This window comes from Myxococcales bacterium (assembly GCA_016703425.1).
Classification (GTDB): Bacteria; Myxococcota_A; Polyangia; order Polyangiales; family Polyangiaceae; genus JADJCA01.
In genome coordinates this window covers 114,309-170,745 of the sequence record JADJCA010000007.1, presented here as the reverse complement: position 1 = coordinate 170,745, position 56,437 = coordinate 114,309, and the positions used below count along the sequence as shown (strand labels likewise).

The following is a 56,437-nucleotide window of genomic DNA, read 5'->3' as shown; positions in this document are numbered from 1 at the left end:
TGCCTCACCGGGGAAGCATAGCGGGCGCCTTGCCGCCACGCTTGCCCGACCTGCCAGAGAACAGGGCCCGCGGCGTTCAGCGATAAAAGAAGCGCAAGGCTGCGGGGAGGCGTCGCCGCCAGGAGCGCTCGGTGTGCGCGCCCTTGGCGTCGATCTTCGTGAGGAGCTTGTCGGGGCCATAGCCACGGGTGCGCAGGTGTCCCGTCATGGCTTCCACGAAGGGAGCGCTGCCTCGCTCGTGGGCGCCGGCGTCGAGGTAGACCTGCGAGGTCCACGGGGTCGATTGTGCTGCGACGAAGTCGAGGATCTTGCCGCGGCCGAGCCAGAACGACGGCGACATGGCGAGCGCGCCGCCGACAGCTTCGGGAAAGCGGAAGTGCGCATACACGGCCGCGAGGCCGCCCAGCGACGAGCCCGCGACGAGCACACCGGCGGGCCCCGGCGTCACATGGAAGCGGTTGCGAAGGGTCGGCAGCCCGTGTGAGATCACAGAAGCCAGGAAGGCGTCGGCGCGGCCGTGGCCGCCCCCTCGGTCGAAAGGCGCGAGCTCGTCGATGCGGCCGCCGCCGCCGTGATCGATGGCCACGACAATGGGGCGCGAGCGCTTCTTTCCAAGCCGGTCGATGGCGCGATGGGCGCGCCATCCGCCGGCAAAGGAGCCGTGATCGTCAAAGACGTTCTGGCCGTCGAACATCACGAGCAACGGGAAGGGGCGCGAGCCGTCGTAGGCCGCCGGCAGGTAGACGCGGGCGCGCCGCTCGTGGCTGCCGACGCGGAGCGTGAGCGTCTCGAGCTTGCCGGCTTTGCGGGCTAGGCCAGGCCGGGCAGCCCGGCCAGCGCGGCTAGGCGTGCCCGCCCCGCTAGAAGGAACCGCGCGCTTGGTGCCCATGAGTGAGAGACCATAGGCACGAATGGCGTTGCCGAAAAGGGGCCGGCGACGTCCCGCGACGTCGTCGCGAAGTCAGAAGCGGAACATCGCGCTCGTCGTCGCGCCGCCGCCGAGCGTCGGCGCGCGCAGCAGCGTCACGCGGCCGCGTGGCGCGTTCCACGACGTGGCGAAGAGGAGCCCCGAGGCCACGAGGGCGACGGCGCTCACGGCGCCGATGACGTCGGCGACGACGAGCCGAGACTGAAGCTCGCTCCGCGTGTCTTCCGTGTAGGCGGGCGTCCCGACGAGCTCGTCCTTGTCGGACTTGATGCCGGTAAAGAGCACCACGAAGGTCACGCCACCCACGAGGCCGGCGCCGCCGAGGATGAACGGCAACGGGCCCGGCCCGCCGGAGGCGCTAGGCGGGCTGCCGTCGTCGCGCGTTGCGTTGTCGGCCTCGTCGCTCTTTGCGTCGCGGTTCGTCGCATCGTTCGTCTTGATGCCCGCGTTCTTGTCGACGCCGGTCTTGCCGACGCCGCCCTTCACGAGGCGTTCGAGGACGGCGCTCACAGCGCGGGCGCGTTCGCCTTCGCGCGCGACGAAGACACGCTCTTGGGGCCGATGCCCCGCAACGGTGAAGCGGAAGGTGTGGCTGCCCGGATCGATGGGCGTCGAGCGGCCATCGGCGGCGGGCGAAAACGGCGCGCCGTCGAGCGTGACCGTGAAGGCGTTGAGGTCGTTGCCGAGATCGTCTTTCGCGGAGAGCACGACCGTCGGGATGCGTTCGTCGACATCGCGTTGCCAACCGGCGCAGTCCTTTTGGATGACCTTCGGGCAAGTGGGCTGCGCGCAGATCACGAAGCTCGCGCGCGCGTCGATGAGCTTGCCGCGATCGCGCTGGAGCTGACCGCTGCTCGCGGCTTCGGCGCAGACGCGGGTCATGGATTGGGCGCGCGCCGGCGCCCCGCTCGCGATGACCAGCGCCGCCGCCGCCAGTGCCATCGCGCTGCTCGGCGTGGTGCCAGCCGCGCTGTCGCGACGACGCACTCGCAGCAAGTCCATCAAGGCACCGTCAACGTGGGCGCTGCGCTTCCCATCGGCGCGCCGCCCGCGCCCGCGCCGCCAGCGCCAACCTTGAACGCGACGGTGGGCGCGACGGCCAATTGCGCGCCCTGCATCGCAACGACGCCGTAGGCAGGTCCGCCGCTTCCGCCGCCGCCTTGGCCCCCTTGCCCGCCTTTGCCGCCTTTGCCGCCGGCGGCTCCGCCGCCGAGGCCCGTGCCCGAGTAGTAGCAAGCCATGGCCGTCGCGTCGTAGTAGCAGCTACCCGCGCAGAACCCGGCGGCGCCGCCGGCGCCGTTGGTGCCAGGGCCGCCTTGGCCCCCTTGCCCGCCCGCCGCACCGTTGCCGCCGCGCCCCGTCGCGATGTTGGAGAACGACGCCGTCAACGTGCCGGGCCCGACGAGCATCACGCCCACGGACGCGCCGCCGCTCGTGCCCGGCGCGCCGGGAGCGCCACCGAGACCGCCGCAGCCGCAAGTGCCCGTGCCGCCGCTCGATGTGCCGAGACCGCCAGCGGCGCACGTCGGCGTCGCGCCGCAACCCTGCACGCAATCGGTCGCAGAGCTTCCGCCTCCGCCAGCGGCGCCGTGTTCGCCTTGGGTGCCCGTTTGGCCAGCCGTTCCAGTCGCCGGCACCCAGCCGGTGAGCGAGAAGTTGCCGACGCCAGCCGCCGTTCCGGGCGTTCCCGTAGGGCCGTCGCCGCCGCTGCTGCACGAGAAACCGTTGCATGTGCGGTTCGCGACGACGCCCGGCGCCGGGGGCGTCGTGCCGTCTCCGCCGATGCCGGCCGTAAGGTCGACGCCCGTCATTGTGAGCGACGCGCCGGACACGAAGATCGCGACGCTCGATTGTGTCGGATCCGCCTGGCCTTTCGTCGAGAGCGTAAGCGTATCGAGTCCCGCCGTGCCCGCGAAGCCCGACACCGTGACGACGCGGGCCGTGGTGGAGCGGAGCACCGTGAGCGATGAGACGCCGGGCGCGCAGTCCTTCGTCCACGTCGCGCCCGTCGCCTTCCATCCGCCGTGGATCGAGGTGGCGCTCGCGAGGGTGACTTCTTCAGCGTAGATGCCTTCGTCGAGGTAGACGTCGGTCGCCCCTTGCGTCTTCGCGAGCGCGAGGGCCTTGCCGACGGACTTGACCGGTGCGGCGCGCGTCCCGCCGAGGAGATCGTCGCCGGTGGTGCTCACGAAGACCGCCGCGGCGCCGGGCTGCGCGGCCGGATCGCAAGGAGCCGTCGGCGGGGGGAGCGGCGCTCCGTCGTCGCCGCCGTCGGCGCTGGGGGAGGTGCCCGAGTCGCTTCCCGGGCCGGCGGTCGCGTCGCCGGCGGGGCTCGGGCCTCCGTCCGTCGTCTCGGTCACGGGCGGGAAGCTGAGGCATGCGGAGCTGCCAAGCGCGAGCCAGGCCACCAACCGTCTCCGCGCGCGCCGCATCGCGCTCATGATAACGCGACTCGGGACCCTGCGGCTCCAGCGCGCTGGGCCATGGCAGAAATAGGGCCGCTTTTTGCGCTGATTTTCGTGCGCACCAGGGTGCTTCGCCAAAGCGCCCCCGTTTGCGGCGCGCACCGCGGCAGGGCGGCGCACGCTTCGGCAGGGTGTTGCACCGGTCGCGACCGATCCGCACCTGGTCCGCACGTGGCAACCACGCGTCCGCTCGTGCGATCGCGCCGATCCCCGTGCTGGTGTGGTGCTGGCCTGTAGAATGCAGCGGCATCGAGCGAACCCGCCGCCGTCTTCGACGCTGGCCCCACGCGGAGAGCAATTGGTCATGAACATCAGCACGGAACGTCACGATCGCGCCGCCGCGCCGCCCCGCGCCATCGTTCTGCGGGTCACGCTCGGCCCCGACGCGGGGACCGAGGTCGCGCTTCAAATGAACGAGCGCCTGCTCGTGGGCAGCAGCCAGACGTGTGCGCTTCGGCTCACCGATCGGCGCGTGTCGCGGCGGCACCTCGCCCTGGAGCAAACGCCTGCGGGGCTCGTGGTGCGTGATCTCGGCTCCACCAACGGGACCTTCGTCCGCGGCGTCGAAGTGCGGGAGGCGGTCGTGCGGCCCGGCGATGCCATCGAGCTGGGCGAATCGCAAATGGTCGCTGTCGATGCGGCGACGCCGGGACCGCTGCCCGCGGAGGCCGACTCCTTCGGTCGCCTTGTCGGGCGGAGCGTCGAGATGCGTCGGCTCTTCGCGCTCGCGCCGAAGCTCGCGCAGGCGAGCGCGTCGCTCTTGATCGAAGGCGAGACGGGCACCGGCAAAGAGCTCTTCGCGGAGGAGATCCACGCGCAGGGGGCGCGCTCCGGCGGGCCGCTCTACGTCTTCAGCGCGCTCTCGGAGGATCCGCAGACGGCCCTCGTCACGCTCTTCGGCTCTGTGGCGGGCGCGGCCGGCGGCGATCGTCCGGGCTTGCTCGAACTGGCGCACGGCGGAACGCTGATCCTCGATGAGCCCGGAGAGCTGAACGCGGATCTGCAGCGTCGGCTCGGCCGCGCGCTCTCGCGAGGGCAGGCGCAACGTGTCGGCAGCAACGCACCGTACTCGCTCGACGTGCGGGTCATCTCGACGTCCACAGCGAATCTCGACCGCGCCGTCGAGCGGGGCCTCTTCCGCGAGGAGCTGTTCTACGCGCTCGTTGGCGCGCGCATCGAGCTGCCGCCGCTGCGCAAGCGGCCGGAGGACGTCACGGTGTTGGCGCGTCACTTTTGGTCGGCGCTCAAGGTCGCAGGCGAGCTGCCGTTGGCGCTCGTTGCGCACCTCGAGGCGCATCCGTGGCCTGGCAACGTGCGCGAGCTCGAGAACGCCATCTCGCGGCATCTCGCGACGGGAGAGCTCGACGTGGGCGCAAGCGCGCGCCCGACAGCTCCGCCGAAGCCCAACGAATCGGGGCCCGATGTCGTGACAGAGATCTTGTCGCGCCACATGCCGCTGGTTCAAGCGAGGCAAGAGATCGTCGTGCGCTTCGAGCAGATGTACCTCGAGCAAGTGCTCCGCGAGCACAACGGCAACGTCACGCGAGCCGCCCGCGCATCGGGCCTCGCGCACCGCTATTTCCAGGCGCTCAAGGCCCGTCGCTCGCGCTGACCGCGACGGCCCGTCAGGCGGCGAGGTCGAGGTCGGGGTCGGGGTCGAGGTCGAGGTCGAGGTCGAGGTCGAGGTCGAGGTCGGGGTCGAGGTCGGGGTCGGGGTCGAGGTCGAGGTCGAGGTCGGGGTCGAGGTCGGCCCCGAGAATTAGCATGCTAATTGTCGACCGACGACGCGGGGCCCCGGGCCCCCGTCCGCGCTGGCCACGCCCGTCCGCGGCCAGCGGCCCAGCCGCGTGGGGGCGCGAGCCTCAATTGATTAGCGTGCAAAGTATCGACCCCGCCGCCGGCGGCCCCGGCCGCCGCGCCCGCCTGCCGCCCGCTAGCGCTGCTGCGCAGCGGCGCCGTTCGCGGTGGCGATCTCGGGCAAACAGACACCCTGGTTCGTGTCCACGAAGAGGGGCTTGGCGCCTTGGCACTTGCTGCCGGGCGCGCAGTCGTTCGGGTTCGACTTCGAGCAGAGCTTGAAACACGTACGGGCGTTCGTCGACCCGAGGCAGGCGTGTCCGCTCACGCAGTTGCTGAGCTCGCAGGACTCGCCCGTGGTGGCGCTGCCCAGCGCGACGCAACCCGTGCGGCCGTCGGCCTGGTCGACCACGCTGCAGCTCTCGTTGTCGGGGCACGCTTTCGGCGACAGGAGCTTGCACGGCCGGACCGGGATGCACACCGGCACCCAAAGGTTGTCGTCGACGAGGAGTTGTTTGTCGCAGACCCGATCGGCGCCGCAGCTCGCGCTCCCGAGGCAGCAGTACCGGCGGCACTGCCCCGGTGTGCCGACGCACTCGAAGCCCGCGCTGCAGTCGTCGGATGCGCGGCACTCGGCGCCGTCTTTGCCGGGGCCGGCGCTCCGGCATACCGGCGCCGGGGACGCGTTCGTTTTCTCGATGCGGCACGCGAAGCCGGTTCCGTAGAGGTCGGGCGGCGGGCCCGCGTCGGGCGTGGGGGCGGCGCCCGCGTCCGCGGCACTCTTCGCGTCGCCTCCCGCATCCGCGGAGCCAGCGTCGTAGGTCGGCGTGAGCCCGCCCGCGTCGGCGAAGTTCGGTTGCTCTGCCTTGGCGCAGTCCGGCGTCAGATCATCCGGATGGCACGTGCCCAACTGCACGAGGCAAAGCGGGCTGCCTTCGTATTTGCTCGCCGCCGGCAACGCGCCCGACGTTGTTCGCCCCGTACCCGCGTCCCAAGAGGCCCCGAACCCACGGGCGTCTCCAACCTCGGCAGCCGAATCGGCGGAGAGCGACATGCAGCCCCCTGCGAGCGCGGCGACGGATCCAAGAAAAATTAGGCGGCGAAGGAGCATCGGAGTGCAGTGGGAGCCGGTGAAGCTGGAGCCCACAAAAGGAAGCCATCCACGGAACGTGCCGGGACTCCGCATAGTGTGTCACTGAGGGAAGAAAAGACCAGAATTATCGTGGACAAGGGCCCGGTCCCGCGGGCCCCGCTCGGGCCCACCAGCGGCCTTCCGGAGGTCGACCCCATGGCGCGCGTGTCATAGCTGCTGGCAGACAGCGAGCGGAAAGAGCCCGCTTGTGCCGTCGCGTCGCAGGCCCAGCCGCCCGCGTGTGCCACTCTGACCCGCCGCGTCAGCGCGACTCGATCTCGCGCATCACCACGTTGCCCGCTGCGTCGAAGGCGCGGACGGTCACGATGTGAGGCCCTGCCGGCACGAGGCCCGTGATGTCGGTGTCGACCGACTCCTCGGCCGTGTCGAAGAGGCCGTCGGCCGGGCCGAGCGGGCGCCACTCGAGGCGGCCGTTGATGGCGACCTCGATCCTTGCGACGGGCCCCAAGCCGTCGGTGACCTTCAGCTTGAGGCGCCGCCCGTCGAGCGTGAGGCCCGCGATGACCGGCGGCGTGTTGTCGATGAACACGCTTGTCGACTCAAGGCTGTGCTTTTGCGTTTGCTCCGGCGGGTTCGACAGCTCGTCGCTGGCCTCGACGCGCACGCGGTATTTGCCTTCCGGCAACGCCTGCGTGTCCCAGTCGTATTCCGCCTTCGTGAGCACCTCACCGTCGCGCAACACGTCGCGCCACAAGGTCTGCCCCTCGCGCCGGTAGTGAAGGCGATAGCGAAGCGCGTCGTTGTCGGCGTTGTCGACCTTCCACGTGATGCGCACGACGCTCTCCCGCTTGGGCGTGTCGCCGCCGCTCGCCGTGAGCCCCTCTTTCGTCTCGCGCGTGACGCCTTTTTGCGCCGCCGAGACGTCGAGCAGCACGGGCCGCACGTTCTCAGTCACGAACGGCAACGTCACGCCCGCGAGGATCGACTTCGGATCGCGCGCAAAGCGCGCGCGCACTTGCACGAAGCGACCCGGTGGGCTCGTCACGGCGCCCGGCTGCGCGAGGGCTGCGCTCCAATCGCTCCACGTCGAGTCAGGCGTCTGCGTGTTGCCGGTGCGCGTCGACAAATCGAGGGGGCCGCTGGCGGTCCATGACAGGCGCCCGAACTTCGCGCGCAGGCCCGCATCGAAGGACTTCGAGGTCCACACGGCGCCGTCGCCGCCTTGCGCTGTCACGCGATGGAACGCCGCCGGATCGCCGCCGGCGAAGACGGGCGTGCCTTTCGCGAAGGCGATGGCGCCGATCTGTCGCTCGTCGGCGTCGGCCACGAGCGCGACGGCGTGATCGCCATCGACCGCGTAGACGCGGCCCTCGGCGCCGGTGCCCACGAAGGCGCGATCGCCCTCGAGCGCGAGCGCCATGTAGTGCGTGTCCTTGTGATCCATGAGCCGCTCGGGGCGACCTTGCGCATCAAAGCGAACGAGCAGGCCCTTGCCGGGCTTGGGCCGCGACGTCGTCGGCTGCGGCGAAGCAGGCGCTTTGCCGCCGCGACTCGGCGCTTCCGGCGGCTCGCCGTAATCGTTGCCGATGGCGTAGATCTGACCCTTGCCCACGGCGATAGCCTTCACCTCTTCGCCGGGGAAGTCGTAGAGGACCGTGGCGCGTCCCGGACCGGTCACGCGGTACAAGATGCCTTTGCCGCTCGAGCCCGCGAACAGGTCGGTGCCGTCGGTCGCGAGCGACACGATGTGAGGCTCGTCGCTCTTCCAATAGACCTGCGCGCCGCCCGCGAGATCGACGCGGAAGACCTTTCCGCCGGGGCCCGTCGCCGCAAAGAGCGCCGATTGGTTCTTGTCCCACGCGAGGGCCCAGACGTGGCTCGCGTCAAGCTTCGCCAAGACGTCGACCTTGCCGCCAGCGATCTTGAAGATCTTCCCGTCGGGCATCGACGCTGCGTAGATCACGCCGCCGGCGCCCTCGAGCATCGACGTCACGGCGAGCGCGCCGGTGTCGGCGAAGAGCGTCGCCCGATCGCCCGAGACCTTCCAGATCTTGCCGTTGGGGCTCGTGCCGACGAGGACGCTGCCGTCGCTGAGCGGCAGCGCCGAGAACGACGCCGTCGATTGCTCGAGCGAGACGGTGCCGAAAGACCAGCCCACGCGAACGGTCCCGTCGGAGGCCACGGCGACACCCTTGAGGTCGCCGCCCGACAGCTCCTCGAGCGTGTCGAGCTCGAAGGTGCGCGTGCCCACCGCGTTGGCGTCGCTCGAAAGGAGCGTCGCGCCGGAGACAACCAAGGCGCCCGCGAGCGCGCTTACGGGACACTTCATCGAAGCACCGGCCTTACTTTCACGCGCACGCGATCTCGTCCGTCGATGTAGCGGTCCATCGGGACGACGGTGCGAACTTGGGTCCAGATCGATTCGGGGGCGATGCTCGAGTTCGCCGGCCTCAGCGTGTCGAGCGCGAAGTGCGGCAACGTCGGCGCGACGTGTTGCTTGAAGGCCACGCCCGGTGTGGGCGCCTTGAACTGCACGACGAGGCTCCGGGGTCGCTCGCTCTGGCGCGCCTCGTTGGCGAGCAGCTCGCGGAGGTTCTCCGGGCTCGCCAGCTCCGGCAGCGCGCGGTAGCCGGGCAAGATCTCCAGCTCGACGTCCTTGCCGCCGAGCTCCCTGGGGATCTTCACCTCAACGTCGCGCGTTGTCTCGGGCCCTTCGAAGCTCTGGAGGCGCACGCGGATGCGCGCTGTCTCGCCGGCGTCGACGACCGGATCCAAGAGCTCCACGCCGCGGATGCGCCAGGTGTCACGCGTGTACTTTACATCGAGCGTCGCCTCGACGCGCTCCACGTGGACCGGCTCCCAGGGGTTGTTCATGGCGGCGCCGATGGCGCGGACGAGCCGCGACGCGCTCCACTCGCCGGCCTCCGGCAAGCCGCCGACGGCGACGCCGAAGTCTTCGAGCTCGAGGGTGCCGAAGCCGCGAATCGTGAGCTTCGACTTCAAGAGCCAGGTGATGTCGCGCCGATCGCTGACGGTGGCCTCGACGACGCCGCCGAGCGTCGTCGCCACGAGCGACGGCGTCATGAAGACGTCTTCGGCGATCTCGATGTTCCAGTCCTTGCGCGGCACTGTGGGCGTGTCGGTGACCGACACGTGCATCGGGATCGTCGGCGCCGTCTTCGTCTCGTCGACGACGACGGCCGTTTGCCGATCTTGCACGAGGGCGCCGAGCGGCCGCACCGCCTCGCCGACCTTGAAGCTGTGCTGCTCGCTGGCGTAGATCCACAGCACCTTCGCGAGGGCCGTGGGTAGCGCGCTGTCGCCCGCGTTCATCATCGGATGCCCGAAGCCGCAGGCGCGCGTGCCCTCCACGTGGGTCGTCGTGCCGAGGCCCATCATGGAGATGTCGCCGCGCACGAGCTGGACGCCGAGCGTTCCGCCGTTTTCGTAGTGCGATGGCGTGCCTTCCGGCGGAGGGCCGCCCTTGCCACCGCCCGCTTGCAGGGGCTCGAGGCCCAGCGGACTGAAGAGCGTCTTGGCGTAAGCGGCGGCGCGATCCGGCAGGCCGCCCATCAAGAGCGGCGTCGCCACGCGCACCGCCGCATCGGGCAAACCGCCGGAGGCGCGGGCGCCCATTTGCTTGGCGTGCGCGTCGAGATCGTATTTGCCGACGGCGCCCTCGAAGCGGTTCAAGCCGCGCGGCCGGTCGCCCGTGGGCAAGGTGCCCGCGCTCGCGACGCGCTTAGGGTCTTTGCCTTGTGGCACGGCGCGCTCGAGCGGGAAGAAGCCCGGCAAGACCGGGCGCCGCATCTCGAGGAGCATCGGCGCGATGGGCGTCACACCGGCGACGGGCTCCGCTTGAAACGACGAGAGGCTGTACGCGTAGGCGCCGGCGAGGCGTCCGTCGATGTAGATGGGGCTGCCGCTCATGCCGCGGACGTTCTTGGTGATGTTGAGCCGCGGGTGCGGCGTCTTTACCAAGATGAGATCTTGCGACGGCCTGAAGTTGTGAAGGACGCCGATAACCTCGATGTCGAACTTCTCGGGCGACGAGCCGCGGAAGACGGTGAGGCCGTAGCCCTTCATGCCCTCTTTAATCTCGTCGACGGAGATGGTCGGGCTCTTCGCTTGCCCGTGGGCCAATGGAAGGCTCAAGCCCAGGCCGACGAGCGAGCCGACCAACGAGAGCGCGAGAAGGAGAGTGCGGCGCACGGACCACCAAGTGTGACGGGTTTGCACTCGCAATGGCAACTTGGCCGGCCCCCTTTTCGCGCGTGCGCTGAACGGCTGTCCAACGGTTCGAGGCGGAGGGGCGCCGCGCCCCGATTTCGCCGTGGGCCGCCTGCCGTTTGCGGCGCACGAGACGCAGGCTTACGGTGCCGTCGATGAGGGATCTCGCTGGCGTGGTGCTCGTCGTCGCGATCCTCGCGATGGTTGTCGCGCACGTCGCCATCGCGCGGGCGCTCGTAGGCCGCGGCGAGCTTCGGCGGGCGTGCCTCATCTTCGTGGTGCCGCCGTTGGCTCCTTTGTGGGCGACGGAGCGCGGGCTCGGCCGGTGGTTTCTGCTTTGGGTGGGCGGCTTCGCGGCCTACGCGCTGATTTCGTCGCTTGCTGGCTAGGGCGCTGGCTAGGGCGCTGGCTGGGGCGGCTTCGCTGGGCGCTGCCGGGCGGCGCGGGGGGAGACTTGCGGGCGAGCCCACGCCGAATTTCGCCAGGAGGTCTTTCGACCGAGGGGAAAAGACTTCGGTGCAACGGAGGCGCGGGGGCGATAGCCTCAGCGTCCGTGATGGATCAGGAAGGCAAGCGCGACCGACCGAGCGGCGATTGGGAAGACCGCACCGAGCAGCGTGCGGTGCCGTCCGACGAGCTCCTCGACGCGATGAAACATCCCGACGTGCCCGAGGTGGTCCTCGAGGCCATCGCGCGGCGCTCGTCGATCCCGCCGGTTCACGAAGTGGCGCGCGATCCCGGCGAAGACACGGCGCGGTACCTCTTGGGGCGCGGCGCGCCCTTGGCCGCCCGCATCGCGGAGGCCGGGAGCCTTCCGCCCGAGACGGCGGCGCGCGTTCGCGTGCGCGCCGAGCAGCCGGAGCCGCTCTTTCCCGTGATCTTCATGGGCTTCCTGATGGTGGCGGCGGTCGTGGGTTGGTGGTCCTTCGGCCTCCTTCCTCGATGAACGGCGAACCTGAGCGGCCGCCGCGCCTCGGCACGCCGAGCCTCACGCTGCGATGACGCGGCGCCTCCTCGCGTTCAGCGATCTGCACGTTCGCTTCGCCGCGAACCGCGAGCTGGTCGCGGCCGTGGCGCCGCGGCCCAACGATGGGCTCATCGTCGCCGGCGACGTGGCGGAGCGCGCCGACGAGTTGGCCGCGGCGCTCGAGCTCCTGCGTCCAAAGTTCGCGCGCCTCTATTGGGTGCCGGGGAACCACGAGCTGTGGACGATGCCCGGTGAGCCGGAGCGCGGCGAAGCGAAATACCATCGCATGGTCGACGTGTGCCGCAGCCTCGGGGTCTTGACGCCCGAGGATCCCTTCGACGTGTGGGAGGGCTCGGGCGCGCCGCACACGCTGATGCTCACGGCGGGGCTTTACGACTACACGTTCGCGCCCGATGAGATCGCGGGCGATCCCGACCGCGCGCGCGCGTGGGCCCTCGAGACCGGGCTTCGTTGCACCGACGAGGAGCTGCTTCACCCCGATCCGCACGTCGATCTCGCGGAGCGCTGCGCCGCGATGTGCGAACGCGCCGAGGCCCGCATCGACGCGGCGCGGGCCAAGGACGACTTGCCGTCGGTGCTCGTGAACCACTTTCCGCTCTTGCGCGAGCACGCGGTCTTGCCGAGGATTCCGCGTTTTTCGATCTGGTGCGGCACGCGCCGCACGGCGTCGTGGATCGAGCGGGCGAAGGCCCGCGTCGTGGTCTTCGGTCACCTGCACATTCCGCTCACGCTCATGCGAAACGGCGTGCGGTACGAAGAGGTCTCGGTCGGCTACCCGACGCAAAGGCTCGCGGAGCGAACGCCCGACAGCTTCCTGCGCGAGATCTTGCCCGGACCCGCGGAGGCGCTCCCCGAGGGCTGGCGCTCACGGCGGGCCGGCTAGGGCGGCCAGGCCGGGCTCTCGCGTCGCGGCTCGCTCAGTTCTTCTTGCAGCCGTCGAGGGTCGTACCCTCGAGATCCCCGCAGCGGGTGCCCGACGGGCACTCGGTCACGCTGTGGCAGATCTTGAGGCAGCGCTTCTCGCCGTTGGTGTCGCGGGAGCAGACGCTGCCGTCATCGCACTCGCCGTTGCTCTCGCCGATGTTGTCGCAAGACTCGCCGAGGGCGTTGGTGCCACACGCGACAACGAGCCCGCTCAAGACGATGAGCGAGAAAATGAGCTTTCCCATGGTCGACGGACCTCTCGGGCGGCGTTTGTAAGGGCGCGAACTACTTGGTCTTCTTCGCGTCGGGCGCGGTGGCGCTGTACCCCTCGGGGTGCACCGGGAAGACGGGCGTGCCCATGGCGCGACGCTCGCGCTTGTTTCGCTTGCCGCTGGTGGTGGCCTTGCGCTTGCGAATCCGCTCGAACTGTTGCGTCGACGAAACCATGGTCGTTTTCCTTGAAAGCCGCGGCGAAAACCGTGGGCCGCGCTTTATGCAGGGTCTCGCCCCTCGAGTCAAGGGAGCTGGCGCGAGGGGGACGCACGTTGGTTCTTGCGGCTAGAAGACCTCAATCTCGGCCCGGGCGGAGCAGGGGCTCCCACAGACCCTTCCGGCGGTGCGTTCCTGGTACCTGAACTGCAGCCGACCCGCGGCTAGCGCGCCCGTGATTCGTTGCGTGCTCTCCCACGTACAGCCGTCGGACCACGGGTACGAGGTGGAGAAGCACACGTCCACTTCGCCCGCTCTCGTGGAGCCTCGGTATTGGCGCGCCCCGAAGGTGACGAGCGCGGAGCCGTCACCGGGGCATGAGTAGTCGAGTCGTCCGAGTGCGCCACGTCGAAACGGTGTGTCGACGAAGCACGCCGGCGAGGACATCACGAAGGAAAGTACCCGCAAGGCGCGCGTGCAAAGGCCGTCGCCGCCAACGAGCTCCGCAAGGCAAAGCGGAGGCGCCGCGTCGGCGCCAGCCTCGACGCCGGAGTCGAGCGGCGCCGATTGGTCGACAAGTCTCGCGTCGGCGGACGCGTCCATCGGCGAGCCTTGAGCGGTCTCAACGTCGCCTGGTGACGTTCGTGCGCCGCACGCCGCGACGGGCGTTGTCGCAAGGGCCCACCCGAGCTTCAACCACCAGCGGTCCATCCGTTGACCATAGCCCATCGAAACGGGAGCGCTTCGCGCAAGCGCTGCCGACGCGCCACGCGTGCGGCGGCGGGAGCGGCGGACGCGTCGGCCCGAAGGTGCAAGAGAGCTCAGCCAGTTGTGCTTTGTCGGTCGCCAGCCCCGATCGAGAGCCGCGACAAGCCCGTGCTGCACCACGAGGTCGATGCGCTTCTGGCGGGCGCAACACCGCTCGCGGAGAACGAGGTGTTCCACGTCTTCGAACTGAGCAGACCTTGGACGCGTGAATGCTTGGAGTTGGCAGAAGGACGTCGCCCCGCTCCCCCGCACGCAGACCCTACGGCGTGATCAACCCCAGCTTCACCGGCGCGAGTGACACAACGGCGCTCGTGGCCTTGTCGCGGAGGACCACCGCGTCGAGGCCGCCGGCGCCCGCGGAGTGCGCCGCCGTGTAGTTGGTGCAGAAGCCCGCCGAATTTGCGGCGAGCACGTACGTGCCTGGCGCGCCCACGACGACGCTGTCACGAAAGTCATCGCTGCCGCTCAAGTTGCCGCACGTGGGGCCGGTGAGATCGCCCCAGAGGCCCGTGGCGTCGGCCACGATGGTGTGGAGGGCGCCGTCGCTCTCGGTGACTTCGAACGCGATGGCGTAGTTCACGTACTTGTTCGAGTCGAGCGGGCCCACCTCATCGCATCCAATCGAGAGGATGCGCGCTGCGAAGGTGCCGCCGTCCACCGGATTCGGTAGCCAGGCTGGCGGGAAGGCTTCTCCCTGAAATCCACGCGTCACGAGGATTCGATTCGAGTCGGAGTCGGAGATCAGAAGCTCGCCGCTCGGCGTCACGGTCAGGAACATCGGGGCCGTCAGGCTCGCAGGGAGCGGGCCGAGCACGACGCCCACGCTCGATGGCGATCCGATGACCGTCGTGACCTCACCGCTCGGCGTGATCCGCCGCACCGTGTGGTTCGCCTCCTCGCCGACGTAGACGTTGCCAGCCTTGTCGACGGCGAGCCCCATCGGCCACTTGAAGCGCGCGGCCGCGCCGACGCCATCCGCGTAGCCTTCGACGTCGGGCGCGCCGGCGAGCGTGGTCACGGCCGCCGTGGGCGTGATCTTGCGGATCGTCTGCGAGCAGTCGTCGGCGACGTAGAGCGCATCCGCACCGTCGACCGCGATCCCGGCCGGGCAGTTGAGGCGCGCGACGTCACCGGTCGCATCAACGTGCCCGCCTTGGTCGGCCTTGCCCGCGAACGTCGACACGTCACCGGTCGGTGTGATCGTTCGGACCGTGTGCGCATCGAAGTCGCTCACGTAGATCAGGCCCGCCGAGTTCCGCGCGATGCCCCAAAGGGACTTGAAGCGCGCCGTCGTGCCGGGCCCGTCGTTCGTGCCGGCCTGCTCCGAGGCTCCCGCGAGCGTCGTCACCGCGCCGGCCGGCGTGACTCGACGCACGGTGAAGGTGTCCGCCACGTAGAGGTTGTCGCTCTTGTCGATGACCATGGCCGTTGAGCCGTAGAAGCGCGCCGCGTCACCGACGCCATCGACGTGTCCGCGTTGACCGGCCTTCCCGGCGAAGGTTGTCACCACGCCGCCCGGCGCGATCTTGCGGATGGTAAAGTTGTTGTTGTCGGCCACGAAGACGTTGCCGGTCGAGTCGACCACCGTTCCCGATGGATAGCCAAAGCGCGCGGCGGTCCCGGTGCCGTCGGTGCTCCCGCTGGGCGGCTCCGAGGCATCAACGCCGCCTACGAGCGTCGACACGGAGGCCGCGATCCGTCGCACCGCGTGGTTTGCCGTGTCGGCCACCACGAACGAGCCTCCGGGCTCGAGCGCCAGCGCCGATGGCGCGAAGAAGGTAGCGCTGTTGATACTCCCGTCGGAGTAGCCTTTCCCGTAGGACTTCCCCGCCACCGTGCTGACGACCCCGCCGCTCGTGGCGCGCCGAATCGCGTGGTTGCCCGAGTCGGCGATGGTCAACGTCCCTGCACCGTCCACGGCCACGCCCGTCGGAAACGCGAGGCGCGCCGCCGTCCCGTTGGAGTCGGTCGTCCCTGTTTGCCCTGCGGAGCCGAGGAAGGTCGTGACGACGCCGCCCGACGAGATGGAGCGAATCGTGTGGTTGTTCCGGTCCGCCACGAAGACCGTGCCGCTCGCGTCGATGGCGAGGCCCGTGGGCTGCGAAAAGTGCGCCGCCACGCCCATGTCGTCGACGTTGCCGGGCGTGCCCGCGGTGCCTGCGAAGGTGGAAACGTTGCCGCCCGCGAGCCTGCGGATCGCGTGGTTGTCACGGTCGGCCACGTAAAGATCGCCGTTCGACGCGAGCGCCAGGCCCGTCGGCGCGTTGAAGCGCGCGGCCCCCGGGGCGCCGTTCGCGGTGCCCGCTTGCCCGGCGGCGCCGGCGAGCGTCGAGACGACGCCGGCGGAGCTCACCGCGCGGAGCGTATGGTTCCCGGAGTCGGCGACGTAGAGCGTCCCAGCGCCGTCGACCACGAGGCCGCGCGGGTAGTGAAAACGCGCGCTGTTGCTCGGACCGTCGACGGCGCCAGGAACGCCGTGTTGTCCAGCGACGAGCGACTGCACGCCTGCCGGCGTCACCTTGCGGATGGTGTGCTGGAACGTGTCGCTCACGTACACGTTGCCGGCGGAGTCGACCGCGACGCCAGAAGGAGCGGTGAGGAATTCGGCAGCCTCTCCAACCTTAGGGGCCGGGCCGCCGGCGAGCAGCGTCAGCTCGGCCGCGCCTGGGGTGCTTGCGTCACCGGAGTCGGGGGCCGACACGGCATCGACGGTCGCTCCGTCGTCGGTCACGCTTGCGTCACCGAGCGCCGCGCCGCCGTCGACCGCGGCTTCCGCGCCGGTGTTGCTGTCGTCGCCGCATGCGTACGGCGTGAGCGCGAGCAGCAACGCGAAGGCGGCGCGTGAACGCACCCAGGTGAACCCAAACCGCTGCGTGCCGTTCGCCATGGCTCCTCCGCGAAGGGAGGAGGTTAACGGATTCGCCGGTGCCCCGCACTTTCCGCGGGAACCAGCGTCACCCCGCCTGCGACTGCGAGAGCTCGGTCACGCCGAAAACCACGGCGCGCATTCCCGATGGCAGTTCCACGCATGCGCCAGAGGCGCAGCCGCCGTTGAGGCTCACGCCGTCGCACGCGTCGCAGACGAAGAGCTCGCGCTCGTAGACATGGGGGTGGAGCCCGTCGAACTTACCCAAGCCCGAGTGCGATCTTGAGGCCGCGATCTAGCTGGGCACGTACCCGCGAAGGCAGGCCCCCGACGTGTTCGTCGAGGAACGATTCGGCGAGTGTCATCACCTGACAGACGAGCGCCACTGACTCGCGATCAAGGCCCGTCTCCTCCGCGCGCAGGAGGAGGTTTCCCACCGCGCGAGCCCGTTTGAGATTCGATGTCAGGGGCACAACCATCACCGTCCTCAAGGCCGACGCGTTCAGGAGGTCGTCTTGCACCACGACGACGGGCCGTCGAAGGGCAGGGGCCGAGCCACGAGGCTCTCCAAAGTCGGCCCACCAGACTTCGCCCCGCCTCACCATTCGACCTTCGCCAGCGCGGCCCGCGTAGCCTTGTTTCGAAATTCGCTGACGTCATCCCCATCCGCGCCGAACGCTGCGTCGTAGGACGCTCGAATGGCGGTTGCCTGCTCATCTTCGAGGAAGCGGCGCAAGGCACGGGTCACCAGTTCGCTGCGCGAAATGCCGAGCTTCTTCGCAAAGCGCTGCGCCTGCTTGTAGACGTCATCGGGCATGGAGATGGCCGTCTTCATGCCTCGAGTATAACTGTGGTTATACCCGTCGCAAGGCCACGAGGTCTCCGGCTACCGCTCGTTGGCGTTGAACAGGCGCGTCAACACGGTGCTCTTCACGGCGACCTGCTCCACCGTGTACGCGCCGTCCGCGCCGTGCGTTTCGAGCGCGCCAGCGCCGCAGCTCGAGCCGACCTTGCCCAGCTCCTTGGTGCCGTGAAGCAGCGTGAGTCCGTAGTGCGGCTGCGTGTAGCGGCAAGCCGGCGGTTCGACTCGCACCGTCAAGAGCGTCGCGTTGTCGAGCATCTCGGCGACCTCGGCCTTTCCCGTGAGCGCCGCTTTGTCGGTGTGCGGCGGTACGGTGCGCTGCATCTCGATTTTCGTGACCGCGTCGGGCCCCCAGAACCGATCGCTCAAGGTCATCGGCTCCTCGCGCACCTCGGTGATCTTCGCGAGGTCGAGGCTCACCCGCAGCTCGGTCGTCCCTTTCGTCGCGGCACCGAGGCCGCACGCGGATGAGATGTCGACCTTTACCTTGCCAGAGGCATCGAGGAGTTTGAGGTCGATGCCTTCGATGCTCCCGCAAACCGGGCGACGCTCGTCCACCGGTTTGATGGCCGCGAGCAGCGTCTTCACCTTGGACGCTTTCGCCACCGTCACGGTCTCCGTCGCCACGCCCCGCCGCGTCTTGCTTACGCGCACGGCCACTACGTCAGCACCCAGGTCCGTCGTACGGAGCTCGTCGGAGGTCGTGTCGTCGCTGGGTTCAGGCGACGCGGTTTCTCCAGCGGCGCCGCATCCGAGAGCCATCGACAGGCAAACCCAACCCAAACCGACCAGCGCGAGCTTCATGGCCCGCACGGAGCACCAGTCGTGCCAGCGCCGCGGGGGTGCGTGGCGTCAGGGCTTCCGCGAGCCTGCCGCGCGCAACTCGCTCGAGGCTGCGCTTGAGGCGATCGCAACTCGAGCCGCCGTGACCCGTGAGGTGTGGAACGCTGCCCGGAAATGACCAACGGCGCCGCTCGGATCGAGCGACGCCGCCGGGGAAGCGAACGGATAGCGCGAAGCGCCGATCAGCTCAGAGCGGACGAATCGTCACGGGGAACGAGTAGGTCTCGTCGGCGAAGGCGGGGACCTTCGCCTTGCCGAGGGCCGCTTTGACGCAACCTTCAGCCGGCTTGCCCGCCGCACCACCGGAGACGGAAACGCTCTGGACCGCGCCGCTCGAACCGAAGACGACGTTCGCCTTCGACACGGGATCGTCCGGGCCGAGGCACTCGCGCGCCTTCATGAGCACCGCTCCGATGGCGCCTTGAACTTGACCCTGCGACGGCTTCGGCTGGCGACCTGCGGTCGACTCGGCCGGCTCCATCTTTTCGTTCTTCTTCGCGTCTTCGGGACCGACGCGCTTGCGCATCTCGTCGGCGAGCGAGCCGCTGAGGCCCGTGATGTTGCCAGCCTTCTCTTTCGCTTCGGCCGGCGCCTCGGCTGCGGCGACGGGTTTGCCTGCGGACTTGGCCACGGCCTTGGCCGCGTGCTTGCCCTTGGGCGCATCGACGGCTTCCGGCGCGGCGACCGCGACGGGCTCTTCTTGCTTGGGCGCTTCGACCGTGGGTGCGGCGGGCGGCGTGGGCGCTTGCGCGACCGGAGGCGGCGGGGCGACCGCGACGGGTGCCGCCGCGACCTCGGCCTTGCGAGCGTTCGAGACGTAGAAGAACGCACCGGCGGCCATGGCGCCGAGGGTGGCGACGAGGCCGAGGCCAATGAGGATGCCTCCGCCCTTCTTCTTTTCTTCGCGCTGCGGCGAGGGCATCGGCACAGCCGAGACCACGGAGACCGCGGGGGCAGCGGCCATCGACGTCGGGATCGCGGCAGCGACGGACGTGGGCGGGGCTTCGGCGCGGGGGCTCTGAGAACCGGGAGCGACGGGCGCCTGGGAAATCGGCGCGGGCATCGCGGGGCCTGCCGGCACGTCGTCAAAGAGTCCGTCTTTTGCGAGGGCCGTCGCTTGCGCGCGGTCGACGGCGTTCGGATCGCTCTGGGCGATCGACTTCAAGTCGACCATGCCCGAGTCGCTGTCGGCGGCAGACCAGGGGCCAGCGCCACCAGGCGCGCTCGGCCAGGAGAGCGGGTTGCTCGCGGGGGCGCTGTGGGGACCGCTCTTCAGCGAATCCGGAGCCGCGCCCGCCGACGGAACCGTCGACGGAGGAGGTGGCGTTTGTGCCAGCTTCGCCAACTCTTGGAAGCTCGTTCGATCCCGCCGCCGCTCGACCTGCTGCGTCATGCTGCCCTCCGACTTTCCCCCGGCACGAACCGAGGAGGGCGCTTCTATACCCTCGAAACCTACACCGCGCACGGAACCCGAAACGTTTTCTTGGTTTTCGCCATCAACCGCCGGAAATGGCTCACTAAATAGCGCGTCCGACGGCGCCCCATCGGTGGCCGCCACGAGGCGGTTTCGCACCGCCGTCACGGCCTCCTCGACGGCCGGCGACGCCACGGGCCAGTCGCCCAGCGCGCGGTCCAAGTCGATTTTAGCCGTAGGTTTCGTGCTCATGGCTTACCGCCGCTCTCCTTCGTCCAGCTCGAACCCGCGCTCGGCGAGAAGCTCCTTCAGTTTGCGCCTGGCTTCGTGAACGCGCCACGCGATCGTGCCCGGAGGCGCGCCGAGGATGGCCGAAGCCTCCTCGTGCGAGCGGCCGTCGACGCATACGAGGATGAGCGTCGTTCGGAGCGTCTCGCTGAGCCCATCGAGGCCCTCGCAGAGCGCCCCGTAGAGCTGCTTACGCTCGGCGTTACCCTTCGGATCGACGCCCGGGTGGCCGTCGGCGAGCAGGCCATCGAGCCTCGGATCTTGGACGTCCACGCCCGTCCGCGAGCTGCGCCGCGCGCGCAGCACGTTGAGCGAGAGGTTGACGGCGATGCGGTAAATCCACGTGTACGGCTCGCTCCGGCCGTCGAAGCGCGCGAGTGCTTGGTAGGCGCGAACGAAGGTCTCTTGCGCGACATCCTCGGCTTCGGCGCGGTCGCGGAGCATGTGAAGCGCGAGGCGATGGATGCGGCCGTGATGGCGGCGCACGAGCTCGTCAAACGCTCCCCGGTCGCCGGTACGCGCGCGGTCAACGAGATCACGATCGGTGGGGGGGGCCATGCGTAGTGCGGACGGTAGTGCGGACGCCGTCACGTTCGCCATCGCGCGCACCATCGCTGGCGAGTGCGTTCGCCCGCGCCGGAACAGGTCCGACGTGAGCGCGAGGCCGTTCGGGGACGTGGACGATACCGCAAGCACATAGGTTCCGACAAAGAAACGCGGGGTTTCTTGGGTGGGCCCCGTCGAAGCTGGGGGTAGAATCGTCCGCCGGGCTAGGCCGGCGGGCCGGGAAAGCGCGCTGGGAACAATCCAGCGAGCCTGGGCGTCCGGAGTCGGTCGCCACTATAAGGAGCAAAGCTCGCGCGCTCGCGGCGGCGGGCGAAATTTTCTCCCGGCGTCCTACGAAGACCTACCAAGGCGGAACATGGAAACGTCACAGGCGGCACTGCCCGACGGCTCGACCAAGAGAGAAGAAGAGCTTCGCGCGGCGCTGGCGCGCGAGGAGGGGGGCAGGCGGTGGCTCCGGCGCGGCGTCCTTTTGGGCGCCGTGGCGCTGCTCGTGGGCGCGGCCGTCGTCGTGCGCGCTCGGAACAAGCCGCCGGCCGCGTCCAAGTACATGACGCAGGCCCTCACCACCGGCGAGGTCGTCGAGAAGGTGACGGCGACCGGCACCGTGCAGCCGCTGCTGCAGGTGAGCGTCGGGGCGCAGGCCAACGGCCGCGTCACCAAGGTCCTCGTCGACTTCAACTCGCCGGTGAAGGCCGGCGAGGTGCTCGCCGAGATCGACTCGACGCTTTCGACGACGCAGGTGGCGCAAGGGGAGGCGAACCTCGCAGCCCAACGAGCTCAGCTCGCCAGCGCGCGCGCCTCCGCCGAAAACGCGCGCGTCGCGCTCGATCGCGTCGAGAAGCTGTTCGCGCAAAACCTCGCCAGCAAGGCCGAGGTCGACACGCTCCGCGGTCAAGGCAACGTGGCCCTGGCGGCCGTCCAGGCGCAACAAGCGTCCATCGGCGCCATCGAGGCGCAGCTGCGCGCCTCGCGCACAAACGTGACGTATACACGCATCCTCTCGCCGGTCGACGGCGTCGTCGTGTCGCGCACCATCGATCCCGGCGCGACCGTCGTCGCGAGCTTCCAGGCGCCGACGCTCTTTCTCATCGCGCAGGACCTTCGAAAGATGCGCGTCTTGGCTGACGTCGACGAGGCCGACGTCGGCAAACTCAAAGAGGGCATGACCACGGATGCGGTCGTGGACGCCTTCCCCGGCGACGTCTTCCGCGGCGTCGTGAAGCAGGTGCGCTTCAGCCCCAACAACGTGCAGGGCGTCATCACGTACCCGGCCGTCGTCGAGATCGACAACCCCGACGAGAAGCTCCGCCCCGGCATGACGGCGACCATCACGATTCGCACCAAGGAAGTGAAGGACAAGCAGCGCATCGTCAACGCCGCGCTTCGCTACAAGCCGACGCCGCCGGACGGCCCCAACGGCAAGCCGCTGCCGGCGCCGCCCGACGCGCCGCTCGCCAAGGGCGAGGGCCGCGTGCACGTCCTCGTGGGCGCGCCGCCCGACGAAAAAGCCGAGCCGCGCGTCGTCAAGATCGGCGTCTCCGACGGCATTCAGACGGAGCTCTTGGGTGGCCTCTCGCCCGACGACAAACTCGTCACCGACGAGGTCGCCTCGCCGAAGAAGAAGGGACCGTTCTGATGGCGGCCGCGGCTCTGCCCCGCGGAACGCTCGTGCGCCTCCGCGGCGTCGTCAAAGACTACGCGTCGGAGGCGGGGCTCGTGCACGCGCTCCGCGAGGTCGACCTCACCATCGAGCGGGGCGAGTTCGTCGCCATCGTCGGCACCAGCGGCTCCGGCAAGTCGACGCTGATGAACATCTTGGGCTGCCTCGACCGGCCCACGCGCGGCACCTACGAGCTGGCGGGCCTCGACGTGGGCGACCGCTCGAACGACGGCCGCGCCCTCGTCCGAAACCGCCTCATCGGCTTCATCTTCCAGGGCTTCAACCTCTTGCCGCGAACGACGGCGCTCGAAAACTGCGAGCTGCCGCTCTTCTACCGCGGCGTCGCCACGGCGGAGCGGCGAGAGCGCGCGCTCCTGGCCCTCGGTATCGTGGGCCTCGCCGATCGGGTGCACCATACACCCAACCAGCTCTCGGGCGGGCAGCAGCAGCGCGTGGCCATCGCGCGGGCGCTCGTGAGCGAGCCAGAGTTGCTCTTGGCCGACGAGCCCACAGGCAACCTCGACACGCGCACGAGCTTCGAGGTCCTCTCGGTGCTTCAGCGGCTCAACCGTGAGCGCGGCATCACCATCGTCCTCGTGACCCACGAGCCCGACATCGCGGCTTGCGCGTCGCGCGTGATCTGGGTGAAAGACGGCATCATCGAGAAGGACGAGCGGCACACGCCGAGAGACGCGGCAGCGGAGCTCTCCGCCATGGCGCCGGCCGACGTCGCGCTCGCGGGCTCGGGCCTCCTTCGCGGCGAAGCTGAGCACACGACGCTCCCACCGCGAACGACGCTCGTGTCGGTCTTGACGGCGCTCGTTGGCGCCGGAGCAGGGCTCGCCTACGACAAGATCGCGCTGGGCGAGGTCGGCCCCGTCATGCCGATGGTCTTCGCGCTGGTGGCCGGCGCCTTCTTCGCCGTGCGCCACGTGAAGCGCGCGCAGGGAGCGCCGCCGCGCGGCGAGCAACGAAGCCAGCTCGCCTTTCGCGTGGCCCTCGCGTGGCTCGTCTCCTTCGGCGTCCTCGGCGTCGTGTGGGGCCCGAAGCGCGTCGCGCTCTTCGGGAAGACCCTTGAGGTCGCCGCGCTCACGGGCGGCGCGCTCTTCGCGTTCCTCGCGGGGCTCCTCGCCTTTGCTGCAGCGCTCCTCGTCTCGCACATGGTCCTGATTCGGGCCTTCGCCAGCCTCCTCGCGACGCGTAGCTCAGTCCGCCGAGGCGCATGAAGTTCGGCGTCCCCGCCATCCGGTTGTCGCTCGCGTCCATCGCGCGGCACAAGTCTCGCTCGCTCTTGACGGTGCTCGGCATTCTCATCGGCGTCGCCGCCGTCGTCATGGTGACGGCGCTCTCGCAGGCGGCGTCGTCGAAGGTCGGCGGACAGATCGATAGCTTCGCCGCCAACGCGCTCTTCGTCTCGCCGCGGCCGATCCAGCAGCGCGGCGTTCGGCGCGGCGGTCGCCTCACCGACGGCGACGCCAAGGCCATCGCCCGCGAGGCCAGCAGCGTCGTCGCCGCGGCGCCGTTCCTCCAGACCTTCTCGCACATCGTTCGCGGCGAGAAGAACGCCGCCACGACCATCGTCGGCACGACGCTCCCGTATTTTGAGGTGCGAAAGTTCGAGGTCGAGCGCGGTCAGCTGTGGACCGAATCCGACGAGCTGCTCAAGACCAAGGTGTGCCTCGTCGGCTCCGTGGTCGTGCGGCGCCTCTTCGCGCCCACGGAAGATCCCGTCGGCCAGATCATCCGCATCGGGCGCGCACCGTACCGAATCATTGGTGTCATGAAGGAGCGCGGGACGTCGCTCTTCGGCGAAGACCAAGACGATCGCGTGGTCATGCCCATCGGCAGCTACCGCGCGCGAGTCTCGGTGACCTGGCAGGGCCGCGCTGACATGATCATGGCGAGCGCGCGCAGCGAAGAGGTGACCGATCGCGCCATCGCGCAGGTCGCGGCCATCTTGCGCCAGCGGCATCGGCTGCCGGACGGCGCCGACGACGACTTCAAGGTGGGCTCACAGGCGGAACTTCGCCGAGCCGAGCGCGGCATCTCGGGGGCGCTCTCCGCGCTCCTCCTCGGCGTCGCCGCCGTGAGCCTCATCGTCGGCGGCGTTGGCGTCATGAACATCATGCTCGTCAGCGTCTCGGAGCGCACCCGCGAGATCGGCATCCGCATGTCCATCGGCGCGCGCCGCGACGACATCCTCTCGCAGTTCCTTGTGGAGGCTGTGGTGCTGAGCCTCGGGGGCGGCGTCTTGGGGCTCCTGCTCGGAACGGCCTGTGCGCTGGGCCTCGGCTTCGCCCTCGACTGGCCCGTCGTGCCGACGCTCACGTCGATGCTCGTGGCCCTCGGCACCAGCGCCGCCATCGGCATCACCTTCGGGTTCTTGCCGGCGCGCCGCGCCTCCACGCTCGATCCCATCGAAGCTCTGAGGACCGAGTGATGTCGGACGGCCTCCGCTCCACCGCCATGGCCGTGCGCCTCGCGCTTCGTGCGCTCCAGCGAAGCGCGCTCCGCGCCGGCCTCACGATCCTCGGCATCCTCATCGGCGTCGCCGCCGTCGTCATCGTGACGGCCCTCGGCACCGGGGCTCGCGACGTCGTGGCGCGGCAGATCGACTCCATCGGCTCGAACCTCATCTTCATCATTCCGCAAGACGTCGCCGCGTCGGGCGCGCGCGGCCGCGCTGCCGTGAAGCTCTCGGAGGAGGACGCGAAGGCCGTCGTGCGCGAGTCGGTGAGCCTCAAGCACGTGAGCCCGATGCTCCAAGTCCGCGCGCAGCTCTCGGCCGGCGTGCAAACGCACACGACAGCGGTCCTCGGCGCGAAGCTGCCCTATTTTGACGCGCACTCGTGGAGCTTCGAGCGCGGCGAGCGGTGGACGGAGAACGACGAAGCCACCAAGGCGAAGGTGTGCGTCATCGGTCAGACGGTGCGCGAGCGGCTCTTCGGGAGCGAAGACCCCGTTGGGCGCGTCATCCGCATCGGCAAATACCCCTACCGCGTCGTCGGTCTCTTGGCCGGCAAAGGCTCGAGCTTCGGCAGCGATCAAGACGACTCGGTGATCATGCCCATCGCCTCGCTCCGCGCGAGGCACCTTCGGATGCCCGCGGGGCAGATCCACTGGATGGTCGCTTCTGCGGCCTCCATCGACACGACGGATCGCGCCGTCGCGCAAGTCGAGTCGGTGCTCCGGCAGCGGCATCGCATCGACCCGGACAAGGAGCCGGACTTCCTTGTCCGTACGCAGAAGCAGTTTCAAGAGATTCAGCGCGGCGTCTTCGTCGTCTTGACGGTGCTCCTCGTGACCATCGCCGCCATCAGCCTCGTCGTTGGCGGCATCGGCGTCATGAACATCATGCTCGTGAGCGTCACCGAACGGACGCGCGAGATCGGCATTCGCATGGCCGTAGGCGCGCGCGCCGCCGACATTCGCCGCCAGTTTCTCGTGGAGGCCGTGGTGCTCTCGGCGCTCGGCGGCCTCTTCGGTACGGCGCTCGGCTGGGCTGCGGTGTTCGGCATCGCGTCAGCGCTCGGTTGGGCGATGTCGGCGAGCCCCGTCGCGCTGGGAGCCGCCCTCGCGGTGAGCGGCGGCATCGGCGTCGTCTTCGGCTTCTTCCCGGCGCACCGGGCCTCGAAGCTCGATCCCATCGTCGCCCTTCGTTACGAGTGAGGCGCGCCTGAGGCGCGCCTTGACGTCCCGGATGACGGGCATGGGCGCGGCGCTTTCAGGTGCGCGAGCCACGCGGGCCGTTGGCGAACCGCGGCTCGCTCTCGCGAGCGGTGTCTCCTCGCCTCACCGGCGTGGATCACCCCGGCCCCAATGGCGCACATTGGAATACGAAATACCTGCCAATTATCGAGAAATGTGCGGTGCGGTTCGGTGGCCCGCGGTGTGCAGATAGACAAACCATGACCGACACGGTGGCTCCCCGCGAAAGCGCGGAACACCACTCCGCCGAGTTCTCGTAACTCGTCCTTCGCAATCGATTTGTTCAGAAGCGGGCGCTCTTTGCGGAGGGAGTGTCCGCTTCGCCTATTTTGTCGCTCGTCAGTCGCGTACGCGGACGACTTGCAGCGCGCCGGTGCCCGCACCGCGCCGCGCGCTCACGAGGACGCGACTCGCGCTCGAGGACGAGAAGCAGAGCGGGCCGTCGGCCGGCGCGAACAAGAGCGCGTCGTCGGTCTTTGCCTCGAGCGCGACTCCTCCGTTGGCATCCATGACGACGAGCACGAAGCCTTCGACCTTCGGCTCGGCGGCGACGGCGAAGCGGTAACAAGCGCCCGCTTCGGCGGCGAAGGGCACGGCCGCCGCGGCGGCCGAGTCTCCTAGCGCAAGCGACGCGGCGGGGGCGCCGGCAGCGGCACCAGGCGCGCACGCTTTCGCGAGGGCCGCGGCACGCGGGGCGGGCGCCATCGCGCCAACACCTTGCACGCACGCCGCGGGCGCCGGATCACCGAGTCGTGTCGCATCACGGCCCCGCACCGAGCCAACTTTTGACCCGAGCGCAGACGGGGCGACGGTTCGTGCGGCGGGGAGCGAAGCGTCTGCGTCTCCGAGAGGCGCCGCAGGCTTTGTGGTCGCGGTCGCGGTCGCGGTCGCGCCGGCGCCGGCGCCGGCAACCGCAGGCGTCGTGGAGGAGGGGGCCGCCGCAGTTGGCGCGCCGCACGAAGCAAGGAGGGGAAACAAGAACGACAGCGACGCGGCTCGACTCACCGCCCGACCGTACACCCAAGGCGGCGTCGACCGGTATGGGTAGTCGCGCTCAGGCCTTCGGGGCGACGACTTCGATGCGCACCGGCACGCCGGTGGCGTCGGTCCCGTGGTACGCGGTCAGCCCATGCCCCGCGTGATTCGCGTCGACCCCGAGGCGCCCGACGCCAGCGTCATCGAAGAGGCCGCCGCGATCCTTCGCGCCGGTGGCCTCGTCGCCATGCCCACCGAGACCGTTTACGGCCTCGCGGCCCGCGCGCTCGATGCCCGAGCCCTCGCGAAGATCTTCGAAGCGAAGGGGCGACCGGCCACGCACCCCCTCATTGCGCACGTCGCCGACGCGCGCGGTGCCGCGGCGCTGGCGCGTGACTGGCCCGACCACGCCACCGCGCTCGCGTCTCGCTTCTTCCCCGGTCCCTTGACGCTCGTCGTCTCGCGCGCCGACCACGTCCCGCTCGAGCTGACGGGAGGCGGCGCGACCGTGGCGGTTCGCTCGCCCGATCACGCCGTGGCGCGTGCGCTGCTCGCGGCTGTCGGCGAGCCGTTGGCGGCGCCGAGTGCCAATCGCTACCAAACGCCATCGCCAACCTCTGCGGCGCACGTTGTTCGTTCGCTCGGCGAGCGCGTCGACTTGGTGCTCGACGCAGGCACCACGCGGCACGGGATTGAATCGACCGTGGTGGACCTCACCTCATCGCCGCCGCGGCTCTTGCGCCCCGGCGCGCTCTCGGTCCTCGAACTGCGGACCGTGCTGGCCGAGCTCGTGGTCGAAGAGTCCGTTGTGGCCGGCGAGGGGACGCGTGCGTCTCCGGGCATGGACGCGCGGCACTACGCGCCGAGGGCGCGGCTCGGTGTGCTGGCGCCCGAACAGGTGTGGGCCGCCGTGGAGTTGCTTCGCGACGAGGGGGCTCGCCTCGTCGTCCTCACGCGCGGGGCGCCGCCGGCCTCCGTTCGCGGCGCCACCGTCGTGGCCATGCCCGACGACGCGGTTGGCTACGCAGCGGCACTTTTTGGCGCGCTCCACGACGCCGACGCGGCGGGCGCCGACGTGCTGCTCGTCGAAGCGGTGCCCGACGACGACGCCTGGCTCGCGGTCCGGGATCGGTTGCGGCGCGCCCAGGCGTAGGGTACTTCGCGAGCACTATCCTCACGGAAACGAGTGATCATGCTCGACAAGCGCATCGTAAGCCCTCCGAATTTTGCGCGTCCGCGCGGCTACTCCAACGGCATCGTGGCCGAAGGAAAGATGGTCCACGTCTCGGGGCAAATCGCCTGGGACGAAAACGCGCACATCGTGTCACCAGACTTCACGACGCAGTTCCTGAAGGCCCTCGACAACGTCATTGCCGTCGTGCGCGAGGCCGGTGGCGGCGTCGAGAACATCGTCAAGTTGCTCATCTTCGTCACCGACCTCGAGCAATACCGCGCCGCCACGGCGGGCATCGGCGAAGGCTGGCGGACGCGCTTCGGCAAGTACTACCCGGCCATGAGCTTGGTCAAAGTCGCCGGCCTCCTCGAGCCCGGCGCCTTCGTGGAGATCGAGGCCGTGGCCATGCTCAAGGGCGGTTCGTGATGGCGGCACTCTCGCCCAAGTCGTTTCGCTTCACGCTCGAGGGCGGCGTGGGCACCGTCACGCTCGATCGCCCTGAGCGTCTCAACGCGTTGACCTTCGAGGTCTACGGCGAGCTCGCGTCCTTCATGAAGGAGCTCAACCAGCACGACGAAGTGCGCGCCGTGGTCCTCACGGGCGAAGGGCGCGGCTTCTGCTCCGGCGGCGACGTCGAGGACATCATCGGCGAGCTCTTCTCGCGCGACATGGCGGGCCTCGTCGCTTTCACGCGCATGACCGGCGATCTCATCGCGAGCATCCGACGCGTTCGGAAGCCCGTCGTCGCCGCCATCAACGGCGTCGCCGTCGGCGCCGGCGCCGTCATGGCTCTCGCGTGCGACTTCCGCGTCGCCGCCGACACCGCGAAGTTCGGCTTCATCTTTCCGCGCGTCGGCCTGTGTGGCGCCGACATGGGCGCGGCGTACCTGCTCCCGCGCGTCGTCGGCCTCGGCCGCGCCAGCGAGCTCTTGTTCCTCGGTGACGTCATCGGCGCCGAGGAGGCCTTGCGCATCGGCCTCGCGACGCGCGTCGTCCCGGCCGCCGAGTGCCTCAAGGCGGCCACGGCGCTCGCGACCCGCCTCGCATCGGGCCCTGCCTTTGCGCACGCGATGACCAAGCAGATGCTCGAGAGCGAGCACACGATGCCCCTCGAGGCGGCCATCGAGGCCGAGGCGCAGGCCCAGGCCATCTGCATGGCGCACCCCGATTTTCGCGCTGCCTACGAGGCTAACGTCGGCAAGAAGCCGCTCGTCTTCCAAGGCGCGAGCGGACCGTTTCAAGCCAAGTGAGGTTCTGACGCAAACGCTCCACTCGAGCCCGAGAGAGGTCACATGATCACGCTTTCAACGACCGACCTCCCCATGTTTTTCTCCGCGAGCCACGCAGAGCTCGCAACCACGCTTGCGCACTCGGCGGCCGAGCTTCGAAGGCAAGCGCCGCATCGCGAGGCGGTCATCCCTTGGCTCGGTGGCTTGGGGCTCCTCGATCACGCGGTGTCGGGGGCGCATCCCGACGTTCGGTCGTTGTGTCTCGTTCGTGAAGCGCTGGGGCAAGCGTCGCCGTTTGTTGATGCCATCTTTGCCGTGCAAGGACTCGGCGCGCAGGCGCTCGTGCGCACGCCGCAGTTTCCGCATCGGAACGAGCTCTTGGCGGAGGCGCGGCAGGGCCGCATCACGCTCGGCTTCGCGCTCACGGAGCCGGAGGCCGGCAGCGACGTCGCGTCGCTTCGCACGACGGCGCGCCGCGACGGCGACTCGTGGCTGTTGGACGGCGAGAAGATCTTCATCTCCAACGTCGGCATCGCGGACTACTTCACGGTCTTTGCCCGCGTGGAGCCGGCGCCGTCCAACGGAAAGGCCATCAGCGCGTTCTGGGTGCCGAAGGACGCTCCCGGCCTCGAGCTTCTGCCCATCGCGCTCTCCGGCGGCGGCGATCATCCACTCGGCGCGCTGCGCATGAAGGCGTGCCGGCTCTCGCAGGGTGCGCTCATCGGCGAGATCGGCGGCGGCATGCGCCTCGCGCTCGGCACGCTCGACGTGTTTCGTACGTCCGTTGGCGCCGCCGCCGTTGGCATGGCGCGCCGCGCCCTCGACGAATCCATCGCCCACGTGCGAAAGCGCGTTCAGTTCGGCAAGCCTCTGGCCGAGTTTCAACTCACGCAGGCTGCGCTGGCCGACATGGCGACGGAGCTCGATGCGGCGCGGCTGCTCGTCTACCGCGCCGCGTGGGAGAAGGATCAGAAAGATCAGGCCGGCGGCTCGCAGGCCTCGAAGACGTCGGTCGCCATGGCGAAGATGTTCGCCACGGAGGCCGCGTCCCGCATCATCGATCGGGCGGTGCAGCTCTTCGGCGGGAGCGGCGTCGTCGCGTCGAGCGTCGTTGCCGAGCTCTTGCGCGACGTGCGGCCCCTCCGCATCTACGAAGGCACGACCGAGATTCAAAAGCTCATCATCGGCGGCGAGCTGGTTTCGCAGGGCGGCTGACGAGCATGCTCTTTTCGCCGCTCACGATTCGAACGGCGACGTTGCCGAACCGCATCGTGCTCCCGGCCATGGTGACGCGACTCTCAGGCGAAGACGGACGAGTCAACGACGACGTGCGAGCGCGCTACGCGCGCTTCGCGAAGGGCGGCGCCGGTCTCGTAGTGGTAGAGGCGATGGCGGTCCACTCGGCGAAGAGCGGTCCGCTGCTTCGCATCTCGGGCGACGAATTCTTGCCGGGCCTCAAGGATCTCGCGGGCGCATGCCACGACGCGGGGCCCGGCGCCGTCTTCCCGCAGATCATTCACTTCCTGAAGATCTCACGCTCCGGCTGGCGTCAGACCGTCGACACCCTCTCCTTGGAAGACCTGGACGCCATCGTCGAGGCCTACGGAGCGGCTGCGGCGCGGGCACGAACCGCGGGCTTCGACGGCGTTGAGCTTCACATGGCGCACGCGTACACGCTGAGCTCGTTTCTCTCGCGCATGAACCCGCGGCGCGACGCCTACGGAGGGTCGCTCGAGAATCGCATGCGCCTTCCGGTGCGGGTCCTCGAGCGCGTTCGCTCGGTGGTGGGCCACGACTTTCCCGTGGGCGTGCGCTTCGTCGGCGACGAGTGCATTCGCGGCGGCTATTCGACGCCCGATGCGCGCGTGATGGCCGTGCGCTTGGCGCGGGCCGGCGCCGACGTCATCTCGCTGTCGGCGGGCGGAAAGTTTGAGGACGCGCGCGTCATCGAAGGTGAGCCGCTTTATCCCTACACGGGCTATTCGGGCGATCGTTGCATGCCCGGCGCCGCGTATGCCGACGGCACGAACCTGCCTATCCCCGAGGCGGTGCGCGCGGCCCTTCGCGAGTCAGGGCTCGAAACGCCGGTCGTGGCGGCGGGGAAGATCGGAACGCGCGCGCTCGCCGACGCGGTGCTCGCGAAAGGGCAGGGTGATCTCGTGGGCATGGCCCGCGCGCTGCTCGCCGATCCCGATCTGCCGCGAAAGTGGCGCGACAACCGCGAGGACACCGTGGTGCGCTGCGTCTACGGCAATGTCTGCAAGACGCTCGACGAGAACTTTCGCCGCGTAGACTGCACGCTGTGGCCGAAGAAGCTTGGGCAAGCGCCCGAGAGCGACGACGTGGAGGCGCCCACGTGGCCTGTCGGCGCGGGGCTATCGTGCTCCGCCGAGAAGGGGCGGGTGCTCCTTCGCTGGCAGCCGGCGGCCGACAACCAGGCCGTCTACGGCTACGAGGTCCTGCGCGCCGAGGGCGACGGGATCTTGGTGCACTATGCATCGGTGCGCGGCGTCTCGCAGCGCTTCGAGGACGCGCGCGTGGCGGGAGGCGTGCCGTACCGCTACGCGGTGCGGCCGTACGATCTCGCGGGCAACCGCGGACCCATGAGCGCGACCGTGAGCGCCACCGTGCGCGACGGCGACGGTGACGGTCAGCCAGCGGGCGACGCGCGGGCCGTCGACGCTGCGTTGCTCGACGCGTGCACGGGCGATCGACGAGCGTAGCGCTCGCGCCGATCGCGTTGCGTCGAAGGCCGGCTGGCCGGAGCCGGGCGCTCCGGCCCGGCGAGACACGAGGCCGTGCGCTCAGGCTCGGCGACGACGACGAGACATGAGGCCGAGGCCCGCTGCGAAGAGCCACGGGACGACGGGACCCACAGGGCCTGCGGCGCCGGCCACGCAGCCGCCGGAGCTCGAGGACGAGCTGGTCGCGGCGGCAGCAGGAGCCTTGCACACCGTTGAATTGCCGTTCGCGGCGCACTCGAAGCCCGTGGGGCAGTCGGTGTTGGCGGTGCACGACTGCGTACACGCACCTGCGACGCAGACGCCGGACCGGCAGGCCTCGGCGCTCTCGCAGGGATCGCTGAACTTGGCGAGGCGCGGATCGGGCTGCCCTTCGAGCCACGGCTCGTGGCCCGACTCAGCGAAGGCCTCGAGGATCACGTCCTTGAAGGGGGCCACGGACGTGTACTCGTTTTGCGTGCCCGAGCCCTTGCAGCCGGCAGCGGGGTTCTGCTCGTCGAAGTTGCCGTTGCCGCCGCGGGAAACGACGCCGATGATCGCACCCGACTCGGCGATGCCGGGGCCGCCGCTGTCGCCGGAGCAAATGGCTTCGCCAATGCGGAAGTCGTTGAGCGGGACGGGCGCTTCGAAGCCGCTGCCCTTGAAGGGACCGACCTTGTCGACCTTGATGCCCGTGCGCTGCATGCGCTTGGACGGGTAGGGGCTCGAGTCGGTGACACCCCAACCCACGGCGGTCATCGACTCACCAGCGGTCGGAAGCTCTTCGAGGCGGAGCGGCATGATCGGCGCGTCGGCGACGTCCTCTTGAAGGAGGACGAGCGCGAGGTCGTGACCGCAGAGCGTCTTGGCGTTGTCGTGGAAGACCTTGGCGCCGCGACCGTCGGCCTTGGTGTTGCCGCCGAAGCGGGGGCGCTGGGCGCCCTTGAAGACGTAGAACTCGTTGGCGCGAAGCGTCGAGCCGGGGACGCCGCCGCCACCCTGGGGCTTGCCATCGACGTCGCAGCCGAAGGGCTGGTCCGCCACGTTGGCAACGCAATGCCGGGCGGTGAGGACCAGGTTGGGCGCGATGAGCGTGCCCGTGCACGAGGCGAACGAGGTCTGCCGATCCGTGTGAATGAGGAGGACGACCGCGTCCTGCTCTGCCGTCGAGGCTTTGCCCCCGATGATGGCGCTCTTCGCTTGGCCTAGCTCCGTTCGATCGCCATCGGGCGACGCCGAACAGGCAGCTGCAAGCGAGAGAAGCACGGGCAACGCCAGGAAATTTCGCATGGGCAACGACCTCTCAACCCCCCGAAAGCGGCGCCGGATCTGACCAGCTCTTCGGTTCGCCGGCAACTTAGAACGCGGCAGCGCAGCGGAAAGTCTCGTTCGCGTCGCCGCGAGCCGTCCGCGCGTTGCAAATATGCAAGATGCTTTGATTTGTCGGCCTTTGTGCATCCTGAACAAGCGCTCCTTGCCAACGCGAGGCCGCGGCTAGAGCTGGCGCGGCACCGGCGGCGCCACGCTCCGCGGTGCGCCTGCGGGGGCCGGGGCCCCGGCGAGAAGGGCGCCAATTAGCATGCTAATTGGCGAGCTCCCGCTCCTCCCGCTCCCCGCCCCCGGCGACGCCGCCCCCGAGGCCCTTCGCGCGTCGGCCGCCCGGCTCGAAGCGCGCCGCCCTTTGCGATAAGGAGGGCCGGTGACACGCCCAACCTTTCCCGAGCGCCTGAACCTCGCCGACTACTACCTGTTTGATCGACTTCGGGAAGGGCTTGGTACGCGGCCCGCGGTTCTCTTTGGCTCGCACGTCTTCTCCTACGACGCGGTCGCCGACCGCGCCCGACGCTTTGCCGGTCTGCTCGTCCGCGTTGACGTGCGCCGCGGCGAGCGCGTGCTCATGATCTTGCCCGACACCCCGCCGTTTGCGTGGGTCTTCTTTGGAACGCTGCTTCGCGGTGCCGTCGTGGCCATGGGCAACCCCGACACGCCGTTCGACCAGCTCGCCGCGCTCGTTCGCTACACTCGCGCAACCGCTGTCGTGACGGTGCCGAAGGTCGCCGAGCCCCTCGCTCGCTACCTCGCTGACGCGCCAGACCACGAGGTTCGTCGCGTTTGGGTCGTCGCCGACGTCCCAACCGGCGGTGACGCCGATGTCGCGCCCGCGCTCCCGGCGTCTTCGCTCTTTGGTTCGCTCGCGGTGGAGCTCCGGGCGGAAGCGCCCCTCGAGAAGGTCCCAGCGATCCATCGCGACGAACCCGCCATCTGGCTCTTCACCAGCGGCTCCACCGGCGAGCCGAAGGCCAACGTCCACGCGCACCGCGACTTTGCCTACAACACCGAGGTCTACGCGAAGGGCACCGTTGGCTACCGCGCCGGCGACGTCACCGTGAGCGTCCCGCGCCTCTACTTCGGCTACGCGACGGGCACGAACCTCATGTTCCCCTTCGCCGTGGGCGCCACTGCGGCCCTCTTCAGCGAACGGCCCACGCCGGAATCGCTCATGGACGCCATCGCGCGCTATCGCCCGACAATCATCACGAACGTCCCGACCATGCTCGGCAAGCTCCTCGAGCATGACGCGGCCCTGCGGGCCAAAGGCGGCGCCGGCCTCGACCTCTCGAGCGTGCGCTTCTCGCTCTCCGCGGGCGAAGCGCTCCCGGAGCCGCTCCTGCGGCGCTGGCTCGCTCGTTTCGGCAGCGAGGTCTACGACGGGATCGGCTCCGCGGAGATGTTTCACATCTACGCATCGAACCGTCCCGGCGATGTGGTGCCAGGTACGCTCGGGCGCGCCGTCGATGGCTACGAGCTTCGCGTCCTGCCGGAGGATGCGACGGGGCCTGGAGCGACGCCGTGCGCGCCAACGGAGATCGGCGTCTTGTGGGTGCGCGGTGACAGCGCTTCGATGGGCTACTGGCTCGATCGCGACAAGTCCTTCCGCACGTTCTTCGGCGAGTGGTGCCGCACGGGCGATCTCTTCAGCATCGACGAGCGCGGGTATTTGACCTTCGCCGGTCGCGCCGATGATCTCATCAAGGTGAGCGGCCTCTGGGTCGCGCCGCTCGAGGTTGAAGAGTGCCTCCTCACGCACGCCGCCGTTTCCCAAGTCGCTGTGGTGGGCGTCGAACACGAAGGTCTCACGAAGACCAAGGCCTTCGTGGTGCTCCGCGATGGCGTCGCGGCCGGTGAGGGGCTCGCGGAAGAACTCAAGGAGCACGTGAAGGCGCGCCTCTCGAAGCACAAGTACCCGCGTCTCGTAGAATTCACGGCGGATCTGCCGAAGAACGATCGCGGCAAGGTCGACAAGAAGGCCCTTCGTGCGACGGGGGTCTCGTGAGCGACGCCCCTCCTACCTTCGGGGGTAGCCTCGAGCTGCGTCGGCTGACGAGCGTCGAGCTCGGCGCGCTCGTCGCGCGTGGCCCCGTCGCCGTGCTCGTGCCGGTGGGGAGCGTCGAGCCCCACGGCCCGCACCTGCCGCTCGGAACCGACACGACGCTCGGTGAAGAGTCGGCCAACCGCGCCGCGCGTCGCTTGACCGACGCCGGCACGACCACGCTCGTGGCGCCCGCGATTCCCTACGGCGTGACCGACTTTGCTCGCGGCTTTCCCGGTGCCGTTGGCATCGACGCGTCGCTTGTCACGAGCCTCGTCGCGACCCTCGCGCGGGCGCTCTTGGCCGAGGGCTTCGCCCACGTGTGCTTCGTCAGCCATCACCTCGAACCGGCGCACGACGCGGCGGTTCGCGCTGGCGCCGATGGACACGAAAAGGGACGCGTGTCGGTCGCTTCGCCGCTCTCGCGTCGCTGGGGCCGTTTGCTCTCCGACGAATACAAGAGCGGCGCGTGCCACGCGGGCCGCTACGAAACGTCGCTCGTCCTCGCCTCAGGCGATCGCGTCGCCTTCGACATCGCCGCGCTACCCGACCTCGACGTGTCGCTCTCGAAGGGCATTGCGGGCGGCCTCTCGACGTTCCTCGCCATGGGCATGCACGACGCGTACACCGGCTCGCCGGCCCACGCGACGCGCGAGGAGGGCGAGGCGCTTTACGAGAAGCACGTGGCGATGATCGTCGCCGAGGTGAGCGAAGCGCTCGCCTCCCGACCGGAGAGCTAGACGCCGGCGACGCTCAGGGCGCCTCGCGCCGGCGCTACTCGACGAGCACGGCGCGCGGGTTCGGCTGATCGCTGGTCCCGCCAAGGTCGACGCCGAGCTTGCCGAAGGCGCCGCCGCCCCAACAGAACACCGGACCCGACTTCGGGTCGGCGGGCGTCTTGATGATGGCGCATGCGTGCTCCGCGCCGACGCTGTAGTTGAGCACCGTCGCGATCTGGCCGGGCACCGACGTGATGATGTCGTGGCGCCCCGGGTCGACCGTGCCGAGCCCCAACTGGCCGTGGTTGTTCGCACCCCAGCAGCCGAGCGCGGCGCTGTTGGGCCCCCCGGTGGCGATGCTCTTCGCGCAGCTGAACTTGCCGCCCGTTTGGACTTCGTCGAACGACGGTGCGCCCACGGGGACCGCCACGTTCGTCGGCACTGGATTGTCGATTGTGCCAGGGGCCCCGAGTTGTCCGACGTCGTTGGCCCCGAAACACTGAAGGCGCGGTGGCGCGCCGACCGTGGCGCACGAGTGCCCCTCGCCGCCGGCGCCCAGGAAGTTCGGGCTCTCGGTGCCAAAGTTGACGGGCGTGGGCGCGACCGGCGCGGCCATGGAACCGATGCCTAGCTGTCCCGTCTTGCTGATGCCCCAACACCACACTTGCGCTGTCGCCGCGGCGAGGGCGCAACTATGGCGCGCGCCGACCGTGACGAGCGTGGCCTTGTTGACGGTCGGCACCTTCGTTGGGTCGACCGGCAACGTTCCCGTGACGCCGATCTGTCCGTCGGCGTTGCTGCCCCAGCAGGCCACGTCGCCGGTCGACAAGACGGCGCACGAGTGCTTCGCGCCCAAGGAAGCCGACGCGACGCCGTCGAGCGTGACGCCGACGACGCCCTTCACGCGGCGCGGATTGTCATGGGCCACCGCGTCGGGGGGATCGCCGGTGCCGAGTTGCTTCGAATCGTTGCTGCCCCAGCAGAAGAGTGCGCCAATTTCGTCGAGCGCGCAGGTGTGGGCGGCGCCGACGAAGACCTTCGTGATGGGCTTGCCGCTGCCGACGCCGGCGCCGAAGTTGGGCACCTTGATGGGCTTGTTCGACTTCGTCCCAGGCGTGAGCGCGGGTGGCACGCCCAGCTGACCGTGGTCGTTGTTGCCCCAACAGTACACGTGCCCCGGCGGCTTCACGGCGCACGTGTGGTTGAGGCCCGCGGCCACGTAGGATGCGACGAACACCGGCGGCGGCCCGGCGTCGCCGCCGTCCGTTGGCGGAACAGCGCTGTCGACGGCGCCGCCCGTATCGGGCTCGGCGCCCGCGTCAGTCGTAGCCCCGGCGTCGGCCTTCGACTCAGCGACCTCGAAGGTCCCGAGGAGCGACGTGCAGCCGCCGGTGGCGGTGAGGAGGACCGGCAGCGTGGAGAGAAAAAGGAAGCCCCGCGAGAAGTCTCGGTGTCGAAAGCCCATGACCGCGAAGCATATCGCAAATTCCGTGGTTCCAAGGCCCCGCGGCGCGGTCGGCGCCCCCCCAGGATTTCCAGTCCTTTGCGGCGACTCGATGCAGTAGGCTGGCGCCCGACAGAGGGAGGACTCGATGGTGCTCGGTCGTCGTGCAAGCCGTATTGGCGTGCTTGCTTGTTCGCTCATCGCAGTGGCGGCAGGACTCGGCGCGGGAGCGTCCGGTTGCGGCGAAAGCGAATCGCCCGCCGGTGCCGCGGCACCCGGCGCCGATGGGGCCACGACGGCCGCCGAGGGCGGCGCTGGCGACGATTCCGCCGTCGTCGCGCCCGTCACCATCGACATCGTGGTCGCATCGGCCACCGTCTACGCAGGACAGCTCGCGCAGCTCATCGCGACGCAGAGCAAGGCCTCCGACGGCTCGGGCCTGAACTTCGGTTGGCAGATTAAGACCGTCCCGCAAGGCAGTGCCATCACGACGTCGTCGATTCAGGGCTCGAACGAGCTGGTCTCCTTCACGCCGGACCTCGCCGGCGACTACGTCATCACGGTCACCGCCACGACGGGGGCCATCACGACCACCAAGGACGTCACCGTCAAGTCCGTCAACGCGCCCATCTTCTACGTGCGCACGACGACCGGAACGCACATCGACGACCTCGGCTACGAGATGCACCACGTGGCGATGGATGGCACCGACGACCACGCGGTCGCCTGCCGGCAAGCGACCTTCTCGCAGGTGCCATCGGAGTTCGTTGGCGATGGTGGCCTCGTCGATTTCGGCGACGCCGGCGACAGCGGCGTCGGCCAGCTCGGCATGGTCAACTACCTGTACCTCTCGTTCTTCGCGGACCAAGCGCTCGACTGGTGGGAGGCCCCCGCGGGCCAGCCGTCGCGCGCCGCCTTCCAAGACTTCACGCCCATCGGCAACGACGCCGGCAAAGACGCCGCCACCGACGCGGCCACGAGCAAGGTCTCGCTCTTCGTGGCGACGCAGGACAACAGTTGCCAGAACCCGCCCTTCGCCGCGCGCTCGTTCTTCGGCCACGGTGGCGACGGCGTCTTCCAGCCGAAGTTTTCGCCCGACGGACGCCGCATCGCCTTCGTCGAGGTTCGAGACGACAAGGCCGTCCTCGTGACGACGGCCATCGACGGCTCTGACTCGCGAACCATCGCGTCGATCTGCCCTGACGGCGGCAAAGAGTGCTTCAAGCAGTACCTCTTTCCGCGACGCCCGCAGTGGCTCGACGAGACCCATGTTGGGTGGATGCGCTCCACGACCGAACTCTCAGAGACGAGCATTGGCTGGGAGATCATGGTCGCGACGGACATCCCGTCGGCGACGCCGAGCCGGTACCTCACCTGCACGAGCGGCGCGGCGCCGTTGCTCTTCAACTTCCTGCGCGACGGCAACATCCTCACGACCGTGGCCGCGTCGCGACGCGGCGCCGAAAACCTGGTGATCCTGTCGCGCAACGCCGCAGGTTCGTGTCAGGTCGCCAAGAAGCTCACGGATTTGACCTTCGACGGCGCCTACGCTCGCGACTTCGCCATCTCCCCCGACGGCAAGAACGTGGCGTACGTCCACAACGCCGGCGGTCCGCCGAAGGACGCCGGCAACCTCGAGATCAAGCAGGGCGGCGTCCTGTACACGGTGCCGCTCGACGGCTCTCGTGCGCCGGCGCCGCTCGGGCCGCTTCCCCGTCTCGCCAACTACGGGCCACGCTACATCGCCGGCGGAACGCGCCTCGCGTGGAACGGTATGGCTCCCGCGCCGGTCGGGTACGACGCGGGCTTCGGTCTCGATGACGCCGGCGTCGGCGACAGCGGCCCGAAGCTCGTCCTCGACGGCGGCCTGCCCGCCATCACCGTCATTCAAGCCGATGGCGGCGGTTTCGCGACCGTCGCAACGGGCGACCCGTTGTCCGGCTCTTACGTCCTAGGCGGAGGCAACGGCGGCTCCTGCTCGATGGAGTGCAACGGCCTCGGTTGCACGCCGCAGTGTGATCCGAAGGCGAACTGCGCCGTCGTCGAAGAACGGCGCGGCGGCAGCGGCGCGGCGTTCTGGGCGTCGGTCTTTGCGCTGGGCTTCGCCGCTCGTCGCGCGCGTCGTCGCCGCTGATGCGCACGCCGCTCTTCGGCTTCAACGCCGCTCGGCCCCTCATCGTTGACGAGGTCGTTGAGCGCGTTGTGTCGTCGACCAGAGAGCCGCTCATGGCGCTCAGCGAGGCGGCCTTCTTGGAGGCGCGCCGCCTCGAGGGGAGCGGCAAGGGCGAGCTCGCCGAGTGGCGCGCGCTCGCCCACGGCATCGGCCGCATGGACGCGCACGAGCTGAGGCAGAAGCTCGAACACTACGCGCGCCACTACGCGTGGGACGTGGCCGGGAACTTCGACCCGCGCGTGTACAAGACCGTGTCGCGCGCCGCGGCGCCGCTCATTGGCGCCCTACTCAAGCCGCGCCACGCGCTCAAGAAGCTCACCCACGTTGGCGATCTGGCGTCGCTCGACGATCGCGTCATCGTCCAAGGCCCCGTCGCGCACCTGCGCGCGCTCGCATCACTCGGCACGCTTGTCTTCGTGCCGACGCACCTGTCAAACCTCGACTCGGTGGTCTTCGGCTTCGCCTTGGAGCGCTCCGACTTGCCGCCGGCGACCTACGGCGCCGGGAAAAATCTCTTCACCAACCCGGTGCTGTCGTTCTTCATGCACAACCTCGGCGCCTACCGCGTCGACCGACGGCTCCGCTTCGCCCTCTACAAGGACGTCCTCAAGGCCTACTCCTCCGTGCTCATCGAGCGCGGGTATCACAGCCTCTTCTTCCCCGGCGGGACGCGCTCCCGTTCGGGCGCGGTGGAGCGTCGCCTCAAGCTCGGCCTGGCCGGCACCGGCGTAGAGGCCTTCGCGCGGACCACCGAGCGGGGCCGCCCGCAACACGTCTTCTTCGTGCCCGCGACCATCAACTACTTGCTGACGCTCGAGGCGGAGACGCTCATCGACGACTTTCTGCTCGAGGAAGGCAAGCATCGCTACATCATCGAAGACGACGAATCGACGCGCATCGCGCGGGTCGTGGCCTTCATGAACAAACTCCTCGGTCTCGACGGGAGCGTCGTTGTTCGGTTCTCGGCGCCCATCGACTGCTTCGGAAACAAGGTCGATGAGCGCGGCCGAAGCTACGACGCGCACGATCGCCTCGTCGACCCGAAGACGTACCTCTACGGCACCGAGGACGTGCCTCGTCGCGATGCCGCGCGCGACGCGCAATACACCCGCGAGTTGGGCGAGCGCATTTGCGAGTTGTACAAGAAGGACACGGTCCTCATGGCGACGCACCTCGTCGCGCAGGTGGCCTTCGAGCACCTGACCAAGATCGCGCCGCCGCGCGCCGATGTCTTCGCGCTGCTCCGGCAAGGTGAGCCGCCCCTCATGGCGCGCCGCGATTTGGTCCACAGAACCGGCGAGCTCCGTGACCGCCTTCGTCAGATCGCCGATCGCGGCGAGCTGGTCTTGGGCCCCCGCGTCGAGGGGGCTTCCCCGGAAAAGATCGTGGAAGACGCGCTCCACGCCTTCGCCGGCTATCACTCGAGCTCAGTCTTGGTGCCGCGTGGTGATCAGGTCGTGCTCTCCGACCCGCGGCTCTTGCTCTACTACCAGAACCGGCTCGTGGCTCACGGCTTGGCGCCCGACATGACGCCCTCGCGGGCCGGTCCGGTGACGGCGGCGGTCTTCGGGGCGTGACGGTTGGCTGACCCGGAACACTAGGGTATGGTCCTCCCCCTTTCCGATGAGCACCCAAGAATCCTCCGAGTCGCCCTCGACGCCGGCTGGCGTCGAGCCCGTGGCGGCACCCGCGCCAGCCCCGTCTCCTTCCACTGAAACGAGCGGGCCATCTGGCGACGCTGCTGGCGTTGGCGCCGGCGCTGCCGCTGATGCTCCCCAAGAAGGAGCCGGTGGTGCGTCCACTGCCGCCGCTGCCGCAGAGGGCGCCGCTCCGCACGGCGAGGGAGGCGAGAAGAAGCGCCGCCGTCGTCGTCGTCGCAAGAAGAAGGGACCCGGCGAGGCCGGCGTGGCTGCCGATGGCGCGCAAGCGCCGCAAGGCGACGAAAAGGACGACGATGCCGAGGGCGACGCGGAAGGCGATGCTCCCGGCGAGGCGGCGGCCGATGGCCGCGCCGACGACGCCGGCGCGCCCAAGGGCGACGCCAAAGGCGACGGCAAAAAAAAGCGCAAGAAGAAGAAGCGAGGCGAAGGCCCGGCGCGTGAGCGACCTGCGTTCAACGTGTCGGACGTCGTCTTCGGCAAGATCGTCGAAGTGAACGACGACGCGATCTTCATCGACCTCTCCGGCAAAGCCAACGCCATCTTCGACAAGCTCGAGTTGGTGCTGCCGGAAGACTCCATCGACGTCGAGGACGAGGCGCGGCACGCCGAGGAGCTTGCTGAATCCATCGTCGCCGGCACCATCGATCCGGACGTCGTTCTCGCACCTGCCGCCGCCCTCGAAGCGGCGCCCGTCGACGCCGCCGCCGAGCCGGCTCCCGCCCCGGCAGCCGCCGACGAAGGCGCCCGTGGCAAGATCATCCGCATCGTGCGCGCTTCGAGCGAGAGCGCCCAGCCGGCGGCCCCGGCTCCCGCCAACGGGGAAGGTGCCGCCGAGGGTTCGACCGACGCCAGCGCTGCGGCGCCGGCCGACGCAAACCCGGACGCCGTCGTAGACGGTGCTGCGGCCACCGAGCTCGAAGCGCCCGCCGCAGCGGCTCCCGACGAATCGGATGCCGACGCGCCTCGCGAGCAGGCGGCCTCTACCGAAGCCGACGGGGACGCGAAGAGCGGCTCGGTGCTGCAGCTCCCGCGCGTGGTTCTCGAGCCTGGCGCACCCTTCGTGGGCGTCGTTCGCAACGACGGCGTCCGCGGCGGGCACGTGGTGCTCACGCACCATCCGCACCGCGCCTCCAAATCCAAGCCCTTCGTCGCGGCGGCCTTCAAGAAGCGGTCGGAGATCTTGGGCCTCGTGACGGGCGTCATCAAGGGTGGCGTCGAGGTCGATCTCGACGGCGTTCGCGGCTTCGCTCCGGGCTCTCAAATGGATCTGCGCTTCGGCGCCGACCTCCGAAAGCTCGTCGGCAAGCGCTTGCCGTTCCACGTCTCGCACTACGCAAAGCGCGGCCGCGACGTCATCGTCTCGCGCCGTGCGATGCTCGAGTCGGAGGCGAAGGCCCTCCGCGAAGCGGCCCTCAGCCGTATCGCCGCGGGTCAAGTCGCGACGGGCGTCGTCCGGAGCGTCGTTCAGTTCGGCGCCTTCATCGACATCGGCGGCGTCGAGGGCCTCGTGCCCCTCATGGAGATGAGCCACAACCGCGGAGACCGTCCCAGCGACGTCTTCAAGGCTGGCGAGTCCATCGAAGTGCTCGTCCAGAAGATCGACGACCGCGGCAAGATTTGGCTCTCGCGAAAGGCCGTGCTCCCCGACCCGTGGGGGGAAGCCGCGAAGAAATACGCGCTCGGCACCAAACACTCGGGCAAGGTCGCGCGCATTCAACCCTTCGGCGTCTTCGTCGAGCTCGAGTCGGGCATCGACGGCCTCATTCACCTCGCCGACCTCTCGCTCAAGCGCATCGACAAGCCGGAAGACGTCGTCAAGGTCGGCGACGACATCGAGGTCGTCGTGGCCTCGCTCGATTCGGGACACCACAAGATTGGCCTTCACCCGGCCCTCACCGGTGCGATGGCCGACGAAGTCCCGCAGAAGGTCGAGGTCGGCAAGACGCTCAAGGTGCAGGTCGTCGCCATCGACCCGGGCGGCCTCATCATTCGCGTCCTCGGCGCAACGGGCCGGAGCGCCCGCGGCTTTATCCCCGCGTCGGCAACAGGAACGCCGCGTGGCACCGAGCTGCGCAAACACTTCCCGCCGGGGCACATTCTCGAGGCGAAGGTCTTGGAGCGCGATCCGCGGCGCGGCGAGGTGAAGCTGTCGGTCCGCGCGATGCAGCAAGAGACCGAGCGCAACGCCTACCAGGCGTACCGGCAGCAGGTGAAGCGTGAGGCCAAGTTCGGCACCTTCGCCGACTTGCTCGCGAAGAAGACGCCGCCGAAGTAGCGGCGCCGAGTCACCGACGCACAGGCCTAGCGATCGCGCGACGCCGCACTTCTCGGGCACCTTGGCGCGGCCGCCTCAGAGGAGGCGTCGTGCCTTGATGTCGAGGTAGCTCTTCACGAGCTCCGGCGTCACGTCGTCGGGGCGCGCGTCGATGACGAGCACGCCGGCGTTCCGGAGCGTTCGCACGAGCTCGTCGCGCGCCGCGAGGGCCTCGGCCGCCGCGGCCCGAACGAACAGGTCGCGTCGCTCGCGGGCAGGCTCCGTGGCGAGGGCTTCCACGTCGGTGTCGCGAAGGAGCACGCACAGGGGGAGGTGTTTGGGGAGCAGCGAGCGGAGGGCGCTGGCGAGCTCCTTGGACGAGTGAGGATCGAGCACGTTCGTCAAGACGACGAAGAGCGAGCGCGCCTTGACCTGGCTGCGCAAGAAGGCGATGGCGGCGCGAAAATCCGTCGCCTCGAGCGACGCTTCGAGCGCGTAAGCGGCCTGCGTCAGTTTGCGCGCGCCGGTGCGGCCGCTCGACGGCGGAAGAAACGCGCGGGGCAGCGCGTCAAAGACGAAGAGACCGGCCTTGTCGCCGCTGCGGAGCGCCGCGTCGGCGGCGAGGAGCGACGCGTTGAGCGCATGATCGATGGCCGTAAGACCCTGCCACTCGGCGCGCATCGCGCGGCCGACATCGAGCGCGAAGACGACGTTCTGGTTCGATTCGGCCTGAAACTGCCTCACCGTGAGATCGTCACGTCGCGCGCTTGCGCGCCAGTCAACGTGGCGAATCTCGTCGCCCCGCTGGTACGGGCGGAGGCGCTCGAACTCGGTGTCACCACCGCGCACGCGGAGCGAGCCGAGTCGCGCGTCTTGTCGGCCTTGCCGCCGAAGGAGCTCGAGCGCGCGTGCCGCGTGCACGTCCGGGTAGACGTCCACGGTGCCGGCGACGGCGATCCGTTCACGACGCCCCACGAGCCCCAAGGGACCGTCGTAGCGGACCGTCACGGCGCCGAAGCTTCGCGAGCCGCGACGCGTTGGCCGGACCTCGTAGCGAGCGATGAGGTTGCCGTGCGGCGGGGCAACGAAGGGCGCCGGCAGGCCGCGATCCTCGGCGTCGGCGAGCGGATCGTCGGCGATGGTGCCGCGAAGCTTCAGCCGGCTGTTGCTGCGCAACGTGAGCGAGACGGTGTTGTAGCGGCCCACAGAGAAGATGGCCGGCGCGCTTCGCTCTGCGGAGAAGCGCCGCCGTCCGACCAGCGACGCGACGTCGACGAGCGCGATCACGGCGAAGAGGCCGTCGAGCGCGAAGAGCGGCGCGCGCAGCTCGCGCGACACGACCGCCAGCGCCGAGAGCGCGGCCGTCAGTGCGAAGAGCGCCGCGAGGCGTCGGGTGGGGAGGAGCACCGTCTCAAAGCCTCAGGAGGAGACGCGCGGCACCGGCGTGGCGCGCACGATGTCAGCGATGCGATCGTCGGGGGTCGTCCCCTGGATCTGAGCGTCGGGGTGCAACAAGATGCGGTGCCGAAGCACCGTCGCGGCGAGCGGCTTGACGTCGTCGGGCGTGACGAAGTCACGGCCTTGGCTCGCCGCCATGACCTGTGACACGCGGAGCAGCGCCAGCGATGCACGCGGTGAGGCGCCGAGCTCGATGGCCCGGTCCTCGCGCGTGCGCCGTACGAGGTCGACCATGTAGGCGACGATCTCGTCGCCCACTCGCACGCGCGCGGCGCACGCTTGCATCTCGACGACTTGGGTCGCGGTGGCGATGGAGCGAAGCGTCGACAGATCGGCCGGGTCGAAGCCCGCCGCGTGGTTCTTGACGATCGTCGTCTCGGCGTCGCGACTCGGGTTTTGAACGAGCAGCTTCATGAGGAAGCGATCGAGCTGCGCTTCCGGGAGCGGGTAGGTGCCCTGTGATTCGATGGGGTTCTGCGTGGCGAGCACCATGAAGGGGGCCTCGAGCTTTCGCGAGACGCCGTCGACGGTGATCTGCCGATCTTGCATCGCCTCAAGGAGCGCCGATTGGGTCTTGGCCGGCGCGCGGTTGATCTCGTCGGCGAGCACGAGCTGCGCGAAGAGCGGACCGGGCACGAAGGTGAAGGTGCTCGTGGCGCGGTCCAAGACCGACGAGCCGGTGATGTCGCTCGGCATGAGGTCGGGCGTGAACTGAATGCGCTTGAATCCGCAACCGGCGACGCTGGCGAGGGCGCGGAGCGCGAGCGTCTTGCCGAGGCCCGGCGCGCCCTCAACGAGCACGTGACCCTGCGCAAACAGCGCCGCTAGTGCGCCCGTGAGAAGCTCGTCTTGCCCAATGACCACGGAGCCGATCTGCCGCTGCATGGCGTCGAAGAGGTCCGCGAAACTTTTCGTATCCATCATGTCCTTCCGTTGCGCGGCTCCGCGCGCGGGCCGTTCATTCGCTGCTGAGTCACGTTCGCCGTTTCGAGGTGTGAGGTTCGCGCGCCGGCGCTTCCGCCTTCGCGAAGAGGTCGCAGAGCTCCCGAAGGGTGGCGAGCTCGTCGCCCCGCTTCCCGTCGCCGGCCTTCACGTGGACGACGCGGTCCAAGAGGCGCTGGCACTCGTCCTTCGGCGCGAGGCTGCGCTGCGACAGCACTGTCGCCGCGTCGGCGCCTCGCCCGCCGCGCATTCGAAGTCGGCCGACCACGAAGCGGCCGTAGCACGCCAGCGCGTGGGGCGTCGCCTGGGCGTGCGCGTAGAGGGACGCGGTCGCGTGGACGTGTTCGGCGAAGGCCCGGCGCGCCTCCGGTGGAGCCTTGCGCGGGGCACGCGAGCGAGCGCCGACGGCTACCGCCAAGACGAGCGCGAAGAAGAGCGCGTGCCCAAGCGGAAGGCCGAGGCCGGCGCGGATGAGCGACGAGAGCGGATCGGAAGACGGCGTGATGCCGCCGAGCTCGTCGATGACGACGAGGTCCTTGGTGCCGAGATGGGACACGAGCACGATGAAGGCGCTCGCGTTTCCCTCTCGCGACAGGCCGACGTTCGTCATCAGATCCGCTCCGGCGACGCCGAGGACCGAGCCGCTGCCGAACTCGCCGACGCTCGCGTAGGCGCCGCTGCCGTCTTCGTGGGAGGCGACGGCGCGCCCCTCCTGTCCGTCCCAGCGAAACGCCGAGCCGTGGGCGAGCCGCGCCTTGCGTGGCGACGTCGCTTGGGCCACCTCGAGGGCGCTCGCGGCCTTCTCTTCGCAGGCGTCCTCGTCGATTCCGTTGCAGTCGAACTCGACGGGCGCCCCGACGACGACGTCACGCGAGCGCGTCGGGACGTCGCGAGCGCTCCAGACCTTCGGCCACCCCCACTGGGGACCGAAGAGCGCGACCTTTCCGCCGCCACGCACGAAGCGGTCGAGCCCCGCGGTGGCTTCGTCGTCGAGGTGCGCCTTTGAACCGTGAATCAAAATGGCGGGCGCTGGCGCCCCGGGCTTCGGCGCTTCGAGGCGGGCTAGCGGCTGCTTGGGGCGCGCGAGCTTGAAGCCCTGCCGCTCCAACAGCGCCTTGGCGATGTCGAAGCCCGCCGGATCGGGGGCCTTTGGCACGACGCTGTTCTGGCATCCCCCCACAAGCAAGAGAGCGAGCGTCATGACGGCGCCGCGGACGAGCAGCGTCGCGCGCCGGCCGACCTCCGCCACCTGCGCCGGGTCGGGGTCTCGACCGCCAAAATGCACGACGTCGACCTCGCGGACGATGGCTCGGAGCTCGGGCCGGGCCGTCTCCTCGGCGCAGGTGCGGACGTATTCGCCGTTCGTGCGATCGCGCGTGATGCGAATTGCGCCGCGGACGTCGAGGGCGCGGAGCGCAGCGTGCAAGAAGCCGTGGAGCGCCTCTCGAAGATCGCCGCGGCCGAGCGCCGCCTCGGCTCGCTCGAGGAGCGACTCAGGCGCGCCCGGTGGGAGCGGCACCGCTTCGCGCGTCACGACCGTCGCCGCGTCGGGGGCCTGCTCCGGCAACTCCTCTTCGCGCGGCGCCCGCAGGCGGGACAAGAGGCTTCGGACCAGGACGTAGAGCAACGAGCCCAGGCCGAGCGCGAGGACCGTCCAGCCGAGGGCCGGCGCGATGGATCCTAGGAAGCGAGCGAGCGCTTCCCAGAACGGCGAGGGCGCGTCCCTTGGCTTAAGGAGGTTGTCGCATTGCTTCTTAAAGCCGGCGCAGTTCGGCACCTCTCCTGCGAGCCCGCACATGCGGATGGCGTCGCCGCTCGGCAGCGGCTTCGGCCGCTCGCAGAAGCCATTGAGCTCCTGGCGCAGCGCGCGCACGTCTTCGTCGGCGCGATTGGCGTCGGTGTGCACGCTCGACGCCGGCGCCGCGCGCGCGTGGGTCGCGACGATGAGCACGAGCGTCAGCGTGCCTGCAAAGGGGAGCCTCACGGGCGCTCCGGCAGCAGGCTCGAGCGCGGCTCGCTCTCGGTCCGACCAAGGCGCGCGAAGACCGTCTGGATGTCCCAGCCCTCCGCGCGCGTGCGAATGTTGATGTAGAGGAGGAATCGAACCAGTGCCGCGTAGGGCACTGCGAGCCAGAAGCCCAAGACCGCGAGCGCGCTGCCCCCGTCTTCGAGCAGTTCGCCGCCGGGTTGAATGCTGAGCACGCTCTCCAAGAAGACGCGCCCTACCTTGTCGACCAGGAAGGGCGCGGCGACGAGCACCAGCGTCGTCGCCAGCCAGCCGAGCAACGCGTCGCCCGTCGCGAGCCCCGCGAGGCGGGTCGAGCGCTGGATCGCATCCATGACGCGCGCTCGCTCGAGCAGCAGCGCCTCGGGGGCGAAGATGCACGCCGCCGAGACCCAGACCCCTGGCAGCACAAAGAAGAACGCTCCGGCCATCGTCATCGTTAGCAGCAGCGTGCGGACGCCGAGCAGCGTGATGGCCCTCTTCGCGGAGCGCGACAGCGCGGCGCGCACCGACGGATCTTGCTCAAAGACGAATTGGCCGACGAGCACCGTGAAGGGAGCCGTCACGAGGCCGCTCGCGGCCAACGCGAAGAGCCAAGCCCAAGCCCATCCGGCTGTCTTGCCGAGGGCGATGGTCACGAACACCGGCAGCGGCAGCGCGATGAGGCTCAGCCTCGCGAGGGGCCCGAAGGCCGCGCGCGTGAACGGAAAGGAGAGGTCGAGGACGTCGACGAACGTTCGGTCGCGGAGCCGAACGCGGGACGTGGCGAAGGCGGCTTCAGTCACGCGCCACCTCGCGCCCGGCGAAGACGAAGTAGGCCACGAGCAACAAGAGCATCCCCGCCCCGAAGACGTGCTTGACGACGTCGGGCAACGACGACGACGACCAGAAACCCTCGATGCCGGCGGCCAAGAGCAACATGACGGCGGCGCCGGCGACGATGACGATGATCTCCTTGGCGGCGCGCTGCAGCGCGATCACCCGAGGAAAGGGCCCCGGCACCACCATCGACCAACCGAGCGACATGCCGGCGCCGCCGGCGATCACGATGGCCCCGAGTTCGAGGCCGCTGTGGCTAACGACGAACGTGAGGATGTTGTGGCCCGCACCTTGCGCGGCGACGTAGCCAAAGATGGCTCCCGTGAAGAGGCCGTTCATCACGAGGTAGAGCGCCGAGCCGACGCCGGCGAAGATGCCGGTTGCGAAGCACCGGAGGGCGATGCCGACGTTGTTGTACACGTAGAAACCCGCCATGCCGGCGTCTTGCCCCTCGCCGCGCCCGGCGCCAAAGCCCTCCTTGTAGCCCTCCGCGAGCTGCTTGAGCATGGGCTCGGGGACCACGCGAAACGTGAACGACGGATCGACCGTCGCCCAGATGAGGCCCACGGCGAAGGGCACGAAGAAGAGGGCGAAGGCCAAGAGCATCGCCTTCCATCGGCTGCGCACGGCCCGTGGGAACGCGAGGAGCGCCGAACGCGCCGAGCCCGGCGTCATGCCAAAGGGCAGGTCGGCCCTTAGCGGCGCGCGGCTGTAGACGAGGGCGTGACTCTCAGCGGTCAGCGCCGAGAGGTAGTCCACCAAGGGCGCGCTGTAGCGAGCGGCTTGCGCGGCGGCGAGATCGCAGCACGCGTCGCTGTAGAGGAGCGGGAGCCTCGCGACGTCGACCTCGGGAAGGGCGCGGAGGCGTCCGTTCTTGGCCTTGGTGACGAGCGTCTCGAGCTCGACCCAGGCGCCGTTGCGACGCCGGACGAAGGCCGGCTCCGCGACGTGAGAGGTCAGAGCCATCCCGCACCTCCCCGCGACGAAGGCGGGCCCTCGCCGCGGCCCGACGAGCGCGCGCGATCGTAGAGCAACGCGAGGACGCGAACCGGGTTCGTGTAGCGGAGACCGTGCCGCTCGGCGAACGTGGGCGCGATCATTTGCGCCAACTCCTGTTCGCGAGCCTCGCCGAGCTTCCGACGGCGCAAGAAGAGCTCGAGCGCGGAGCGCTCTTCTGCATCGATGGCGAGGGAGGGCGGCAGCTCGGCCTGCTCCGCCGGTGAAGGCGGTGCGATCTGAATGGGCTCGGCGCGATCGGTGCGTTCGACGATGACAACGACGGTGCCGGCGACCACGTCACCAATGCGCTGCAGGCGCTTGGTGATCAACATGGCCACGAGGCCCGCCGGGTAGAGCAGCGCGAGGGCGTGGCTGAAGAGCGAGAGCAGGCCGGCCGAATAGGCGAGCGGCATGGCGTCGGCGGCTCGCAGCAGGTTTCGCAACGCGGCGTGCGAGAAGCCGATGGGTTGGCCCGTCGTTGTGACCACCTTCATGCCGAGCGCGAGTTTGCCGAGGCTCGCGCCGCGCGTCGCCTCGAAGTACACGAAGTAGCCCCACTCGACGGCGAACAAGAGAACGAGCAAGAGGCCTTGCGCCAGTCCCAAGAGGTCCATCGCGCCCATGCTGTGACCGAGCGCCGCCGCGACGAGCAACGTCGCCACCATGCCCACCACAAGCACCAAGAAGCACACGACCTGATCGACGAGGTGCGCCAAAGCGCGCCTTCCGGGCCCCGCGAGCCGGTAGCGGAACACGATGTGCTCCGGCGTCTCGATGGCGACGTCGGTGTCGATGAGGTCCAAGGCGGCCGATGATACGCGAGGTGAGGGCCTTGGGGCGGGCACCAAGGGCGTAGCCCGCTCTTCCCGGGTCGGCCGTGATCTTGCGCATCGCATGGTTCGTGCGGGTCGGCGTTTCTCCCGCGCGCGACACCGGCGGTGGGGCGGCAGCGCAGAATTTTCCGCACTTGCGCGCGGCACGTCGTTTGCTGCGCTGGGGAAGCCATGAGCCTCCGCCCACTCCTCTCCGCCTTGGGTCTCACCGCCGCCGCCGCGCTCGGCTGCGCCTCTCCGACGGGCGAATCGCCGACCGACGAGAGCGCGCTCTCGGAGCCGCGCGAGTTCGACTTCGACGTCCGGTCGCGGCTCGAGCGAGCGGGTGAGCTCGACGAGCGAAACTCATATTGGGCCGCTCGCCTCGCCGCCATTTCCTACGAGCACGACACCGACGCGAGCCTTCAGACCGGCCTTCGCGCGGCAGGGGTGCCCTTCGAGGAAGCCTTCGTGTTCCACGCCTCGGAAGGGGACTCCAAGAACCCGCTGGCTCGGCACTCAGGCACCAGCGGCATTTACGTGAGGGCGAGCGGCGCCGGGTTCCTCGTGTTTCGCGGCTCCGAAGACGGCAAGACCAACGACGCCATCACCGACGCGGTCGCGCTCCAGGTCGAGGCTCGCTATTCGCTCACGCGAGCGTCCGCGGGACAGGTTCACCTTGGCTTCCACACAGCGCTCGATTCCGTATGGAAGCCGCTCCGTGAGAAGCTCGTCCGCCGTCACGGTGACCGCCGCCTGCCGCTCTACGTCATGGGCCACAGCTTGGGCGGCGCCATCGCGACGCTCGCGGTGCACCAGTTGCTCTTCGATGAGTGCCTAAACAGCACCATGGCGCGCATCGACGTCGCCGGCCTGTGCGAGCAGAACTACGTGCCGGTCGCGGCGCTCTACACCTTCGGCTCGCCGCGAACCGGCAACCAAGAGTTCGTCGAGATGATGGTTGCGCGCGCGAAGGAGACGGGGACCAAGTTCTTCCGCTTCGTCAACGTCGGCGATCAGGTTTCGATGTTGCCGCGTTACGCCCCCGTCGCCGTGGTCGAGCCATTCCGACATCTCGGCGAAGCGGGCGACGAGAAGGCCTTCGCGGTTCTCCTTCACAAGGATGGCCAGGTCACCTTCCGCCCCACCGTCGGCTGCGACGCTGACGGTCGGCTCGCGCAATGCGACCTCAGCCTATGGACCGGCTTGGAGGGCGTCGCCGGCGGCACGCCCCCGTGGCACGTCGAGCACTCGCGGTCGATCTACCTCGAACGCCTCCGCGCCACCGTCATGCGCGCGGGCACGAGCCCGGCGAAGTAGCGAGCCACGAGGCAGAGCGCTACCGGGCGCGCTCTCGCGTCACCGGGCCTTCGAGCGCGTCATCGATGGTCAGTCGCTCGAGCGTCCCTTCGCGGAGCGTCGCGAGGCGCAGAGAGAGCTCTTGATCGTGTTTCGCGGAGGGCACCGTCGTCTCGTAATGGACGGCGACGCAGCGCTTGAGGCGTGCGGCGACGAGGGTGACGTGACCGCGGATGGGCGCCTCGGGCGTCGCGCCCGGTTCGAGGGCAACCCAGGTGCGGACGTCGTCGCCGCCGGGACGGATCCCCGCGGTCTCATCGACGGCGACGGCGCTTGCCGGGGGCACGAGGCGACGATCGCGCGCCTTCGCCTCGCAGCCGGCCCTCGTTTGGACATCGGCTTCGTACCAACGAAGCGCGACAAGCTTGGCGTTCGTGGTCGGGTGCAACGCCACGAGTTCCGCTTTCGAGCGATCGTCGATGCGCCACTCACGGCCGCCGGGGAGCCGCAGGGTCAGGCCGAAGCGCGTCGAGTGGAACGTGCCCCACGCGTCCGCGCCGCGCGCGCTGGCGTCGCCGGGCTTGCCGGACGCGGGAACCGGGCCCGGGGATGCGCCACACCCGGCGGCGATGAGGAGCAGCAGCGAGAGGTGAAGCGCGCGCATCGAAGGATCACGACGTACCATGCCTCCCCGCGAAGCGGAACGTGTTCGCTCCGCCGCGCGCGCGGCGCGGTTGTGCAGGCGCGGTGCACTTGACGACCTTGCACTTCAAGTTCGTTGGATCCGCCGATCCACGCGACATTCTCGGTGAATTTCGGGGCGTTTCACGGCGATTCACGGTGCGGTGCCGGCACGCCCGCTGCAGTGGAGGGGCAACACCATGCGATTGTCCCTCCGCTCCGTTCGCTTGCTCCGCGGCCTGCCCGCGGTCTTCATGCTCGTTCCTCTCGTGGCCGTCGCCTGCGGCGATGCGCAGCCGAGTCCCTGCGAGAAGTTCCCCAACGCGGCCGCGTGTCGACCGAAGAACGCCGCCACGGGAAGCTTCGTCGAGGCCGGCGCGCCGATCACCGTGTACGCCACGCCTCCGACCGCCGTCGTCGCGGCCGATGCCGGCGCCGCGCGCGACGCCGCCGTCGCCATGAAGCCGGATGGCGGTCGGCCCCAAGTGCCGCCGGCGCAACAGGCGTGCGGTGATCTCGGCCGTTGCTGCTCCAAGATCAAGAGCACCATCGAGAAGGCCGCTTGCATGGCCGTCGCCTACGGGGGCAAACCGAGCACCTGCGCCACGGCCGTCATCGGCTACCAGCTCCTCGGATGCGGGCACTCGCCCTTCTCGCTGCCCACCGGCGGCTCCAGCGGCGGGACCCAGGACGATGACGGCGACGGGACGCCCGACTTCGTCGACCCCGACAGCGAGGCGGACGTGACGCTCGAGGATTACTGTGCGTCGTACCCAAGCGACGAGGTCTGCACGGACGTCACGACAGGCGGAGCCGGAGCCTACGACTCGGATCCATGCGTGCAGTTTCCCAACAATTTCGAGTGCCAAGAGCCGTCGACCGATCCCTTCGCCGGTGATCCGGACTTCGTTGGGCCGCCGGACCCCTTTGGCCCGCCCGATCCGACCGATCCGTTTGGCCCGCCCGATCCGACCGATCCATTCGGACCGCCCGATCCGTTCGATCCGTTCGACCCGTCCGATCCCTCGGACCCTGGCGATCCCTTCGGCGGCTTCGACCCGGACCCCTGAGCCGGTGGCTCCGCGCCTAACGGTCGACGCGTGACGGGCTCGTGCTAGAGCCACGCCGTGCCCTACGTCGAGTGTCCGCCTCCGCCCGACCTCGCCAGCGCCATCGAGTGCTTCTGGCGCCTCGAAGGTACGGGGCGCCCGCACCGCGTCTTGCCCGACGGGTGCATCGACATCCTGCTGTCCTGCGACGCGGGGGTCGAACAGGGGGAGGCTGCTCCTTTGGAGGCGCGTGCGGTCGAGGCGCGGGTGGTGGGGACCATGACGAGCGCCATCGTCGTCGCCCCACCGCCGGGCGCGATCGCGATCGGGGCACGCTTTCGACCCGGCGAGGCGGCGCGCTTCATTCCGGAAGCCGACGCGTCGTTCACGGACACCGCGGTGATGCTCTCGGACCTTTGGGGGACGGCGGGGCAGGACCTTGACGGGGCCTTCGCCGTCGGTGGTCGCTGGGCTGACGAGTTGGTCGGGCTCTTGCGGCGACGGCTGGCGCTGAAAGGGCGCGCCGTCGACCTTCGCGTTCGCGCCGCGGTCGCGCACCTCTCCGCCGGCGAATCGGTGCGCTTCACCGCCGCGGAGGTCGGCCTCTCGGAGCGTCAGCTTGCGCGGCGCTTCACCGCGCGTGTGGGCATCGCACCGAAAGTCTTCGCCCGCGTCGCGCGGCTGCGTCGCGCCGCGGCCGACCTTGCGTCGGGCGCCTCGCTGACGGAAGCGGGGGCCGCTGCCGGCTACGCCGATCAGGCGCACTTCACGCGCGAGGCGAGAGAGCTTGCGGGAACGACGCCGCGCCGGCTGGCCTCGGAGCTCGCCACCGCGTCCTGACCGATTTGTTCAAGACGCGAGCGATGGCGGCTGGCTAGATCAGGCGCGCCGGGCGGCGGACCCGCTGGCTACGAAGGAGTTCACATGCCCATTGTCCCGGACATGATCGGTATCGTTGTGGCGGACTTGCCCCGCGCCATTCGGTTCTATCGCCTGATTGGTTTGGCCTTCCCCGACGTTGCTCCCGGCGAAGACTTCGTCCAGGTGACGACGGACAACGGCTACCGCATTTCGCTCAACTCGCAGGAGCTCGACAAGTCGCTGACGCCAAACTGGGAACCGCCGAGAGGGCAGCGGGTCACGCTAGCCTTTCGCTGCGACTCGCCGGCGCATGTCGACGCGACCTTTAGGGCGGTCGTGGAGGCCGGGCACGAGGGGCTCAAGGCGCCGTGGGATGCCTTCTGGGGCCAACGTTATGCGATGGTGCAGGATCCCGACGGCGCGGTGATCAGCCTTTTCGCGCCCCTTGGGTAGCCGCCTCGCAGCCGAAGCTCGCCTCCAGCGACTCCAGCGACTCCAGCGACTCCGGCGAGAGTGACGACCTCTACTGGGCTCTCCGAGTCACCGCATGTCTCGAAAATGAAACTGGGCCGCGCGCGCGAGCACGCAGCCCAGTGTCACGCTTCGCGTCGGGGCTCAGTTGGCGGCGATGATGCCGCAAGACCCGCGCGAGCCGGCATCGCCGGCAGGCTGGCTGACGCCGTCGTCGACGCCGTTGTGGAAGATGATCGCGTGACCGACGACCGAGTTCGGGCCCGCCGTGACGGTCCAGTTCGGATTCGTGAGAACCAACGTGCCGCTGCCGCCGGCCCCGATCTCGATGTTGCCCATGTCGCCGATGTGGTGGACGGCCGCGTCGGGGTAGCCGTGGCTCGCGTCGAGCGAGTTCCAGTGTGGACCGGCGCCGGTGCCGGGAGCGGGCGCAGCGCCGTCAGGCGTGCCGGCGTCGCCCGTCGAGCAATCGCCGTTGGCGTGAATGTGGATGCCGTGCGGCCCGGGCGAAGCGCCGGCGATGGTGATGGTCACCGTCGCGCCGCCGCCCGCGTTCTCGACGAACGTCGCGCTGCCGCTGGCGGTGCCGCCCACGGTCGTCGGTTGAATGCTCGCCAAAGCCGTCTTCGGGCCCGCGTCGACGACGGTGCCGGTGTCCGGGGTGGTCGTCGTGCCGGTGTCCTTGGTTCCACCCGAGTCGGTGCTCGACGTGGCATCGCTGCCGCCGCCGCCGTCGGTCGTGGTCGAGGTCGTCGGCTTCGCCGTGGTCTCGTCGCTCGAGCAACCGTAGAGCGCGGCCGCCACGCTTACGCCCAGCACAAGCAAGCCCGTCAATCGTCGCGTCGCAATCGAAGTCAATCGCATGAAGATCCTCCCTCAACGAGCCCCATCCTCGTGGCAGCTCAACAAGCCAGGCTACGGGAAATCCAGGGTGCGACAAAGCGCCGCAGTCGGGCCGCACAATTCCGCCCGCGGTGCGGTCTCGGGTCTTCGTCGACGACTGGGGCGCCGCCGCGGGGTGACTCGGACTCAGTCGACGTTGGCATCGGCGCCACCGGCGTCGCTGCCGCTTGCGTCGTCGGAGCTGGAGGCGCCGTCGCTCCCGCCGTCCTGCTCTCCCAGGCTCGTCGCCGCGTCGTTGTCGGCGAGGGGCGAGGCGAGCGCCCGCCCGTCGGCGGACGCGTCGACGGACACGTTGGCAAAGCAACCAGGCGGGTCCCAGGTGAAGCCCGCCGAGCCGCGAGGGCAGGCGTTCTCGCTCGCCACGCAGACGCCACCGCCGGTCCCACCGAAGCACCACCCGCAGCCCAAGACCGGCGTGCACTCCCCGCAAGTTGGGTGCACTGTGCACACAGGTGGCCGAGCATGGCGGCGATGGCGATGCCCTTCGCCGCCATCGCAGGATGCCGTCGCGAGGGCGGCGAACGTCAAAAACCCGCTCAGCGGAAGGACTCGCATCGGCAGACTTTGCCAAAGATCGGGCCGACGAGCG

The 56,437-nt window shown here is 69.4% G+C and carries 52 protein-coding genes (1 of these 52 running past the window's edge); 22 read left to right on the top strand and 30 right to left on the bottom strand.

Annotation, left to right across the window (positions count from 1 at the left end; all coding sequences use genetic code 11):
- The 4 genes from IPG50_12720 to IPG50_12705 all read right to left on the bottom strand — a co-directional run.
- Positions 1-8: the start of a hypothetical protein gene (locus IPG50_12720; GenBank protein MBK6693046.1), read on the bottom strand. It extends 502 nt beyond the left edge of the window; the window shows 8 of its 510 coding nt (coding positions 1-8); it begins with the start codon at positions 6-8; its stop codon lies off the left edge, out of view.
- Between the two features lie 68 nt (positions 9-76).
- Complete coding sequence (locus tag IPG50_12715) at positions 77-889, bottom strand: alpha/beta hydrolase (GenBank protein MBK6693045.1); 813 nt, start codon at positions 887-889, stop codon at positions 77-79.
- A 72-nt stretch (positions 890-961) separates the two neighbouring features.
- The gene (locus IPG50_12710) at positions 962-1,930 is read right to left on the bottom strand and encodes a hypothetical protein (protein MBK6693044.1); all 969 of its coding nucleotides are present in this window, start codon (positions 1,928-1,930) and stop codon (positions 962-964) included.
- On the bottom strand, positions 1,930-3,288 hold the full coding sequence (locus IPG50_12705; protein MBK6693043.1) for a hypothetical protein: 1,359 nt from the start codon (positions 3,286-3,288) through the stop codon (positions 1,930-1,932). The genes IPG50_12710 and IPG50_12705 overlap by 1 nt, the downstream gene beginning before the upstream one ends.
- A 409-nt stretch (positions 3,289-3,697) precedes the next feature.
- On the opposite strand from IPG50_12705, the gene IPG50_12700 reads away from it, so the two are divergent.
- Complete coding sequence (locus IPG50_12700) at positions 3,698-5,005, top strand: sigma 54-dependent Fis family transcriptional regulator (protein MBK6693042.1); 1,308 nt, start codon at positions 3,698-3,700, stop codon at positions 5,003-5,005.
- Positions 5,006-5,018: 13 nt separating this feature from the next.
- Here IPG50_12700 and IPG50_12695 read toward each other — a convergent pair whose 3' ends face one another.
- The 4 genes from IPG50_12695 to IPG50_12680 form a co-directional block, all read right to left on the bottom strand.
- A complete protein-coding gene (locus IPG50_12695) occupies positions 5,019-5,159 on the bottom strand; it encodes a hypothetical protein (GenBank protein MBK6693041.1) in 141 nt (46 codons plus the stop codon).
- 167 nt (positions 5,160-5,326) lie between these two features.
- Positions 5,327-6,301, bottom strand: coding sequence for a hypothetical protein (locus IPG50_12690; protein MBK6693040.1), 975 nt, complete (start codon positions 6,299-6,301; stop codon positions 5,327-5,329).
- A gap of 283 nt (positions 6,302-6,584) precedes the next feature.
- On the bottom strand, positions 6,585-8,612 hold the full coding sequence (locus IPG50_12685; GenBank protein MBK6693039.1) for a hypothetical protein: 2,028 nt from the start codon (positions 8,610-8,612) through the stop codon (positions 6,585-6,587).
- Positions 8,609-10,495 carry a hypothetical protein gene (locus IPG50_12680; protein MBK6693038.1) on the bottom strand — a complete coding sequence of 629 codons (1,887 nt, stop codon included), beginning with the start codon at positions 10,493-10,495 and terminating at the stop codon, positions 8,609-8,611. Before IPG50_12680 ends, IPG50_12685 begins: the two co-directional genes overlap by 4 nt.
- Before the next feature lie 173 nt (positions 10,496-10,668).
- On the opposite strand from IPG50_12680, the gene IPG50_12675 reads away from it, so the two are divergent.
- The 3 genes from IPG50_12675 to IPG50_12665 all read left to right on the top strand — a co-directional run bounded on the left by IPG50_12675 (position 10,669) and on the right by IPG50_12665 (position 12,384).
- A complete protein-coding gene (locus IPG50_12675; protein MBK6693037.1) occupies positions 10,669-10,902 on the top strand; it encodes a hypothetical protein in 234 nt (77 codons plus the stop codon).
- Between the two features lie 164 nt (positions 10,903-11,066).
- Positions 11,067-11,459 carry a hypothetical protein gene (locus tag IPG50_12670; GenBank protein ID MBK6693036.1) on the top strand — a complete coding sequence of 131 codons (393 nt, stop codon included), beginning with the start codon at positions 11,067-11,069 and terminating at the stop codon, positions 11,457-11,459.
- Between the two features lie 52 nt (positions 11,460-11,511).
- Positions 11,512-12,384 (top strand): metallophosphoesterase, encoded by an 873-nt coding sequence (locus tag IPG50_12665; GenBank protein ID MBK6693035.1) that lies wholly within the window; start codon positions 11,512-11,514, stop codon positions 12,382-12,384.
- Between the two features lie 34 nt (positions 12,385-12,418).
- Here the strand turns inward: IPG50_12665 and IPG50_12660 are convergent, their stop codons facing one another.
- The 10 genes from IPG50_12660 to IPG50_12615 all read right to left on the bottom strand — a co-directional run bounded on the left by IPG50_12660 (position 12,419) and on the right by IPG50_12615 (position 20,453).
- Complete coding sequence (locus IPG50_12660; protein ID MBK6693034.1) at positions 12,419-12,670, bottom strand: hypothetical protein; 252 nt, start codon at positions 12,668-12,670, stop codon at positions 12,419-12,421.
- Between the two features lie 40 nt (positions 12,671-12,710).
- The gene (locus IPG50_12655; protein MBK6693033.1) at positions 12,711-12,872 is read right to left on the bottom strand and encodes a hypothetical protein; all 162 of its coding nucleotides are present in this window, start codon (positions 12,870-12,872) and stop codon (positions 12,711-12,713) included.
- A gap of 111 nt (positions 12,873-12,983) precedes the next feature.
- Positions 12,984-13,565 carry a hypothetical protein gene (locus IPG50_12650; GenBank protein ID MBK6693032.1) on the bottom strand — a complete coding sequence of 194 codons (582 nt, stop codon included), beginning with the start codon at positions 13,563-13,565 and terminating at the stop codon, positions 12,984-12,986.
- A 316-nt stretch (positions 13,566-13,881) separates the two neighbouring features.
- The gene (locus IPG50_12645) at positions 13,882-16,509 is read right to left on the bottom strand and encodes an SMP-30/gluconolactonase/LRE family protein (protein MBK6693031.1); all 2,628 of its coding nucleotides are present in this window, start codon (positions 16,507-16,509) and stop codon (positions 13,882-13,884) included.
- 67 nt (positions 16,510-16,576) lie between these two features.
- A complete protein-coding gene (locus tag IPG50_12640) occupies positions 16,577-16,756 on the bottom strand; it encodes a hypothetical protein (GenBank protein MBK6693030.1) in 180 nt (59 codons plus the stop codon).
- On the bottom strand, positions 16,749-17,090 hold the full coding sequence (locus tag IPG50_12635) for a type II toxin-antitoxin system PemK/MazF family toxin (GenBank protein MBK6693029.1): 342 nt from the start codon (positions 17,088-17,090) through the stop codon (positions 16,749-16,751). Before IPG50_12635 ends, IPG50_12640 begins: the two co-directional genes overlap by 8 nt.
- Positions 17,087-17,323 (bottom strand): ribbon-helix-helix protein, CopG family, encoded by a 237-nt coding sequence (locus tag IPG50_12630; protein ID MBK6693028.1) that lies wholly within the window; start codon positions 17,321-17,323, stop codon positions 17,087-17,089. The genes IPG50_12635 and IPG50_12630 overlap by 4 nt, the downstream gene beginning before the upstream one ends.
- A gap of 51 nt (positions 17,324-17,374) precedes the next feature.
- Positions 17,375-18,154: a hypothetical protein gene (locus IPG50_12625; protein ID MBK6693027.1), complete on the bottom strand. Its 780-nt coding sequence runs from the start codon at positions 18,152-18,154 to the stop codon at positions 17,375-17,377.
- Positions 18,155-18,380: 226 nt separating this feature from the next.
- Positions 18,381-19,859 carry a hypothetical protein gene (locus IPG50_12620; GenBank protein MBK6693026.1) on the bottom strand — a complete coding sequence of 493 codons (1,479 nt, stop codon included), beginning with the start codon at positions 19,857-19,859 and terminating at the stop codon, positions 18,381-18,383.
- Positions 19,860-19,862: 3 nt separating this feature from the next.
- Complete coding sequence (locus tag IPG50_12615; GenBank protein ID MBK6693025.1) at positions 19,863-20,453, bottom strand: sigma-70 family RNA polymerase sigma factor; 591 nt, start codon at positions 20,451-20,453, stop codon at positions 19,863-19,865.
- A 364-nt stretch (positions 20,454-20,817) separates the two neighbouring features.
- Here IPG50_12615 and IPG50_12610 point away from each other — a divergent pair, with 364 nt between their 5' ends.
- From IPG50_12610 to IPG50_12595, 4 genes are read left to right on the top strand one after another with little or no spacing between them, the layout of a single operon-like run.
- Positions 20,818-22,098 (top strand): efflux RND transporter periplasmic adaptor subunit, encoded by a 1,281-nt coding sequence (locus IPG50_12610; protein ID MBK6693024.1) that lies wholly within the window; start codon positions 20,818-20,820, stop codon positions 22,096-22,098.
- On the top strand, positions 22,098-23,348 hold the full coding sequence (locus IPG50_12605) for an ABC transporter ATP-binding protein (protein ID MBK6693023.1): 1,251 nt from the start codon (positions 22,098-22,100) through the stop codon (positions 23,346-23,348). Before IPG50_12610 ends, IPG50_12605 begins: the two co-directional genes overlap by 1 nt.
- Positions 23,345-24,562, top strand: coding sequence for an ABC transporter permease (locus IPG50_12600; GenBank protein ID MBK6693022.1), 1,218 nt, complete (start codon positions 23,345-23,347; stop codon positions 24,560-24,562). The genes IPG50_12605 and IPG50_12600 overlap by 4 nt, the downstream gene beginning before the upstream one ends.
- On the top strand, positions 24,562-25,791 hold the full coding sequence (locus IPG50_12595; GenBank protein ID MBK6693021.1) for an ABC transporter permease: 1,230 nt from the start codon (positions 24,562-24,564) through the stop codon (positions 25,789-25,791). The genes IPG50_12600 and IPG50_12595 overlap by 1 nt, the downstream gene beginning before the upstream one ends.
- A gap of 378 nt (positions 25,792-26,169) precedes the next feature.
- Here the strand turns inward: IPG50_12595 and IPG50_12590 are convergent, their stop codons facing one another.
- Positions 26,170-26,535, bottom strand: a complete 366-nt coding sequence (locus IPG50_12590) for a hypothetical protein (GenBank protein ID MBK6693020.1) — start codon at positions 26,533-26,535, stop codon at positions 26,170-26,172.
- 424 nt (positions 26,536-26,959) lie between these two features.
- Between IPG50_12590 and IPG50_12585 the strand changes: the two genes are divergently transcribed.
- The 5 genes from IPG50_12585 to IPG50_12565 are packed head-to-tail and all read left to right on the top strand — an operon-like array spanning position 26,960 to position 31,931.
- The gene (locus IPG50_12585) at positions 26,960-27,958 is read left to right on the top strand and encodes a threonylcarbamoyl-AMP synthase (protein ID MBK6693019.1); all 999 of its coding nucleotides are present in this window, start codon (positions 26,960-26,962) and stop codon (positions 27,956-27,958) included.
- Positions 27,959-27,997: 39 nt separating this feature from the next.
- Positions 27,998-28,405 carry a RidA family protein gene (locus tag IPG50_12580; protein ID MBK6693018.1) on the top strand — a complete coding sequence of 136 codons (408 nt, stop codon included), beginning with the start codon at positions 27,998-28,000 and terminating at the stop codon, positions 28,403-28,405.
- Positions 28,405-29,229: an enoyl-CoA hydratase family protein gene (locus IPG50_12575; protein MBK6693017.1), complete on the top strand. Its 825-nt coding sequence runs from the start codon at positions 28,405-28,407 to the stop codon at positions 29,227-29,229. Before IPG50_12580 ends, IPG50_12575 begins: the two co-directional genes overlap by 1 nt.
- Positions 29,230-29,271: 42 nt before the next feature.
- Entirely contained in the window at positions 29,272-30,423 is a 1,152-nt protein-coding gene (locus IPG50_12570; protein ID MBK6693016.1) for an acyl-CoA dehydrogenase, read from the top strand.
- A gap of 5 nt (positions 30,424-30,428) precedes the next feature.
- Positions 30,429-31,931 (top strand): NADH:flavin oxidoreductase, encoded by a 1,503-nt coding sequence (locus IPG50_12565; protein MBK6693015.1) that lies wholly within the window; start codon positions 30,429-30,431, stop codon positions 31,929-31,931.
- Positions 31,932-32,012: 81 nt separating this feature from the next.
- On the opposite strand, the gene IPG50_12560 is transcribed toward IPG50_12565, so the two are convergent.
- The gene (locus IPG50_12560) at positions 32,013-33,218 is read right to left on the bottom strand and encodes a S1 family peptidase (protein MBK6693014.1); all 1,206 of its coding nucleotides are present in this window, start codon (positions 33,216-33,218) and stop codon (positions 32,013-32,015) included.
- 409 nt (positions 33,219-33,627) lie between these two features.
- Here IPG50_12560 and IPG50_12555 point away from each other — a divergent pair, with 409 nt between their 5' ends.
- Entirely contained in the window at positions 33,628-35,262 is a 1,635-nt protein-coding gene (locus IPG50_12555) for a benzoate-CoA ligase family protein (protein MBK6693013.1), read from the top strand.
- Between the two features lie 35 nt (positions 35,263-35,297).
- Entirely contained in the window at positions 35,298-36,038 is a 741-nt protein-coding gene (locus IPG50_12550) for a creatininase family protein (GenBank protein MBK6693012.1), read from the top strand.
- Positions 36,039-36,072: 34 nt separating this feature from the next.
- On the opposite strand, the gene IPG50_12545 is transcribed toward IPG50_12550, so the two are convergent.
- Entirely contained in the window at positions 36,073-37,482 is a 1,410-nt protein-coding gene (locus IPG50_12545) for a hypothetical protein (GenBank protein ID MBK6693011.1), read from the bottom strand.
- Positions 37,483-37,609: 127 nt separating this feature from the next.
- On the opposite strand from IPG50_12545, the gene IPG50_12540 reads away from it, so the two are divergent.
- Genes IPG50_12540 through IPG50_12530 form a run of 3 tightly spaced genes read left to right on the top strand, consistent with a single transcriptional unit; the run spans position 37,610 to position 43,570 of the window.
- Complete coding sequence (locus IPG50_12540; GenBank protein ID MBK6693010.1) at positions 37,610-39,595, top strand: PD40 domain-containing protein; 1,986 nt, start codon at positions 37,610-37,612, stop codon at positions 39,593-39,595.
- Positions 39,595-41,211 (top strand): 1-acyl-sn-glycerol-3-phosphate acyltransferase, encoded by a 1,617-nt coding sequence (locus IPG50_12535; protein MBK6693009.1) that lies wholly within the window; start codon positions 39,595-39,597, stop codon positions 41,209-41,211. The genes IPG50_12540 and IPG50_12535 overlap by 1 nt, the downstream gene beginning before the upstream one ends.
- A gap of 46 nt (positions 41,212-41,257) precedes the next feature.
- Positions 41,258-43,570 (top strand): S1 RNA-binding domain-containing protein, encoded by a 2,313-nt coding sequence (locus IPG50_12530; GenBank protein MBK6693008.1) that lies wholly within the window; start codon positions 41,258-41,260, stop codon positions 43,568-43,570.
- 75 nt (positions 43,571-43,645) lie between these two features.
- Here IPG50_12530 and IPG50_12525 read toward each other — a convergent pair whose 3' ends face one another.
- Genes IPG50_12525 through IPG50_12500 form a run of 6 tightly spaced genes read right to left on the bottom strand, consistent with a single transcriptional unit; the run spans position 43,646 to position 50,575 of the window.
- A complete protein-coding gene (locus IPG50_12525; GenBank protein ID MBK6693007.1) occupies positions 43,646-44,956 on the bottom strand; it encodes a DUF58 domain-containing protein in 1,311 nt (436 codons plus the stop codon).
- 12 nt (positions 44,957-44,968) lie between these two features.
- Positions 44,969-45,928, bottom strand: coding sequence for a MoxR family ATPase (locus IPG50_12520; GenBank protein MBK6693006.1), 960 nt, complete (start codon positions 45,926-45,928; stop codon positions 44,969-44,971).
- 52 nt (positions 45,929-45,980) lie between these two features.
- Entirely contained in the window at positions 45,981-47,933 is a 1,953-nt protein-coding gene (locus tag IPG50_12515; GenBank protein ID MBK6693005.1) for a DUF4129 domain-containing protein, read from the bottom strand.
- Entirely contained in the window at positions 47,930-48,739 is an 810-nt protein-coding gene (locus tag IPG50_12510) for a hypothetical protein (GenBank protein MBK6693004.1), read from the bottom strand. The genes IPG50_12515 and IPG50_12510 overlap by 4 nt, the downstream gene beginning before the upstream one ends.
- Positions 48,732-49,739, bottom strand: a complete 1,008-nt coding sequence (locus tag IPG50_12505) for a stage II sporulation protein M (GenBank protein MBK6693003.1) — start codon at positions 49,737-49,739, stop codon at positions 48,732-48,734. The genes IPG50_12510 and IPG50_12505 overlap by 8 nt, the downstream gene beginning before the upstream one ends.
- Positions 49,730-50,575 (bottom strand): RDD family protein, encoded by an 846-nt coding sequence (locus IPG50_12500; protein MBK6693002.1) that lies wholly within the window; start codon positions 50,573-50,575, stop codon positions 49,730-49,732. The genes IPG50_12505 and IPG50_12500 overlap by 10 nt, the downstream gene beginning before the upstream one ends.
- Positions 50,576-50,776: 201 nt before the next feature.
- Between IPG50_12500 and IPG50_12495 the strand changes: the two genes are divergently transcribed.
- The gene (locus IPG50_12495; protein ID MBK6693001.1) at positions 50,777-51,904 is read left to right on the top strand and encodes a lipase family protein; all 1,128 of its coding nucleotides are present in this window, start codon (positions 50,777-50,779) and stop codon (positions 51,902-51,904) included.
- A gap of 19 nt (positions 51,905-51,923) precedes the next feature.
- Here IPG50_12495 and IPG50_12490 read toward each other — a convergent pair whose 3' ends face one another.
- Positions 51,924-52,547, bottom strand: a complete 624-nt coding sequence (locus IPG50_12490; protein MBK6693000.1) for a hypothetical protein — start codon at positions 52,545-52,547, stop codon at positions 51,924-51,926.
- 217 nt (positions 52,548-52,764) lie between these two features.
- Here IPG50_12490 and IPG50_12485 point away from each other — a divergent pair, with 217 nt between their 5' ends.
- The 3 genes from IPG50_12485 (at position 52,765) to IPG50_12475 (ending at position 54,927) form a co-directional block, all read left to right on the top strand.
- The gene (locus tag IPG50_12485) at positions 52,765-53,634 is read left to right on the top strand and encodes a hypothetical protein (protein MBK6692999.1); all 870 of its coding nucleotides are present in this window, start codon (positions 52,765-52,767) and stop codon (positions 53,632-53,634) included.
- A 57-nt stretch (positions 53,635-53,691) separates the two neighbouring features.
- Positions 53,692-54,453, top strand: coding sequence for a helix-turn-helix transcriptional regulator (locus IPG50_12480; GenBank protein ID MBK6692998.1), 762 nt, complete (start codon positions 53,692-53,694; stop codon positions 54,451-54,453).
- Positions 54,454-54,537: 84 nt separating this feature from the next.
- Positions 54,538-54,927: a VOC family protein gene (locus IPG50_12475; GenBank protein MBK6692997.1), complete on the top strand. Its 390-nt coding sequence runs from the start codon at positions 54,538-54,540 to the stop codon at positions 54,925-54,927.
- A gap of 162 nt (positions 54,928-55,089) precedes the next feature.
- Here the strand turns inward: IPG50_12475 and IPG50_12470 are convergent, their stop codons facing one another.
- Both IPG50_12470 and IPG50_12465 read right to left on the bottom strand, forming a co-directional pair.
- A complete protein-coding gene (locus IPG50_12470) occupies positions 55,090-55,809 on the bottom strand; it encodes a superoxide dismutase family protein (protein ID MBK6692996.1) in 720 nt (239 codons plus the stop codon).
- A gap of 165 nt (positions 55,810-55,974) precedes the next feature.
- The gene (locus IPG50_12465) at positions 55,975-56,403 is read right to left on the bottom strand and encodes a hypothetical protein (GenBank protein MBK6692995.1); all 429 of its coding nucleotides are present in this window, start codon (positions 56,401-56,403) and stop codon (positions 55,975-55,977) included.
- Between the last annotated feature and the right edge of the window lie 34 nt (positions 56,404-56,437).

Excerpts from the sequence above, each read along its gene's own strand:
- IPG50_12675 (MBK6693037.1), top strand. The coding sequence starts at position 10,669 with ATGAGGGATCTCGCTGGCGTGGTGCTCGTCGTCGCGATCCTCGCGATG.
- IPG50_12690 (MBK6693040.1), bottom strand. The coding sequence starts at position 6,301 with ATGCTCCTTCGCCGCCTAATTTTTCTTGGATCCGTCGCCGCGCTCGCA.
- IPG50_12645 (MBK6693031.1), bottom strand. The coding sequence starts at position 16,509 with ATGGCGAACGGCACGCAGCGGTTTGGGTTCACCTGGGTGCGTTCACGC.
- IPG50_12605 (MBK6693023.1), top strand. The coding sequence starts at position 22,098 with ATGGCGGCCGCGGCTCTGCCCCGCGGAACGCTCGTGCGCCTCCGCGGC.
- IPG50_12575 (MBK6693017.1), top strand. The coding sequence starts at position 28,405 with ATGGCGGCACTCTCGCCCAAGTCGTTTCGCTTCACGCTCGAGGGCGGC.
- IPG50_12475 (MBK6692997.1), top strand. The coding sequence starts at position 54,538 with ATGCCCATTGTCCCGGACATGATCGGTATCGTTGTGGCGGACTTGCCC.
- IPG50_12585 (MBK6693019.1), top strand. The coding sequence starts at position 26,960 with ATGCCCCGCGTGATTCGCGTCGACCCCGAGGCGCCCGACGCCAGCGTC.
- IPG50_12625 (MBK6693027.1), bottom strand. The coding sequence starts at position 18,154 with ATGAAGCTCGCGCTGGTCGGTTTGGGTTGGGTTTGCCTGTCGATGGCT.
- IPG50_12665 (MBK6693035.1), top strand. The coding sequence starts at position 11,512 with ATGACGCGGCGCCTCCTCGCGTTCAGCGATCTGCACGTTCGCTTCGCC.
- IPG50_12470 (MBK6692996.1), bottom strand. The coding sequence starts at position 55,809 with ATGCGATTGACTTCGATTGCGACGCGACGATTGACGGGCTTGCTTGTG.
- IPG50_12590 (MBK6693020.1), bottom strand. The coding sequence starts at position 26,535 with ATGGCGCCCGCCCCGCGTGCCGCGGCCCTCGCGAAAGCGTGCGCGCCT.
- IPG50_12560 (MBK6693014.1), bottom strand. The coding sequence starts at position 33,218 with ATGCGAAATTTCCTGGCGTTGCCCGTGCTTCTCTCGCTTGCAGCTGCC.
- IPG50_12615 (MBK6693025.1), bottom strand. The coding sequence starts at position 20,453 with ATGGCCCCCCCCACCGATCGTGATCTCGTTGACCGCGCGCGTACCGGC.
- IPG50_12535 (MBK6693009.1), top strand. The coding sequence starts at position 39,595 with ATGCGCACGCCGCTCTTCGGCTTCAACGCCGCTCGGCCCCTCATCGTT.
- IPG50_12540 (MBK6693010.1), top strand. The coding sequence starts at position 37,610 with ATGGTGCTCGGTCGTCGTGCAAGCCGTATTGGCGTGCTTGCTTGTTCG.
- IPG50_12620 (MBK6693026.1), bottom strand. The coding sequence starts at position 19,859 with ATGAGCACGAAACCTACGGCTAAAATCGACTTGGACCGCGCGCTGGGC.
- IPG50_12630 (MBK6693028.1), bottom strand. The coding sequence starts at position 17,323 with ATGAAGACGGCCATCTCCATGCCCGATGACGTCTACAAGCAGGCGCAG.
- IPG50_12610 (MBK6693024.1), top strand. The coding sequence starts at position 20,818 with ATGGAAACGTCACAGGCGGCACTGCCCGACGGCTCGACCAAGAGAGAA.
- IPG50_12595 (MBK6693021.1), top strand. The coding sequence starts at position 24,562 with ATGTCGGACGGCCTCCGCTCCACCGCCATGGCCGTGCGCCTCGCGCTT.
- IPG50_12520 (MBK6693006.1), bottom strand. The coding sequence starts at position 45,928 with ATGGATACGAAAAGTTTCGCGGACCTCTTCGACGCCATGCAGCGGCAG.
- IPG50_12660 (MBK6693034.1), bottom strand. The coding sequence starts at position 12,670 with ATGGGAAAGCTCATTTTCTCGCTCATCGTCTTGAGCGGGCTCGTTGTC.
- IPG50_12505 (MBK6693003.1), bottom strand. The coding sequence starts at position 49,739 with ATGGCTCTGACCTCTCACGTCGCGGAGCCGGCCTTCGTCCGGCGTCGC.
- IPG50_12650 (MBK6693032.1), bottom strand. The coding sequence starts at position 13,565 with ATGGACCGCTGGTGGTTGAAGCTCGGGTGGGCCCTTGCGACAACGCCC.
- IPG50_12710 (MBK6693044.1), bottom strand. The coding sequence starts at position 1,930 with ATGGACTTGCTGCGAGTGCGTCGTCGCGACAGCGCGGCTGGCACCACG.
- IPG50_12715 (MBK6693045.1), bottom strand. The coding sequence starts at position 889 with ATGGGCACCAAGCGCGCGGTTCCTTCTAGCGGGGCGGGCACGCCTAGC.
- IPG50_12685 (MBK6693039.1), bottom strand. The coding sequence starts at position 8,612 with ATGAAGTGTCCCGTAAGCGCGCTCGCGGGCGCCTTGGTTGTCTCCGGC.
- IPG50_12700 (MBK6693042.1), top strand. The coding sequence starts at position 3,698 with ATGAACATCAGCACGGAACGTCACGATCGCGCCGCCGCGCCGCCCCGC.
- IPG50_12485 (MBK6692999.1), top strand. The coding sequence starts at position 52,765 with ATGCGATTGTCCCTCCGCTCCGTTCGCTTGCTCCGCGGCCTGCCCGCG.
- IPG50_12495 (MBK6693001.1), top strand. The coding sequence starts at position 50,777 with ATGAGCCTCCGCCCACTCCTCTCCGCCTTGGGTCTCACCGCCGCCGCC.
- IPG50_12530 (MBK6693008.1), top strand. The coding sequence starts at position 41,258 with ATGAGCACCCAAGAATCCTCCGAGTCGCCCTCGACGCCGGCTGGCGTC.
- IPG50_12465 (MBK6692995.1), bottom strand. The coding sequence starts at position 56,403 with ATGCGAGTCCTTCCGCTGAGCGGGTTTTTGACGTTCGCCGCCCTCGCG.
- IPG50_12695 (MBK6693041.1), bottom strand. The coding sequence starts at position 5,159 with ATGCTAATTCTCGGGGCCGACCTCGACCCCGACCTCGACCTCGACCTC.
- IPG50_12655 (MBK6693033.1), bottom strand. The coding sequence starts at position 12,872 with ATGGTTTCGTCGACGCAACAGTTCGAGCGGATTCGCAAGCGCAAGGCC.
- IPG50_12545 (MBK6693011.1), bottom strand. The coding sequence starts at position 37,482 with ATGGGCTTTCGACACCGAGACTTCTCGCGGGGCTTCCTTTTTCTCTCC.
- IPG50_12490 (MBK6693000.1), bottom strand. The coding sequence starts at position 52,547 with ATGCGCGCGCTTCACCTCTCGCTGCTGCTCCTCATCGCCGCCGGGTGT.
- IPG50_12570 (MBK6693016.1), top strand. The coding sequence starts at position 29,272 with ATGATCACGCTTTCAACGACCGACCTCCCCATGTTTTTCTCCGCGAGC.
- IPG50_12600 (MBK6693022.1), top strand. The coding sequence starts at position 23,345 with ATGAAGTTCGGCGTCCCCGCCATCCGGTTGTCGCTCGCGTCCATCGCG.
- IPG50_12565 (MBK6693015.1), top strand. The coding sequence starts at position 30,429 with ATGCTCTTTTCGCCGCTCACGATTCGAACGGCGACGTTGCCGAACCGC.
- IPG50_12580 (MBK6693018.1), top strand. The coding sequence starts at position 27,998 with ATGCTCGACAAGCGCATCGTAAGCCCTCCGAATTTTGCGCGTCCGCGC.